At 63.5% G+C, this 43,055-nt stretch carries 40 protein-coding genes and 1 tRNA gene (1 of these 41 cut by a window edge); 27 read left to right on the top strand and 14 right to left on the bottom strand.

Annotated features, from left to right (window positions below):
- Positions 1 to 314, bottom strand: the 5' portion of a protein-coding gene (locus V9L17_RS06765) for a 5-formyltetrahydrofolate cyclo-ligase (protein ID WP_337350900.1). Its footprint begins 304 nt before the window's first position; the window shows 314 of its 618 coding nt (coding positions 1–314); its start codon is at positions 312 to 314; its stop codon lies beyond the left edge, outside the window.
- Positions 315 to 400: 86 nt separating this feature from the next.
- Here V9L17_RS06765 and galU point away from each other — a divergent pair, with 86 nt between their 5' ends.
- The 5 genes from galU to V9L17_RS06790 all read left to right on the top strand — a co-directional run bounded on the left by galU (position 401) and on the right by V9L17_RS06790 (position 4,811).
- Complete coding sequence (gene galU / locus V9L17_RS06770; protein ID WP_337350901.1) at positions 401 to 1,306, top strand: UTP--glucose-1-phosphate uridylyltransferase GalU; 906 nt, start codon at positions 401 to 403, stop codon at positions 1,304 to 1,306.
- Positions 1,307 to 1,312: 6 nt separating this feature from the next.
- Positions 1,313 to 1,933 (top strand): GNAT family N-acetyltransferase, encoded by a 621-nt coding sequence (locus tag V9L17_RS06775; protein ID WP_337350902.1) that lies wholly within the window; start codon positions 1,313 to 1,315, stop codon positions 1,931 to 1,933.
- 98 nt (positions 1,934 to 2,031) lie between these two features.
- Positions 2,032 to 2,967 carry a hypothetical protein gene (locus V9L17_RS06780; RefSeq protein WP_337350903.1) on the top strand — a complete coding sequence of 312 codons (936 nt, stop codon included), beginning with the start codon at positions 2,032 to 2,034 and terminating at the stop codon, positions 2,965 to 2,967.
- Positions 2,968 to 3,092: 125 nt separating this feature from the next.
- A tRNA-Ala gene (locus tag V9L17_RS06785) sits at positions 3,093 to 3,165 on the top strand.
- A 65-nt stretch (positions 3,166 to 3,230) separates the two neighbouring features.
- Positions 3,231 to 4,811 (top strand): ABC-F family ATP-binding cassette domain-containing protein, encoded by a 1,581-nt coding sequence (locus tag V9L17_RS06790; RefSeq protein WP_337350904.1) that lies wholly within the window; start codon positions 3,231 to 3,233, stop codon positions 4,809 to 4,811.
- On the opposite strand, the gene zapE is transcribed toward V9L17_RS06790, so the two are convergent.
- The 4 genes from zapE to V9L17_RS06810 are packed head-to-tail and all read right to left on the bottom strand — an operon-like array spanning position 4,808 to position 7,367.
- Positions 4,808 to 5,359, bottom strand: a complete 552-nt coding sequence (gene zapE / locus V9L17_RS06795) for an AFG1/ZapE family ATPase (RefSeq protein WP_337345650.1) — start codon at positions 5,357 to 5,359, stop codon at positions 4,808 to 4,810. The two genes, V9L17_RS06790 and zapE, sit on opposite strands and share 4 nt — an antisense overlap.
- Entirely contained in the window at positions 5,359 to 6,354 is a 996-nt protein-coding gene (corA, locus tag V9L17_RS06800; protein WP_337345651.1) for a magnesium/cobalt transporter CorA, read from the bottom strand. Before corA ends, zapE begins: the two co-directional genes overlap by 1 nt.
- 40 nt (positions 6,355 to 6,394) lie before the next feature.
- Entirely contained in the window at positions 6,395 to 6,820 is a 426-nt protein-coding gene (locus V9L17_RS06805) for a DUF1761 domain-containing protein (protein WP_337345652.1), read from the bottom strand.
- Positions 6,821 to 6,830: 10 nt separating this feature from the next.
- On the bottom strand, positions 6,831 to 7,367 hold the full coding sequence (locus tag V9L17_RS06810; protein WP_337345653.1) for an Lrp/AsnC family transcriptional regulator: 537 nt from the start codon (positions 7,365 to 7,367) through the stop codon (positions 6,831 to 6,833).
- Between the two features lie 169 nt (positions 7,368 to 7,536).
- Here V9L17_RS06810 and V9L17_RS06815 point away from each other — a divergent pair, with 169 nt between their 5' ends.
- Positions 7,537 to 8,781 (top strand): MFS transporter, encoded by a 1,245-nt coding sequence (locus tag V9L17_RS06815; RefSeq protein ID WP_337345654.1) that lies wholly within the window; start codon positions 7,537 to 7,539, stop codon positions 8,779 to 8,781.
- A gap of 31 nt (positions 8,782 to 8,812) precedes the next feature.
- Here V9L17_RS06815 and V9L17_RS06820 read toward each other — a convergent pair whose 3' ends face one another.
- Together V9L17_RS06820 and V9L17_RS06825 are read right to left on the bottom strand one after the other, a co-directional pair.
- Positions 8,813 to 9,316 carry an Lrp/AsnC family transcriptional regulator gene (locus V9L17_RS06820; RefSeq protein ID WP_337345655.1) on the bottom strand — a complete coding sequence of 168 codons (504 nt, stop codon included), beginning with the start codon at positions 9,314 to 9,316 and terminating at the stop codon, positions 8,813 to 8,815.
- 124 nt (positions 9,317 to 9,440) lie between these two features.
- The gene (locus tag V9L17_RS06825) at positions 9,441 to 10,727 is read right to left on the bottom strand and encodes an MFS transporter (RefSeq protein ID WP_337345656.1); all 1,287 of its coding nucleotides are present in this window, start codon (positions 10,725 to 10,727) and stop codon (positions 9,441 to 9,443) included.
- 101 nt (positions 10,728 to 10,828) lie between these two features.
- On the opposite strand from V9L17_RS06825, the gene V9L17_RS06830 reads away from it, so the two are divergent.
- On the top strand, positions 10,829 to 11,809 hold the full coding sequence (locus tag V9L17_RS06830) for a LysR substrate-binding domain-containing protein (RefSeq protein ID WP_337345657.1): 981 nt from the start codon (positions 10,829 to 10,831) through the stop codon (positions 11,807 to 11,809).
- A 51-nt stretch (positions 11,810 to 11,860) separates the two neighbouring features.
- Complete coding sequence (locus V9L17_RS06835; RefSeq protein ID WP_443197921.1) at positions 11,861 to 12,811, top strand: N-acetylglucosamine kinase; 951 nt, start codon at positions 11,861 to 11,863, stop codon at positions 12,809 to 12,811.
- Positions 12,812 to 12,865: 54 nt separating this feature from the next.
- Here the strand turns inward: V9L17_RS06835 and V9L17_RS06840 are convergent, their stop codons facing one another.
- Positions 12,866 to 13,906, bottom strand: coding sequence for a pirin family protein (locus tag V9L17_RS06840; protein ID WP_337345658.1), 1,041 nt, complete (start codon positions 13,904 to 13,906; stop codon positions 12,866 to 12,868).
- 261 nt (positions 13,907 to 14,167) lie between these two features.
- Here V9L17_RS06840 and V9L17_RS06845 point away from each other — a divergent pair, with 261 nt between their 5' ends.
- From V9L17_RS06845 to V9L17_RS06870, 6 genes are all read left to right on the top strand, one after another.
- Entirely contained in the window at positions 14,168 to 15,268 is a 1,101-nt protein-coding gene (locus V9L17_RS06845; RefSeq protein ID WP_337345659.1) for an ABC transporter ATP-binding protein, read from the top strand.
- Positions 15,268 to 15,969, top strand: coding sequence for an ABC transporter permease (locus V9L17_RS06850; RefSeq protein ID WP_337345660.1), 702 nt, complete (start codon positions 15,268 to 15,270; stop codon positions 15,967 to 15,969). Before V9L17_RS06845 ends, V9L17_RS06850 begins: the two co-directional genes overlap by 1 nt.
- Entirely contained in the window at positions 15,966 to 16,709 is a 744-nt protein-coding gene (locus V9L17_RS06855; RefSeq protein ID WP_337345661.1) for an ABC transporter permease, read from the top strand. Before V9L17_RS06850 ends, V9L17_RS06855 begins: the two co-directional genes overlap by 4 nt.
- The gene (locus V9L17_RS06860) at positions 16,706 to 17,662 is read left to right on the top strand and encodes an ABC transporter substrate-binding protein (RefSeq protein ID WP_337345662.1); all 957 of its coding nucleotides are present in this window, start codon (positions 16,706 to 16,708) and stop codon (positions 17,660 to 17,662) included. Before V9L17_RS06855 ends, V9L17_RS06860 begins: the two co-directional genes overlap by 4 nt.
- 117 nt (positions 17,663 to 17,779) lie before the next feature.
- Positions 17,780 to 19,000: a pyridoxal phosphate-dependent aminotransferase gene (locus V9L17_RS06865; protein WP_337345663.1), complete on the top strand. Its 1,221-nt coding sequence runs from the start codon at positions 17,780 to 17,782 to the stop codon at positions 18,998 to 19,000.
- Positions 19,001 to 19,050: 50 nt separating this feature from the next.
- A complete protein-coding gene (locus V9L17_RS06870; protein ID WP_337350905.1) occupies positions 19,051 to 19,905 on the top strand; it encodes a polyphosphate kinase 2 family protein in 855 nt (284 codons plus the stop codon).
- A gap of 16 nt (positions 19,906 to 19,921) precedes the next feature.
- Here V9L17_RS06870 and V9L17_RS06875 read toward each other — a convergent pair whose 3' ends face one another.
- On the bottom strand, positions 19,922 to 20,140 hold the full coding sequence (locus V9L17_RS06875) for an exodeoxyribonuclease VII small subunit (RefSeq protein WP_337345665.1): 219 nt from the start codon (positions 20,138 to 20,140) through the stop codon (positions 19,922 to 19,924).
- Positions 20,133 to 21,446 (bottom strand): exodeoxyribonuclease VII large subunit, encoded by a 1,314-nt coding sequence (gene xseA / locus V9L17_RS06880; RefSeq protein ID WP_337350906.1) that lies wholly within the window; start codon positions 21,444 to 21,446, stop codon positions 20,133 to 20,135. The genes V9L17_RS06875 and xseA overlap by 8 nt, the downstream gene beginning before the upstream one ends.
- 186 nt (positions 21,447 to 21,632) lie before the next feature.
- On the opposite strand from xseA, the gene V9L17_RS06885 reads away from it, so the two are divergent.
- Complete coding sequence (locus tag V9L17_RS06885; protein ID WP_337350907.1) at positions 21,633 to 22,484, top strand: hypothetical protein; 852 nt, start codon at positions 21,633 to 21,635, stop codon at positions 22,482 to 22,484.
- Between the two features lie 9 nt (positions 22,485 to 22,493).
- On the top strand, positions 22,494 to 23,573 hold the full coding sequence (locus V9L17_RS06890) for a 4-hydroxy-3-methylbut-2-enyl diphosphate reductase (RefSeq protein ID WP_337345668.1): 1,080 nt from the start codon (positions 22,494 to 22,496) through the stop codon (positions 23,571 to 23,573).
- Positions 23,574 to 23,589: 16 nt separating this feature from the next.
- On the opposite strand, the gene V9L17_RS06895 is transcribed toward V9L17_RS06890, so the two are convergent.
- The gene (locus V9L17_RS06895) at positions 23,590 to 24,810 is read right to left on the bottom strand and encodes a DNA recombination protein RmuC (protein WP_337350908.1); all 1,221 of its coding nucleotides are present in this window, start codon (positions 24,808 to 24,810) and stop codon (positions 23,590 to 23,592) included.
- A 135-nt stretch (positions 24,811 to 24,945) separates the two neighbouring features.
- Between V9L17_RS06895 and ychF the strand changes: the two genes are divergently transcribed.
- Complete coding sequence (ychF, locus tag V9L17_RS06900) at positions 24,946 to 26,031, top strand: redox-regulated ATPase YchF (protein ID WP_337345670.1); 1,086 nt, start codon at positions 24,946 to 24,948, stop codon at positions 26,029 to 26,031.
- Between the two features lie 45 nt (positions 26,032 to 26,076).
- On the opposite strand, the gene V9L17_RS06905 is transcribed toward ychF, so the two are convergent.
- A complete protein-coding gene (locus tag V9L17_RS06905; protein ID WP_337350909.1) occupies positions 26,077 to 26,856 on the bottom strand; it encodes an alpha/beta fold hydrolase in 780 nt (259 codons plus the stop codon).
- 84 nt (positions 26,857 to 26,940) lie between these two features.
- Here V9L17_RS06905 and V9L17_RS06910 point away from each other — a divergent pair, with 84 nt between their 5' ends.
- The 6 genes from V9L17_RS06910 to V9L17_RS06935 all read left to right on the top strand — a co-directional run bounded on the left by V9L17_RS06910 (position 26,941) and on the right by V9L17_RS06935 (position 36,317).
- Entirely contained in the window at positions 26,941 to 28,707 is a 1,767-nt protein-coding gene (locus tag V9L17_RS06910) for a GNAT family N-acetyltransferase (protein WP_337350910.1), read from the top strand.
- A 173-nt stretch (positions 28,708 to 28,880) separates the two neighbouring features.
- Positions 28,881 to 30,647 (top strand): ABC transporter family substrate-binding protein, encoded by a 1,767-nt coding sequence (locus V9L17_RS06915; RefSeq protein ID WP_337350911.1) that lies wholly within the window; start codon positions 28,881 to 28,883, stop codon positions 30,645 to 30,647.
- A gap of 278 nt (positions 30,648 to 30,925) precedes the next feature.
- Positions 30,926 to 32,611 (top strand): peptide ABC transporter substrate-binding protein, encoded by a 1,686-nt coding sequence (locus V9L17_RS06920; RefSeq protein WP_337350912.1) that lies wholly within the window; start codon positions 30,926 to 30,928, stop codon positions 32,609 to 32,611.
- Between the two features lie 127 nt (positions 32,612 to 32,738).
- The gene (locus tag V9L17_RS06925; protein WP_337345675.1) at positions 32,739 to 33,668 is read left to right on the top strand and encodes an ABC transporter permease; all 930 of its coding nucleotides are present in this window, start codon (positions 32,739 to 32,741) and stop codon (positions 33,666 to 33,668) included.
- Positions 33,658 to 34,602, top strand: a complete 945-nt coding sequence (locus V9L17_RS06930) for an ABC transporter permease (protein ID WP_337350913.1) — start codon at positions 33,658 to 33,660, stop codon at positions 34,600 to 34,602. The genes V9L17_RS06925 and V9L17_RS06930 overlap by 11 nt, the downstream gene beginning before the upstream one ends.
- An 11-nt stretch (positions 34,603 to 34,613) precedes the next feature.
- Complete coding sequence (locus tag V9L17_RS06935; RefSeq protein WP_337345927.1) at positions 34,614 to 36,317, top strand: ABC transporter ATP-binding protein; 1,704 nt, start codon at positions 34,614 to 34,616, stop codon at positions 36,315 to 36,317.
- 81 nt (positions 36,318 to 36,398) lie between these two features.
- Here V9L17_RS06935 and V9L17_RS06940 read toward each other — a convergent pair whose 3' ends face one another.
- Positions 36,399 to 37,247 (bottom strand): SGNH/GDSL hydrolase family protein, encoded by an 849-nt coding sequence (locus V9L17_RS06940; RefSeq protein ID WP_337350914.1) that lies wholly within the window; start codon positions 37,245 to 37,247, stop codon positions 36,399 to 36,401.
- 268 nt (positions 37,248 to 37,515) lie between these two features.
- Between V9L17_RS06940 and typA the strand changes: the two genes are divergently transcribed.
- Positions 37,516 to 39,444 (top strand): translational GTPase TypA, encoded by a 1,929-nt coding sequence (gene typA / locus V9L17_RS06945; RefSeq protein WP_337345678.1) that lies wholly within the window; start codon positions 37,516 to 37,518, stop codon positions 39,442 to 39,444.
- Positions 39,445 to 39,550: 106 nt separating this feature from the next.
- On the opposite strand, the gene V9L17_RS06950 is transcribed toward typA, so the two are convergent.
- Complete coding sequence (locus tag V9L17_RS06950; RefSeq protein WP_337350915.1) at positions 39,551 to 39,799, bottom strand: putative acetyltransferase; 249 nt, start codon at positions 39,797 to 39,799, stop codon at positions 39,551 to 39,553.
- A 134-nt stretch (positions 39,800 to 39,933) separates the two neighbouring features.
- On the opposite strand from V9L17_RS06950, the gene fdxA reads away from it, so the two are divergent.
- The 3 genes from fdxA (at position 39,934) to V9L17_RS06965 (ending at position 42,934) form a co-directional block, all read left to right on the top strand.
- Positions 39,934 to 40,260 (top strand): ferredoxin, encoded by a 327-nt coding sequence (fdxA, locus tag V9L17_RS06955; protein ID WP_009356972.1) that lies wholly within the window; start codon positions 39,934 to 39,936, stop codon positions 40,258 to 40,260.
- Between the two features lie 13 nt (positions 40,261 to 40,273).
- Positions 40,274 to 41,422, top strand: a complete 1,149-nt coding sequence (gene dapC / locus V9L17_RS06960; RefSeq protein WP_337350916.1) for a succinyldiaminopimelate transaminase — start codon at positions 40,274 to 40,276, stop codon at positions 41,420 to 41,422.
- 228 nt (positions 41,423 to 41,650) lie between these two features.
- Complete coding sequence (locus tag V9L17_RS06965) at positions 41,651 to 42,934, top strand: citrate synthase (protein WP_337345681.1); 1,284 nt, start codon at positions 41,651 to 41,653, stop codon at positions 42,932 to 42,934.
- The last annotated feature ends 121 nt before the right edge of the window (positions 42,935 to 43,055 follow it).

Genomic DNA, 43,055 nt, shown 5'->3' on the forward strand with positions numbered 1-43,055 from the left:
CTTCGGACCAGTTCACCGCCCGGTGCCCAGAAAACCCAACTGAGCCTGCGCCCCGGTTCGCAGATTGGCAACAGAACCTTATGCCCTCGGCCGTGAAGTGCGTCGATGAGCGGGACGGTCGGCGGCTCGAAGTGGACCCCCAGGTAGACACAAAACGTGGATGGCATTCCGTCTGAGCACTGTTCAGCCCAGTGGAGGCCGTGGTGCGCAATTCCGGCACCAGCTGCCTCGCGGGTGGCGAGGTCCATGGCGGCACGTGCGGCCCTGTGCCGCGCGCGGATCTGTTCCTTGTACGAGCTGTTGCCGGCGGTCATGAATGGCTCAACTTCCCGTTGTCCGGGGCCGGGCTTCACCGGGCCAATGATTACTGTCTGAATGTTCCCTCCGCTAGATTAGTCCAGTGACTACCACCAACCAGACAGTACGTAAGGCCGTAATTCCTGCAGCGGGACTCGGCACCAGGTTCTTGCCTGCCACGAAGGCCATGCCGAAGGAAATGCTCCCGGTAGTCGACAAACCTGCCATCCAATATGTCGTCGAGGAAGCCGTCAAAGTGGGGCTTCACGACATCCTCATGATCACCGGACGCAACAAGCGGGCCCTCGAAGACCACTTTGACCGGGTTCCGGCGCTGGAAGCTACTTTGGCGGACAAGGGCGACACCGCCAAACTCTCCTCGATCCAGGCCGCCAGCAACCTCGGCGACATCCATTACGTCCGCCAGGGCGACCCCAATGGGCTTGGCCACGCGGTGCTACGTGCAAAGCAGCACGTGGGCAACGAACCGTTCGCCGTCCTGCTGGGCGATGACCTGATCGACGCCCGGGACGAACTGCTGAGCACCATGATCGAAGTCCAGGCGAAAACCGGCGGGTCAGTCGTCGCCCTGATCGAGGTGGAACCGTCACAGATCAGCGCCTATGGCTGCGCTGACATCCAGGACATCGACGGTGAGAGCTACGTGCGGATCAACGAGCTCGTGGAGAAGCCGAGCATGGAGGAAGCGCCGTCCAACCTCGCCGTCATCGGGCGCTACGTCCTGCACCCCGCTGTTTTTGACGTTCTGGAACGCACCGGACCGGGTCGTGGCGGCGAGATTCAGCTCACGGACGCCCTGCAGGAACTGGCCGCCGGCGACAATGAAGGCCATGGGGTCTACGGCGTGATCTTCCGTGGCCGCCGTTACGACACCGGCGACAAACTTAGTTACCTCAAGGCCTGTGTCCAGCTGGCAATCGACAGCGACGACCTCGGGCCCGGTCTACGCGAATGGCTGCCCGGCTTCACCGCCGGTCTTTCCAAGTAACGCACCGTGCGCGCCGGCCCCATCTGGCCCGTCACACTGGAGTGCGGGGACCTGGTACTGCGCCCTATCCGGTACCGGGACAAAAAGGAGTGGACCGAGGTTCGGGGGCGGAACAGCGAATGGCTTGCTCCCTGGGAGGCGTCCAACCCGGCTCCTGGCGGCGGCCTGCCCGACTACCGGCAGATGGTGCGGTCCCTCAAGATCCAGGCGGCGCAGTCCACCGCGCTGCCGTTCCTCATCACAGAGCGGCGTCCCCAGCAAGCTGCTCCCGCCATCGTTGGCCAGTTGACAGTGTCATCCATTGTGTGGGGTTCGGCCATGATGGCAACGCTGGGGTATTGGGTGGACCAGGCGCGGGCCGGACACGGCATTGCTCCAACGGCCGTAGCTATGGCTACGGATCATTGCTTCCAGGTTCTGGGGCTGCACCGCATGGAGATCAACATCCGTCCGGAAAACGGCCCCAGCCTGCGCGTCGTTGAAAAGCTCGGCTTCCGCGACGAAGGCTACCGGCCGCGCTTCCTGCATATTAATGGGGAGTGGGCAGACCACCGGACTTTCGCCCTGACCTCGGAAGAAGTCCCGGATGGGCTGCTTCCCCGCTGGCTGGCGTCCCGCCCCTCCTAGGTCCCGCGCCGTCATAAATCCATTGATTTGCCACGTTGCCGGCGACACACCGTGGCTAATGCCGCAGGGCTTGGCGTAATGCTCATACGGTTTTGATTGTGGACTTCCCCCTTAGCAGCTCAGTGATCCTTGTGGTCGCCGTTGTGCTCTGGATTGTCTGGGTTGCCCCGTATGTTCTCCGGAACCGCCGGCACCAGTTTCAAGCCGCAGGCGAGATGACGGCGGACGCACCAGCTACTGAATCATCGGACCCGAGAGCCGGGACGGTCATGAACATCACCGCCCAGCAGGAGAAAGCCATGGACATCAGGAAGAGCCCCGTAGCCGCATTGGACGCCGCCGCGGAGCCCGGGGCCAGGGCAGGGACCGGTGGATTCCGCATCCGCTACGGCCGTACGGCCATTGCGCTGCTGGCACTCATTGCCCTCCTGACCGCAGTCATTGCCGGTGTGCTTCTGCCGTTCGGGCTGGGCACGCCCCTGTTGCCGGTTCTTGCCTTCCTGGCCGCCTTTGGATCGTTGGCATTGCTGCGTGGACTTGCTGTCCGTGACCGCAGGAAAAAGGTCAGTGCCGCGTTCAGGTCCGCGATGAGTGCACCGGCCCGCCGTGAAGGTCAACCGGAGCAGACCCCGGCACCTCAGCCCGGGCCCCAGCCGGAAAGCCAGCTGTTCGACGCCGAAGCCCACCGGCCAAAACCCAAGCCCCTGACGGCCGCTGAACTGCGCCAGGCTGCCCTCGCCGTTGCCCTCGAAGCCGGCGACACCAGCGCCAGCACGGCCAAGGATTCAGTACCTGCCGGAGAAACGTGGGAACCGGTTGATGTCCCCAAACCGGTTTACGTCGACGCGGCAAAAGCCGAGCGGCCCGCACCCGAGCCCCTGGACCTGCCCGAGTCGCCCAAGGCCATAGGCAAGCCCTCCCTGAAGCAGGGCGCTCCGGCCGCGCCGGCGGTCGCGCCTGCCGCGAAGCCGCTGACAAAAGCACAGAGCGCACTGAGCAACCTCGACGACGTCCTGCAGCGCCGGCGCGCCTGACATCCTGCTGCCCGCCGGACTCACAGGCCAAGGAGTCTTTTCGGCTCCCGGTTGGTAAAGTGACCGGAAAATTTGTAGCCTAGGGTCACCGGCCCCGCGGCTCCCAACGGAGAGCGGGCGGTTCCGGGGCTATAGCTCAGTTGGTAGAGCGCTTCGTTCGCATCGAAGAGGTCAGGGGTTCGAATCCCCTTAGCTCCACAAACTTGGCTGTCTGATACGGACGGTTTCCTGCGCACGAACCTTCCCTGGATTGGACAGAGTCAATGAGTTTGATCCGGCTGAACGACGTCAGCGTCGGCTTCGAAAAAACACCGGTGCTCCGTGAAGCATTCTTCCGGCTTGAACCGGGAGACCGGGTGGGCCTCATCGGCCGGAACGGGTCAGGCAAGTCCACCATCCTCAGGCTCATCCTCGGGCAGGTGGCACCGGACGCTGGCACCATCAGCCTGGATCCGGGTGTCAGCACCGCCTACTTTTCACAGTTCTCGGAACTGGACGGCGAGGCGAGCATCCTTGAGGTCCTGGATGGCCTGTTCAACCACATCAAGGACATTGAAACTGAACTGGCGGCCATCGACGCCGAGATCGCCGCAGGGCCGGGGGATGCTCAACTGGACATCCTTATCCACCGCCAATCGGAGCTCTTCGAGGACATGGACCGGCTGGACGGCTGGGACTACCAGCGGAGCATCGACAAAGTGCTCACCACCCTGGGATTCAACGACGCCCATCGTGTCTGCTCCATCGATGAACTGTCCGGTGGCTGGCGGAACCGCGCCGCGTTGGCCAAGATCCTGCTTGAGGCCCCTGATGTGCTTCTGCTGGACGAGCCCACCAACTACCTGGACGTGGCCGGCGTCGAATGGCTGGAGGGCTGGTTCCGGACCTTAAAGGGTGCGGCGATCATCGTCTCCCACGACCGGACATTCCTGGACTCCGTTGTCACCCGCATCGTGGAGGTGGAAAACTTCCACCTGCATGAGTACCCGGGCAACTTCGCTGAGTACGTCGTAGCCAAGCAGTTCCGGCTCAAGAGCCTGGAAAGCCAGTTTCTGCACGAGTCCGAGTTGCTGGCGTTCGAAGCCGAGGGCATCTCGGACCGCAGGGAGGCTGCCAAAGCGGCCAGTAAGGGGCTGGCCAACCAGCTGGCCAGGATCAAGAAGTCGCGGACGCCCCGGCCCGTGGATCAGATCATCACGGAGATCTACGGCGGCCTCTACGTCAAGGACGTGCTGTGCAGGGTGGATTCGCTCGGCAAATCCTATGACGGCCGGACACTTTTCCAAGACCTAAGCTTCGAGATTGGCCGCGGGCACCGGATCGCGGTCATCGGCGCCAACGGCAGCGGAAAGTCCACCCTCCTGCGGGCACTCACGGGCGAGGAGCCTGCCGATTCCGGTTCGGTCTCGTGGGCCAAGGGAGCGGGCATGGTCTCGTACAACCAGGTGCTTGAAGAGCTTAACGACGACGACACGGTCACCCACGCGGTCAACGCGATGCCCGACAGCCTGGCGCTGACTGCGACGAAAAAATCCGTCCACCGGTTTCTGGCGATGTTCCAGTTTTCCGATGCCGACCTCAAGCAACGGATCGGCAACCTCTCTGGTGGCCAGCGTGCCCGCGTGGCAATGGCCCAGTGCCTGCTCTCCGGGGCCTCAGTCCTGCTTCTGGATGAGCCTACCAACCACCTGGATCTCTCCAGCACCCAAGTCATGGAACGCGCCTTGCTGCATTTCCCCGGCGCCGTGGTGGTAGTCAGCCACGACCGGTTCTTCACTGAAAAGGTAGCCAATCGCCGTCTTGTATTCGGCGACGGTGCGGAAATCGGCGTTCACGCCGCCTAGCTTCCGGAGATACCTTCCGGAACCGCCTCGGCGGCCGATTCCACCCGCATTAGGACCGCCAGGTGTCGGGCAATCCTGGCCATCGCTTCCGGCACGTCTGAAGTGCCAGGAATGTGGGCGCCCCGCCAAGCGACGGTCGCGCGGTCCCAGTCGAGGGGGCTGCGCCCGATCAGGAACAGCGTCCGGCCCCGCTCCCGGAGGGCCTCCACGGCTTTGGCGAAGCGGATCCAGCCCAGGGCCATGTCTGCCGAGACCGCCTCGGGGTCCGGAACGCCGTCGATGACCCACGTGCTGTGCTGGTCCGCCAACGCCCGGTAGTCGGCCAGGGCCGCAGCGCCCCCGCAGAGCTCGGCAAATCCCACCCACAGCAGGTCCGGCTCAGCGTTTTTGGCCGTGAGCGGCGCGGTGGCTGGCGTCAGGATACGCTGCTGGGCGGCCGACGGCGGGAACAACCCGTAGGTGCCCAGCTGGTGATCTGTGCCGGGAGTGATGATCCGGCCATGGACCAGCGCCGCCGCAGCAGCGCCATCGTTCCCTGGGCCCGGCATCAGAGCCAGCCCTTCTTCTTGAAGATGCCGTACATCAGGCCTGCCGTCCCGGCCATCAAGGCAATGGCCATGGGGTAGCCCAGAGCCCAGTGGAGTTCGGGCATGTGGTCAAAGTTCATGCCATAGATGCCGGCCACGAACGAAGGCGCAAAGAAGATCGCCGCCCATGACGAGATCTTCTTGACCTGTTCGTTCTGCTCGGCGCTGGCCTCGTTCTGGCGGTTGGCGGTCAGTGTCCCGTCCAGCGTCAGCGCGTTCTGGAGGAGGTCGCGGAAAGAGTCGGCACGGGAAATGACCCGCTCTACGTGGTCCTCCACGTCACGGAGGCTGTGCTGCAGTTCCGTTTCCACCCCGTACTTCTCGAACCCGCGCTTGAGCTGCTGCATCATGCCTGGGAGTGGGTGGATCGCGCGCTGGAACTGGATGACCTCCCGGGCGAGTTCGTAAATCCGGCGTGAGACCGTGCTGTCACCGCTGAACAGCTGGTCTTCGATTTCGTCGATGTCGTTCTCGAGCCCGGCCACCACGGGGGCATAGTCATCCACTACCTTGTCCAGCAGAGCGTAAAGGACAGCCTCCGGGCCGTGCCGGAGGAGCTCGGGCCGCGACTCCAGCCGGCGCCTCACCGTGGCCACCCCTGCCATCTCGGCATGGCGAACGGTGACGACAAAGTTCCGGCCAGTAAAGATGTGGAGCTCGCCGAATTCCACAGTTTCGGTGGCATCGAGGTAGCGGGCCGGCCGGAGCACGGTGAAGAGGTTGTCCTCGTACCGCTCAAGCTTGGGGCGCTGGTGCGCGGAAATCGCATCCTCGACCGCCAGGGCATGGAGGCCGAACTCGCTGGCCACGGCGGCCATCTCCGCTTGGGTCGGCCGGTACAGCCCGATCCAGGCCATGCCCCCGTGGTGGGCGAGCGTTTCGAATGTCTGTTCCATGGACTCTGGCTCAGCGCTGCGGACACCGTCCACATAGACGGCGTTGTCGATAATCGTCAACGGTGGAAGGGTCCTTTCGGTGAGGCGGCGCGACGGCGGTTCAGGACATGGCTCCGATGATCGCACCAGCAACGGTCATCGCCAGGAGGTCGTGGCCGGAGTCGATGAGGGTGACCGCGGCTGGCCGTCCGGCGAAGCCGTTATGGATGACATGTCCACCCGCGCGGAAAACCAAGGCCAGGACCAGGGCGAAGAACCCTCCGGCCATGGCATTGTCCAGGTCAAGTTTGCTGATCAGGACAGCAAGCAGAATGGCTGTCAGGGCTGCCGCGACGATCATCGGGATCCAGATCCGGGCGCCGCCGCTGATGTTCTTGAGGTCCTCCTCCGTCTTGCCGATCGCGGCCATCCACCTGTTGCCCAGCACGGCCGGCAGGTACCAGACGAAGCCGATAACCATGCTTGCAATGAAGGCGACCAGCACGGCCAGCCAATTGATCTGCGAGATATATGAGAGCCAATCCATGCTCGAAAGCCTAGTCGCTTGGCTGCCCGTGGGCGGCCCTGGGGGGCCGGGCCGGCCGTGTTGCCTGGGTTTGCCCGCCCTGTGCCAGCCTGCTGATCAGCGGTTCGGTCCGGTACGGGATGTGCGTATGGAGCGCCAGGACGGTTTCAGTCCGGATAACGCCCTTGATTCTGAGGATTTGGCGGAGCGCGGCCTGCAGGTTGTGGGTGTCCGTGGCCACCACACGGCACCAGACATCGCCCCGCCCGGAAATTTCGTGGACTTCCAGGACTTGGGGGAGGAGCCGCAATGCCGACACAACGCCGTCGAGCTCCCGGTGCGTGACTTCAATCGTCACGAAGGCGACGACGTCGTACCCCACCGCCTCGAGGTCGATCTCGCGGCCGCCGTCGTGGAGGACGCCGGCACGAAGCAGCCGCCGTACACGCGACTGCGCAGTGTTGCGCGCGATACCCAGAGAGTCGCTGAGTTCGCCGATCTGCACGCGGGGATCGCGGATCAGCTCCAGCAGGATCTTCAGGTCGGTGGGGTCAAGGGTGTTGTTCAAAACTCTCACTTTCCGGCATGAATGTGGCTAGGAATTGATGATTTTGACCAATTCTTGCATGAACAAAGGATCAATCGGGCAGTTGTGCCGCAATCTGTAGATATCCGTTCTTACCCTGCCGCCGGATCCCACAAGGACACCCGGCGCCGGTCGAAGCAAAGGCACAAGATTGACAGTTTTCAGTGAACTCCGCATGCGTCCAGCCCCCGCTGGCCGCGCGGGCTGGGATGCTTCCACAACTGCACGGCTGGTTATCGCCGGAACCGTCATTTTTACCCTGCTGGTAGGCGCGAACCTGGCTACACCCCTGTATCCGCTGCTGCAGGCCAGATTGGGGCTTTCGTCTTTCGGGATCACCGTTGCCTTCGCCAGTTACGTGCTCGCCCTCGTATCCACCCTGATGCTGGCGGGGCACTGGTCGGATCACATCGGCCGGCGGGCGGCATTGATCCTTGCTGTTGTTGTGGGGCTTGCCGGTGGCTGGATTTTCGCGCATGCGGATGGCCTGGCAGCTCTCTCCGCCGGGCGCGCCCTGCAGGGGGTGGCGGTGGCGCTGGCCACTGGGGCAAGTGCCGCCGCGCTGCGGGAGCTGCTGCCCACCCGCCCGGAATGGGCCTCGCGTTTTACCCTCCTGGCCTCCGCGGGAGGTGTGGCGGCAGGTCCGGCCATTGGTGGACTCCTGTCCACGCTGCCCGAGCACACGACGGCACCTTACTACGTGCATTCCGCGCTGCTTGCCGTCCTGCTCGTACCCCTGTACCTGCTCCAGGCCCGGCCGGCAATCATGCCTGGGGACGGCGCCAGCCCGTTCAAGGCGCTGGCGCCGCGACGGCCGTCCGTGTCCACGGAGGCGAGGGGGGCTTTCTGGCTCGCGGCCGCCGTCGGGTTCCTCAGCTTCTCAGTCTTTGGATTCTGCCTGTCCTTGGCGCCGGGCTATTTTGCCCAGATCGTGCATGCCGAGTCCCGCCCGGTCATCGGTGCCCTGGCGGGGCTGACGCTGGGCGCCTCCGCCCTGAGCCAGCTCCTCCGTGCCCGCGGCCGGTATGTGGTCCCGGCGGGCTTGGCAGTCCTGGGCGTTTCGGTGCTGCTGCTGGCTGCCTCCGCGGCTTGGGACAGTCCGTTGCTGCTGGTTGCCGCCAGCATCTGTGCCGGGTTGGGGCAGGGGGTGGCCTTCCGCGTGGTCTTCAACGACGTCGCAGCCAAAGTGGAATCGGCGCATCATGCGCAGGTCATCAGCACGGTATATGTCATCACGTACCTGGGAAGCGCCGTCCCGGTACTGGGACTGGGATGGGCGACGGCGGTGTTCGGGCTGGCAGCGTCTGTCACCGGCTTTGTGGTGCTGTGCGGCGCCGCGTCCTTTGCGATCGCTGCACTCGCATTGCGGACGGCCGTTCGGGGCGCCCGCCGCTAGCACACGCTCAGTGCGGGAGCGTGGGCAGTGGCTACTCGGGCAGCGGCCCGTGGTTTCCCTGGATGTGGTCGAATACAAGGGTTGTCTCCGTGTGGCCAACCACAGGGTCTGTCGCCAGGTTGTCCAGCACCCAGTCCCGCAGGTCCTCGGTGCTGGCCACGGCGATGTGCAGCAGGTAATCAACGGATCCTGAGGTGTGGAAGGTGGACAGGACCGCCGGAAGATGCGGGACGCGGGCAGTAAAGCGGTCGATCTGGTCCCGGTCGTGGGCCCTGAGCCTGACGGCCACGAGTGCCTGCACGGACCGTCCGATGGCGGACAGGCTGAGCTTGGCTTCGAAGCCTTGCACGATGCCGCGTTCGGAGAGCGCCCGAGTGCGCATGAGCGCGGTCGAGGGCGCGATGCCCACGAGTTCGGCAAGCTGCTTGTTGGAGATCCGGGCATCATCAACCAAGGCCGCGAGCAGCCGCTCGTCGATGGCATCCAGGGGTTCGGAATGGGCCCCGGTCCGGACGTTCTTGGCGTTGCTGCTCATGGGATCTCCTCAAAGTGTGCTGAGTTCATCCTAGACGTCCCATTCCGCCCATTCACCCCGCGGGCAGTCCGGGTGTCCGAATAATCGCCAGTACTTTTAGGCTCGGCCAGCCGATAGTTCGCAACTAAGCAGCAGCAGCTTCCTGTGAGCCGGCGGACGGTTCCGGGGCCGTTCGGGTCTCACGCCAGGGATGGGCGACGGCGACAGTTACCGCGGTGAGGCAAGCCAGCGCCATCACGGTTGCTGCCAGGGCCGGCCAGCCCCAGGACTGGAAGACCAGCCCGCCAGCCCAGCCGACGACACTGGAGCCGAGGTAATAGGAGAGGTTGTACAGCGACGCGGCCTGCGCCCGGCCCGTCGAGGCGATGGTGCCTGTCCAGCCGGCGCCGATGCTGTGGGCTGCAAAGAAGCCGCCAGTAAATATCACCAGGCCAAGCAAAATGATTGCCAGCACTTGTGTGAGGGTCAGGGCAAGCCCAGCCACCATCAGGAATACGCCTCCCAACAGGACATTCCGGCGCCCGAAGCGCAGGGTCAATCCCGCTGCCCAGCGTGAGGAGACAGTTCCGGACAGGTATGCCAGGAAGATCAGGCTGATCAACGTGGCCGGCAAGCCAAAGGGAGCGGCGGCCAGCCGGAAGCCGAGGTAGTTGTAGACGGCTACAAAGCCGCCCATCAGCAGGAACGCCTGGACATACAGGGCCAGCAGCCTCCGGTTACGGACATGGCCGGCAAGCGTCCTGAACGCGCCCCGCAGGCCTGCCGCCTTCGCCGGCGTGAACCCCCGGGCTTTGGGGACCAGCAGCAGGAACAGTACCGCTGCCACGGTGGCCAGCAGTGACACCGCTAACGCGGCTGCCCGCCATCCCCAGAGTTCACCGACGGGCCCGGCAACGAGCCTTCCGGCGAGGCCGCCGAGGGTGGTTCCCGCGACATAGCTTCCGGCCGCCAAGGCAGCATGTGCCTTGTTGACTTCCTCGTTGAGGTAGGCGATGGCGATGGCAGGTATCCCTCCCAAAGCCATTCCCTCCAGCAACCGCAGCCCCAGGAGTATCCCGAAGTTTTCGGCGAGTGGCACGAGCAGGCCGAGGACCGTGGCGGCACTGATACCCAGGGCCATAGCTTTCACACGTCCGATCCTGTCCGCGAGGAAGGACCAGGGGATGACTGTGACCGCCAGCCCAACAGTGGCCAGTGAAATGGTGAGCCCGGCCTCGGCAGCTGTAATCCGCAGGTCGATTGCCATCATCGGCAGCACGGCCTGCGTGGAGTAGAGCTGGGCAAATGTGGCGACGCCGGCAAAGGCCAGGCCAGCCAGGACCTTCCCGTACGCAGCGGAGCCTTTCGGATGGCCTTCCCACGACGTCGGAACTGGTCTCCCGTTGCCGGCCGAACGCTGATCTGTGCCCATTTCTCCACGATAGACGCCGGGCAATATATGCTTCCAATGCATGTTTGCCTTGAATTTCATATCAAAAATGGAACGGAATAACCGGCTGGAAAGGTGGCTCCATGGACGCTGACCAGAAACAAATGGCCCAACTGCTCCCGCTGTTGCCTCTCCTTGCCGAGCTGGGACGGACGCAGCACATCACCGAAACGGCCGAGCTCCTGGGCGTGCCGCAGTCCACGGTGAGCCGCGCACTGAGCCGCGCCAGCGCCGCCGTCGGAACCGAACTCCTGATCCGCGACGGCAGGGGAGTGCGCCTGACGGCCGCCGCCCGGACACTGCTTCCATTCATCGAAGCTGCGCTGGACGAATTCCAGACCGGGCTGGACCTGGTCCGGCACGAATCGGACGTCGTACGCGGAAGGATATCCATCTCGTTCCAGCACACCTTCGGCGAGGCCACCCTGCCGCTGCTGGTCAGCGCCTTCCGCAGCCGCCACCCCGAAGCAGGTTTCACTTTCAGCCAGGGTGCAAGGGACAGCTGCCTCGCGGAGTTGGCATCCGGACAGGCGGACCTGGCCCTCACTGCTCCCGTGGCGCCGGCAGGCCGCTCCGTTTCGTCGGCAGCGCTCTACCGCGAACCGCTCCGGCTGGTAGTCCATCACTCCCACCCGCTGGCGTCCCGCCGCAGCGCCCGGATCCAGGACATCCGGACCGATCCGTTTGTGGCACTGGGGTCCGGCTATGGCCTGCGTTCCCTGACGGACGCACTCTTTCGCGAAGCAGGCTTCCGGCCGCGCATCGCCTTTGAAAGCCAGGACTCCCACACGGTGCGGGGGCTGGTATCGGCCGGGCTTGGCGTGAGCATCCTCCCGCCCGGCGGCAGCGGCCCGGGCCGTGAGGTCAGCCCGGAGACCGGCAACCTGGGCTGGGTCGAAGTGGCAATTGAGTCAGGCCTGGCCTTCCGGGAAATCGGACTGGCGTGGCGATTGCGTAAACCCGGCCCCGATGCCGAACCTGACGCTGTCCGGCTTTTCCGGGAGATGGTCCTTAAGGAGGGACCACAGCTGCTGGCAGGCCTCGTCCAATCCCGCAGCGTATGAAATGGTGACGGCGGCGCAGGCTTCCCGAACGGGCATCAGTAGGCTGGTGATGTGACTGACATCGAAAATCCCCTGACCCCGTCCTCCGCAGAACACAGCCCCGCCGGACGCAGCCCCTTATCAGGAACCGTCATCGGGTTGGACATTGGGGGAACCAAGACCCGCGGGGTCCGTTTTGTTGACGGAAGGGTGGTCGCAGACGAGTCCGCCGGCAGTTCCAACGTCCAAAACGTCAGCCGCGAGGAAGCGGCCTTCAACCTCGCTGACCTGTTCGCCCGGATCGGCGGCGGCAGCGTCTCCCAGGTGTACGCCGGCGCAGGCGGGATCGACACGGATGACGACGCCGCAGCGCTCGCGGCACTGATTGAACCCCACGTTCCCGGAGCCAGGATTACGGTGGTCCATGACTCCCGCCTGCTGCTGGCGGCCGGCCGGGCCAGCACAGGCGTTGCAGTGATCGCCGGAACGGGCTCAGCGGCCTGGGGCCGGAATGCCAAAGGCGAAGAGGCCCGGGCCGGTGGCTGGGGCTATCTCCTCGGCGATGAAGGCAGCGGCTACTGGCTGGGGCGCGAAGCTGTCCGCTACAGCTTGCGCAGGATGAACCAGGGCCTTCCGGTCGACCAGCTGACGGCGGCGCTCCTGGCCTCCTGCGGGGTAAATGATCCCAACCGGCTGATCTCGCTGTTCCATTCCCCGGACACCGGCCGCCGGTTCTGGGCGCAGCAGGCGCGCCTGGTGGTGGAGGCGGCTGCGGCAGGCCACGCCGCAAGCCAGGAGCTCCTCGACCAGGCCGGCAGCGACCTCGCAGCCCTGGCCGCGCAGGCGCTCGGGAAGCTGGGAATTGACGGGCCCGTCATTCTGGGCGGCGGCCTGGGAATGAATGTTGTCCCGCTCCAGGACGCTTTCCGCAAGCATCTGGCCGCTGCGGGCATCACCGACGTGCGCGTACTGGACCAGGAACCTGTGTTCGGTGTCCTGCAGCTGGTCTCCGAGCAGGAGTAGCCCAAGGGGGCCTGCCGGACGGCCAGTTCTGACTGACCTACCGGCAACGGCCCGTCACGGGAGGGTACTGCGCTTCCGCGGCGTCAGCCGCACGGTTGGCAGGACGGGCGCGGGGATCCGGCCTGCTTCAGCACCGGCGTCGGGCCCGTGCCCTTCCACCAGCCCGTAGCGTGCTTCCCTGGCCTCGGAACCAGGCATACCGGCCTGAGCCTCCCAAGCCTCACGAGCCTCCTCCACTTCCTCATGGGTGCGTGCCACGAAGTTCCACCACATCAGGAGTTCCTCCTGGAATGGTTCGCCGCCGAGGAGCACGAACCTGGTGTCCGGGAGCGCCTCAACGGCCAGCTGCGTCCGTCCCACGCCCAGGTAGCCCAGCGGCCCCGGCGGAATCTCCTGCCCGTCCACCACCAGCCCGCCGTCGAGCACCAGGACGGCATGTTCGAAGTGTTTGTTGAGGGGGAGCACGGCCGGGCCCGCGCACGAGATGTCGACGCCGACGATCGGGGAGTACATGGTGGCCGGTGACGCCGCACCGGCGAATTCCCCTACCATCACCGTCGCGGTGAATCCTTCACCGGTCACGGACGGAAGTTCGCGGTGCTGCTCGAAGGCAGGCTCCGTGTGCCGGTGGCTGTCCGGGAGCGCAACCCAGAGCTGGAGCCCGCGCTGCAGCGGCAGCTGCCCGCCGCCGTCGGAGGTGGGGAGCGACGACGGCAAAACAGCAAATTCCGAATGGGAGACGCCGCGCCCGGCCGTCATGATGTTCAGTTCGCCCGGTCGGACCACGACGTCGCTGCCCACGCTGTCCCGGTGGCGGATATGCCCTGCCAGCGGCCATGTCACGGTCTGCAGCCCGATATGCGGGTGGGGGAGCACGGACATTGCGGTCCTGTCCGGTCCGAAGCTATCCAGGAAGCACCACGCACCGATGGTGGGCAGGCCCCGCTGGGGTAGCGTGCGACGAACATTCATGGCCCGCACCCCACCCAGCGGAACTTCCCGTTCCGGCCAGAGCTGCAGGCAAGGGCCCGAACTGTCTTCGGGGGCCGCCGGTGGACAAACTTCCTGCTCGGGAGTCACTTCGAGATTGGTCACAGTCCAACTCTAGGCCCCCCGCGCGCCCCGGTCAGTGCCCAAAGCCCTGCGGCCGCCGGGGCCGTTGGCGTCCCTCCGCAACCTCCGCCCATCCGCACAGGCGAGGTCTCCGAATGATTACAGTAGGGATTCCTTCGCCCACTTTCCGTGCGCCACTGGTTAAGCTGAGGTCGGGATGAGGGTTACCGTGATTATCAGTGTGCTTGTTTACCGAGTCGATCCGCAGTCCGATGCCGTCCAACAGAACAGGTAAGTCCCGCAATGGACCAGGCCATGATTGAGTTCCAAAGCGTCACCAAGCAGTATCAGGGCGGGCACCCTGCCGTGGACCAGCTGACCATGTCAATCGACAGGGGTGCGATCACCGTTTTCGTGGGCCCGTCCGGCTGCGGCAAAACCACGTCGCTGCGGATGATCAACCGCATGGTCGAGCCAACGTCTGGCGTCATCACCGTGGATGGCAAGGACGTCACCTCTGTTCCCGCAGCCGAACTCCGGCGTTCCATGGGTTACGTCATGCAGTCTTCAGGGCTGATGCCGCACCGAACGGTGCTGGATAACATCGCCACCGTTCCCCGGCTCAACGGAGTCCCCAAGGCTGAAGCGCGCAAACGCGCCGAAGAGCTGCTCGACGTCGTCGGACTGGCGTCCGTCCTGGGAAAGCGGTACCCCTCCCAGCTGTCCGGAGGGCAGCAGCAGCGCGTTGGCGTAGCCCGTGCGCTCGCCGCCGACCCGCCCGTGCTCCTGATGGATGAGCCGTTCAGCGCGGTGGATCCCGTGGTGCGGGACGAACTGCAGCAGGAACTCCTGCGGCTGCAAAAAGACCTGGCCAAAACCATCGTTTTTGTGACCCACGATATTGACGAGGCCACTGTCCTGGGAGACAAGGTGGCAGTCTTTGCCGTGGGCGGCAAGCTGGCCCAGTACGCCACCCCCGAGGAAATCCTGCGGGCCCCCGCCAACGACTTTGTTGCAGCTTTCGTCGGCCGGGACCGGGGGTTCCGCCATCTGGGCTTTACGGCGTCCGACGGCGTGGGGATCCACCCGGTGCCCACGCTCGTCCGGGGAGATTCGGGCTTCGCCGGGGACGCCGGAGCTGTGTCAGGCTGGCAATTGGTAGTGGACAGCGACATGCGCCCGCTCGGCTGGGCGGGTCCGGGAACGGATAGCGAACTCATTCCCGGCGGCTCCCTGTTCCGGCCTGGCGAGACCCTTCGCCGGGCCCTGGACGCTGCGCTCTCCTCGCCCTCGGGCCTGGGTGTGGCCGTGGACCGGGAGGGCCGCGTCCTGGGCACCATCAGGGCACAGGAGGTCCTGGCTGTCATTGAGGAAGCCCGCCAGGTCCGGCAGGCTGCGCTCTGATGAACTGGTTCCTGTCGAACAGCGGCATGGTCATGGAACGGGCGGGGCAGCACTTGATCCTTGCCCTGATCCCTATGGTGCTCGGACTGGTTCTCTCGATTCCGCTGGCCCAGCTCGCACGGATGAACGCCACGCTCCGGTCTGTTGTGCTGACGGCAAGTTCACTGCTGTACACCATCCCGTCGCTGGCCCTGTTCATCATCTTGCCGCCCCTCCTGGGAACCCGGATCCTCGATCCGCTGAACGTTATTGTTGCCCTCACCTTGTACGCGGTCGCGCTCCTGGTGCGAGCCGCCCTGGATGCCTTCGACTCCGTGGACGAAGACCTGCGCCAAGCCGCGGTGGCCATGGGCTACAAGCCCTGGCTGCGGTTCCTCCAGATTGACCTGCCGCTGTCCCTCCCGGTGATGTTCGCGGGGCTCAGGGTGGTATCCGTCAGCAACATCTCCCTCGTCAGTGTTGCCGCCCTCCTGGGGGTGGGTAACCTGGGCATGCTGTTCACTGACGGCCTGCAGCGGACCTTCGTCACTGAAGTGGTGGTGGGCATCGTGGCCATCCTGGTGCTGGCCCTGCTGATGGACATGGTGCTGGTGCTGCTGGAACGGTTGCTGACGCCATGGACGCGGGCTGCGAAAGCCCCTGCCGATTCAGGCATGAAAGACGCCGCAGGCCTGCCCTTGGCTGTGGAGACGGCACGATGAGCATCTTCCTGGAGACCATCGCCTGGCTGACCGACCCCGCGCACTGGTCCGGAAGCTCGGGCATCGCCGTCCGCCTGCTGGAGCATCTGCAGTACAGCGGCCTGGTGCTGGTGATAGCAGCCGCCATTGCGGTCCCGGTGGGGTTGTACATCGGGCATACCGGCCGGGGGCGCGTGGTTGCCGTCGCCGTGGCCGGCGCGCTGCGTGCCCTCCCCACCTTGGGGCTGCTCGTCCTTTTCGCACTGCTCGCAGGCAGCAGCCTTATGCCGCCGGTTTGGGCACTGGTGATTCTCACCGTTCCGCCGCTGCTAGCCGGAACGTATGCGGGCATCTCCAGCGTTGAACGGACAGTGGTTGATGCCGCCCGGGCCATGGGAATGACCGAGTTGCAGATCCTCTTCCGCGTGGAAGTACCCAACGGCCTGCAGGTCATGTTCGGCGGCATCCGCACAGCCGTGCTCCAGGTCATTGCCACCGTATCGGTTGTTGCCTACCTGCCGCTCGGCGGCCTCGGCCGGTATCTCTTCGACGGCCTGGTCCTGCAAGACTTTCCCCGGATGCTCGGCGGTTCGCTGCTCATCGCGGGGCTGGCCATCGCCGTCGACCTTATTCTTGCCGCGGTGCAGAGAATGGTGCTCTCGCCCGGCCTGTCCACCGATCCCGACGGCGGCCACAAGGCTCCCGCCGATCTTACGGTTGCCGCGCCTGCGGCAGCTGCTGTTCAAGGAGGCACCCCATGAAGAACCCAGTACGGACAACCATCACCCGCCGGAGCCTTGCCGGCCTCGCGGCGGGCGTTGGCCTCGCCGTCGCGCTCTCCGCCTGCGGCGGCGGCGACCCCCTGTCCACCCCCACCACTGGCGGAACCGGCGGGTCAACCGGCGGACCGCTCGTGGTTGGATCGGCAGACTTCCCGGAGAGCCAGATCGTGGCCGAAATCTACGCCGGCGCCCTGACGGCTGCCGGTGTCACGGCCAGCACCAAGCCCAACATCGGATCACGCGAGATCTACTTCAAGGCTGTGCAGGACGGCTCGGTCGACCTCGTCCCGGACTACTCCGGCAACCTGCTCTCGCACGTGGACCCCGAGGCCGCCGAGGTCTCTGCTGACGATATCTACAAGGCCCTGCCGGAGAAGCTCCCCGAGGGCCTGGCAGTCCTGGAGGCATCAAAGGCTGAGTCGAAGGACGCCATGGTAGTCACCAAGGCAACGGCCGAGAAGTACCAGTTGAAGTCCATCGAGGACCTCGCCAAGGTCTGCAAGGACCTGACCATGGCCGCGCCGGCGACCTTCGAAACCCGGGCCTACGGCTTCCCGGGGCTCAAGGCGAACTACGGCTGTGAGCTCAAGGCGCTGAAGCCGTTCAGTGACGGCGGCGGCAACCTGACGCTGCAGGCACTGCTGACCGATGAGGTCCAGGTGGCTGATATCTACACCACTACGCCGTCCATCGCGGACAACGACCTCGTGGTGCTCGAAGATCCCAAGAACAACTTCAAGGCCCAGCAGGTCCTGCCCCTGTACAACGAGGCCAAAATGACCGACAAGGCCAAGGAAGCCCTCAACGCCGTTTCGCGGATTCTGACCACCGATGACCTGGTCAACCTCAACCGTGCAGTCAGCGGCAGCCAGAAGCAGAACGCCAAGGACGCTGCCGCCGCCTGGCTCAAGGACAAGGGCATCGTCAAGTAGCCCTTGCTTTCTGTTCAACCACGACGGCGGCTGCCGGACTTTCAGTGTCCGGCAGCCGCCGTCGAACGTGTCCGAGGTCTCAACGGAAGTACATCCTTCCTGTGGCATATTTGATGGATGGCAGAATTCAGGCAGTCCACCAAGCTTCACAACGTCCTTTACGACATCCGTGGACCGATTCTTCAGGCCGCCCAGCAGATGGAGGCGGAGGGTCACCGGATCCTCAAACTGAACATCGGAAACCCCGCGCCGTTTGGATTTGAAGCCCCGGACGCGATTTTGGTGGACATGATCCGCCACCTGCCGCATGCCCAGGGGTATAGCGACTCCCGCGGCATTTTTTCGGCCCGGACCGCCGTCTCGCAGTATTACCAGACCCGTGGCATCCAGAACATCCATGTGGATGACATCTACCTGGGCAACGGTGTCAGCGAACTCATCACGATGTCCCTGATGGCGTTGCTGGACGATGGCGACGAAGTCCTGATTCCCACCCCGGACTACCCGCTGTGGACCGCTTCGGTGGCCCTGGCCAGCGGCAAACCGGTGCATTACCTGTGCGACGAGGAGTCCGGCTGGCAGCCGGACCTCGAAGACATGGAAGCCAAGATCACACCGCGCACCAAGGGCATTGTGGTGATCAACCCGAACAATCCCACCGGGGCCGTCTATCCCGAAGAGACGCTGAAGAAGATTGTGGCCCTGGCCGAGAAGCACGGGCTGGTCCTTTTCGCAGATGAAATCTACGAAAAGATCCTGTATGAGGACGCGGTCCACGTAAACCTCGCCGGGCTGACCGGAGACGACGTCCTTTGCCTCACCTTCAGCGGACTCTCGAAGGCCTACCGGGTCTGTGGTTACCGGGCTGGCTGGATGGCCATATCCGGGCCCAAGAAGGATGCCTCGGATTACTTGGAGGGCATCAACCTGCTCGCCAACATGCGCCTGTGCGCCAACGTGCCCGCCCAACATGCCATCCAGACGGCGCTCGGCGGCTACCAGAGCATCAATGACCTCATCCTTCCCGGCGGGAGGCTCCTGGAGCAACGCAACAAGGCGTATGACATGCTGAACGCCATTCCAGGAGTCAGCACACAACAGGCCAGGGGTGCGCTTTATCTGTTCCCGCGACTGGACCCGGAGGTCTACCACATCCGGGACGATGAAAAATTTGTCCTGGACCTCCTGAAAGAGCAGAAGATCCTGGTTTCGCACGGCCGTGCCTTCAACTGGGTGCGTCCGGACCACTTCCGGATGGTCACGCTGCCCAACGTCAAGGACATCGAGGAGGCTGTGGGGCGCATGGGGGACTTCCTAAGCAGGTACCAGGGGAACTAGCCTGTGGTGACGTGCATCCTTGGCACGCGGAACCGTGGGAAAGGACCGTCATGGACGGCGTCGTTGAGTTCGAGGAGCACCCTTCTGAAACGCTGAGGATTGGTGAGGGCTTTTCCCTTGCCGACGCAGACGCGGACGCCACGCCCGGATACCCAGGGAACAAGGCTGACGGTCAGACCATCCTGGCCGAGCTGGACAGCGCGCTGGCCGAACTGCAGGAGAAGCTGTTCGCGGAGTCGCGCTTTGGCGGGAAGAAGCGGATGCTCCTGATCCTGCAGGCCATGGACACGGCGGGGAAGGGCGGCATCGTCAACCACGTCATGGCCGCGATGGACCCGCAAGGCGTCCAGTTCAAGGCGTTCAAGGCTCCCACCGAGGAGGAGAAGTCCTACGATTTCCTGTGGAGGATCGAGAAGGCCGTGCCGGCAGCAGGCATGGTGGGCATCTTTGACCGGTCACATTATGAGGACGTCCTGATCCACCGGGTCCACAACTGGGCAACGCCTGAGGAAATCAAGCGCAGGTACCGTGCTATCAACGAATTTGAGGCGCGGCAGACGGATGCGGGCACGAAAATCGTCAAGGTGATGCTGAACATCAGCAGGGATGAACAGAAGTCACGGCTCCTGGCCAGACTGGACAACCCCGCCAAACACTGGAAATACAGCAGCGGAGACCTCAAGGAGCGGGCCTTCTGGGACGACTACATGGACGCCTACCAGGCTGCCTTCGACGCCACCAGCACTGAGGTTGCCCCTTGGCACGTGGTGCCGGCCAACAAGAAATGGTATGCCAGGATCGCTGTGCAGCAGCTGGTGCTGGGAGCACTGTCTGACCTCAGGCTGGAGTGGCCAAAGGCCGAGCTTGACGTCCCGATTGAACGCGAACTGGTCGAAAGGTCCTGACTCTTCCCGGATCCGGTCAGAGCGGCTGGTCCCGGGAAGCAGCCAGACGCTTCCTGGCGCCTTCGAGCCATTCCTCGCAGCGTTTCGCCAAGGCTTCGCCCCGTTCCCAGAGGGCCAGTGATTCCTCAAGGCTTGCACCTCCGGCCTCCAGCTTTCCCACGACGCCGATGAGCTGCTCGCGCGCTTCCTCGTAGCTCAGCGCTTCGATTTCCGGATCGGGTTTTGTGTCAGGCATGTGCTTCTCCTTGTTGAAGTTTCCCGGTGGAGGTGGCTCCGAACAGGCCGTGGGCGACCCGCACCGATAATGCTGTTCCGGACGGTGCCTCCGACGGATCTCGGACCACGGCGTGGCCGGAAGCTTCCGTTGCCCGCGCGGGCCGGCCGTTGGCCAGTTCCACTACGGCGTAGCCGCGGTCGAGGGTTTTTTGTGGGGAAAGGGACCGCACCTGGGCCTGCAGGTGGGCCAGTTGGTCAGCCGCCCGCACCACCAGCGAGCTGACGGCCGCGGAGGACCGCCGCAGGAGGCGCTCAATCTCTTCCGAGCGGCCCGTCACCATGGTCTCCGGCGCGGCCAGCACCGGGCGGGACTGCAGAGCATGGAGGCGGTCTGTCTCCCGGTCCACCAGCCGGCTGATGCAGCGGCGGAGCTGTTCCCTGGCCTGGCCGACGCCGGCCAGTTCCTCCGCGACATCCGGGACGATCCGTTTGGCGGCATCGGTGGGCGTTGAAGCCCTCAAGTCGGCGACGTCGTCGAGCAATGGCCTGTCCGCCTCGTGGCCGATGGCGCTGACCACCGGGGTGACCGCGGCGGCGACGGCGCGGATCAGTTCTTCGCTGTTGAACGGAAGGAGGTCCTCCAAGGCTCCGCCGCCCCTGGCGATGACGATGACGTCGACGTCGGGACGGGAGTCAAGCTCGCGCAGTGCCCGGACGATCTGTGACACCGCGGTGTTGCCCTGGACAGCCACCTCACGGATTTCAAACTCAACGGCCGGCCAACGAAGCGCTGCGTTCTGCAGGACGTCCTTCTTGGCGTCGGAATCCCGACCCGTGATGAGGCCGATGCGGTGGGGCAGCAGCGGCAGGGTCTTTTTCCGGGAGTCCGCAAAAAGGCCCTCGGCCGAAAGCGCCTGGCGCAGGCGTTCGATCCGCGCCAGCAGATCGCCCAGCCCTACCGGCCGGATATCCCTGACGAGCATGTTGAGGCGGCCGGTCTTCAGCCAGAACTCAGGCTTCAGGAGGGCCACCACCCGGGATCCCCGCTCCAACGGCATGTTCTGGCGGTCCAACACCTTGGTCCAGACCGACGCCGGCAGCGAAACCTCCGCGTCGACGTCGCGCAGCGTCAAATAGGCATTGCCGCCGCGGCGGTTCATTTCGATGACCTGGCCCTCGACCCATGCCGAAGGCGTGCGGTCGATGTGCGCCTTGAGTTTCTGGGACAACAACTGCAAAGGCCAAGGATTGTCCGGGCTGGTTTCAGCGGCAGTGGCGGGCAACGTGCTGGCAGCGGTTCCCGGAAGGGCAGCCTGTTCAGACATGCGCGCTGCCCCGGGAAGCTGTGGCTGGCGGCATGGCGGTCCTTTGTTCGGCAATTGGCAGTTCATGTTTGAATGACGGCTGTCATTCAACCTTATCCATAAGCTCTACCACCGAAGGCGGACATTCTTTATCCAGGCTTCATGCATAGGATGGCCCCTCAGCCGTCAACCAGTTAGGACCAGCTTTTGCGCACCTTCGTTTCAGCCGTAGCAGTCATCCTCGGCGTCCTGCTGTCCGCCGTGGCAGTCCCTGCTATCTGGGTGGACCGCAACGTGGTGGATGAGGACGGCTTTGTGGCAATGTCGGCTCCGCTGGGGCAGGACGCAGACTTCCAGCAGCGGCTCGCTGCCGCTGCAGTGGGAACCATCGACACAAGCTCCATCCCGGACGCGTTGGCAGGCCTCGTCCAGCCGGTGGCAGAAGCGGCGGCCGGCTCCCTGACCGGGCTGCCCGGTTACCCGGCAGCCTGGGAAGAGTCCCTCCGGAAGAGCCATCGTTTGAACTTTGCCGACCCCGCCTCCCTGCCGGCCGAAGCGGACACCGCCACGTCGCTCACGCTGGATGTGGCACCCTTGGTTGCGCTGGCGGTTGAGGAGCTTTCCCGCACGACGGGACTGAAGCTGGAAGCCCCCGAACAGACCCTGATCAACGTTGGACAGCCGGATCAGCGCCAGTGGATCGAGCGCCTGTCTGCCTACGCCCCGCTGGCTTATTCGCTGGCGATCGGCGCGGGAATCGCCCTGGCACTCGCCTTGGTGTTGGCGCGCCGGCGCTGGACCGTATTTTTCAGTGCTGGCGTGGGGGCACTGGTCTTGGCGGCCTTGTGGACTTTTGGCTCACAATGGGCCCGCGGCGCCGTCGTGGGGACGGCCAGCGGAAATGAGGTGGCCGACAGGTTCAAGGATGCGTTCGTGGCGGCGGCGTCCAGCAGCTTTCAGTCCTGGATATCGGGAACCGCGGTTGCAGGCGGAGTGCTCCTGGCGGCCGGCCTTGTGATCGGCATCGCTTCGCGGGGGCGGCGGGCCCTCACCCGGTAGCATGGAGGAATGACTTCCACCGCCGTTTCCCTCTCGATGCCAACTGTCCCGCGAAGGCGGCGCTCGCCTGAGGACGTAGCCGCGGCGGCCCCGGTAGCGGGCCCGAAGAAGGTTCTGCTGGCGGCTCCCCGCGGCTATTGCGCCGGTGTTGATCGGGCCGTAATAGCGGTGGAAAAGGCCTTGGAGCACTACGGCCCTCCGGTGTATGTGCGTAAACAGATCGTGCACAACGTCCACGTGGTGAGCTCGCTGGAGGAACAGGGCGCCATCTTTGTGGACGAAACCGACGAGGTGCCCGAAGGCGCCCTGGTCATTTTCTCTGCCCACGGCGTATCGCCCGCCGTTGTCCAGTCCGCGGAGGACCGCGGACTCCGTACCATTGATGCCACCTGCCCGCTGGTGACAAAGGTCCACAAGGAGGCCGTCCGGTTCGCCAAGGACGATTTCGACATCCTCCTCATCGGCCACGACGGCCATGAGGAAGTTGAAGGAACCGCGGGCGAGGCACCGGAGCACATCCAGATCATCAACGGCCCGCATGAAGTGGACCAGGTCACGGTCCGGGATCCGGAAAAAGTCATCTGGTTGTCCCAGACCACCCTGAGTGTTGATGAGACCATGGAGACCGTCCGGCTCCTCAAAGAGCGGTTCCCCACCCTCCAGGATCCGCCGAGCGACGACATCTGCTACGCGACGACCAACCGGCAGGTGGCCATCAAGAAGATCTCTCCGCAGGCGGACCTGGTAATTGTGGTGGGTTCGGCCAACTCTTCGAACTCGGTACGGCTTGTGGAAGTTGCCCTGGAATACGGTGCCAAAGCCTCCTACCGCGTGGACTTTGCCAACGAAGTGGACGAGGCATGGTTTGAAGGCGTGGCGACTGTAGGGGTCACCTCCGGCGCTTCCGTGCCCGAAGTCCTGGTCAAGGATGTCCTGCGGCTGCTCGCAGACTACGGCTACTCTTCCGTGGAGGAAGTTGTCACGGCCGAGGAAGACCTGCTCTTCTCGCTGCCCAAAGAACTTCGCGCGACTCTCAAGGAAGCCGGGGATGTCAGCCGCGCGCTCGGCGGACGCCGGTCCCGCAGCTGACAGTTCCCCGGTAACGTCAGGCCGCGGCGTCGTCCTGCTGCAGCTCCGGGGCTGCCAGCGAACGCGGCGTTACTTCCAGCGCAGGCGGAGTGAGCAATCCGGATTCGTCCATGGCGTTGAGTTTCCGGGCAGTGGGCAGGATCCGGGCCTCAAGGGTGCCGACCATGGAGTTGTACCGGTCCACTGAGGACTTCAGCGACAAGCCCAGCTTGCCTACGTTCTCGCCCAGGGTTCCCATGCGTTCGTACAGCTGACGGGCGAGCTCGAAAAGTTCGCGTGCGCTGTCCGTCAGCACATCCTGGCGCCACGTGAAGGCCACGGACTTCAGCACGGCCAGCAGGGTACTGGGTGAAGCCAGGACCACATTCTTGGACAAGGCATGGTCCAGCAGAGTGGCATCCGCCATGAGGGCCGCTGCCAGGATCGATTCGGCAGGCAGGAAACAGATCACCAGCTCGGGAGTGTTTCCGGGAATGTCCCAATATTTCTTGTTGCTGAGGGCGTCAACGTGGGCTCGCAGGGCCTTGGCGTGGGCGGCCAGCAAGGCCTGCTGCGAGCCGCCGCCGTCCAGGGGACGATTTCCCTGCTCACCCGCTGGTACGGAACCCAGTTCCTGGGCGGCGAGGTATGAGGACAGCGGCACCTTGGCGTCCACCACGAGCTGCTTTTCCCCGGGCAGCTGGACCACGAGGTCGGGGCGGACGGTTGAGTCCGTGCCGGAGCTGTGGACCTGCTCCAGGAAGTCCACGTGCTTGAGCATCCCGGATGCTTCAACCACCCGGCGCAGCTGTACCTCGCCCCATTGGCCGCGCGCGCTATTTGAGCGAAGGGCAGATTCGAGGGCGTGGGTGGAGCGGATCAGCTGGGCGTCCGAGAGACGGGCCTCCTGGAGCTGCTGCGCAAGCTGGCCATACTGTTCGAGTCGGTCACGCTCCAGCAGCGCCACCTGCTGCTGCACGGCCGTCAGTTTTTCGGCCACCGGTGCGAGCGCCCGCAGCACGTTCCCGTCCTGGCTGCGGGACTCGCCGAGCTCCCGGTTCTGGATGCTGAGGAGGCGGCGTTCGGCGTCGGCTGCGGCGAACTGGGCGCTGACCTCGGAGAGGCGGGATGAGACGGCGTCGAAATCCTCCTCCAGCGCGTGGGCGCGGCGGCGGAACGAAAAATAGGTGGCGGCGGCACCGGCAAAGGCGCCGACCAGCAGCATCAACAGGGCAAGAATCAGGGCGAAAGCATCCATATCCTCACTGTGGCATGCCCCTGTGACAATTCAGGGCAGCGGCAGTCCTGCGCGCGGGATGTCCGCAGGGTTGCGCGGACTTCCAAAGACCGCCGCTGAAAGGTTCTGGGCCTGCTGCGGGTAGAATCAATGCTCGTGGCTCTTACTATTGGCATCGTCGGACTGCCCAACGTCGGCAAATCAACTCTCTTCAACGCACTGACCCGCAACCAGGTGCTCGCAGCGAACTATCCGTTCGCCACGATCGAGCCGAATGTCGGCGTCGTGAACCTGCCGGATCCGCGGCTGAAGCAGCTCGCGGAGATCTTTGGCTCGCAGCGCCTGCTGCCGGCCCCGGTGTCCTTCGTGGACATCGCCGGAATCGTCAAGGGCGCGTCGGAGGGCGAAGGCCTGGGCAACAAGTTCCTTGCCAACATCCGTGAGGCTGAGGCCATCGCCCAGGTGGTCCGGGTGTTCGATGATCCTGACGTCATCCACGTGGACGGCAAGGTGGACCCACGCTCGGACATGGAAACCATCAACACCGAGCTGATCCTCGCCGATCTGCAGACCATTGAGAATGCCATTCCGCGGATCGAAAAAGAAGTCAAGATCAAGAAGCGGGAAGCCGCCGAACTGGCAGCCATCAAGGCTGCGCAGGCAGTCCTTGAGCGCGGCGACACGATCTTCGCCTCCATCAAAAGCGACAAGCTGGAGATGGAGCACCTCAAGGAGCTCAGCCTGCTGACGGCCAAGCCGTTCATTTATGTCTTCAACGCCGATGAAGGCATTTTGGGGAACCCGGAGAAGCAGGAAGAGCTGCGGGCCATGGTGGCCCCCGCGGACGCCGTCTTCCTCGATGCCAAGCTCGAGTCCGACCTCGTGGAGCTGGACGAGGAAGAAGCCCGGGAAATGCTGGAAATGAACGGCCAGGACGAGTCGGGCCTCGACCAGTTGGCCCGCGTGGGCTTCCACACGCTGGGGCTGCAGACCTACCTCACAGCCGGACCCAAGGAAACGCGGGCATGGACCATCCATCAGGGTGACACCGCTCCGCAGGCGGCCGGCGTCATTCACACGGACTTCCAGCGTGGCTTCATCAAGGCCGAAGTGGTTTCCTTCAACGACCTGATCGAGGCCGGATCCATGGCCGAGGCCAAGTCGCGCGGCAAGGTCCGGATCGAAGGCAAGGAATATGTAATGGCCGACGGCGACGTGGTGGAGTTCCGCTTCAACGTTTAGTTGAGTTCCGCTTCCATGTGAGCAAGTAGTCGAGCCAATTGTCGGTTAGCCCCAATGGGGGACATCCTGGCTCAGAATATTAGGCCAGGTTTCGACTTCTCCGGGGGTGTGGGCGACCGTCAGCGTTGCTTGGGGGAGCAGCGCGGCAAGGGATTCGGCGGTTGACAGCGGGTGGCCCGGATCATCGACCCACGCCAGGATTGTCGTCGGTACATCGATTCGCGCGATGGCCTCGGGAGCAGGCAGATCGCTGAGTGCCGCGCCTCGAAACAACGACGGCAAGAGGGCGTCGGGGACGTCAGGCACCGTTTCCGGCGCACCAATTGTTGCCGGCGGAGGTGGCGCTCCGCGCGTGGTGGCGAGGAATGCCTTGACACCGTCAGATTGGATTAGCGCTGCGGCAACCCGGTAGTTTGCAGCCTGTGTAGCCCGGGTTTCCCACGCGGTGGGTGGCACCATAAGCGTGAGCCCGGTAAAGCGGTCCGGCTCGCGGGAAGCGGCGTGCAACAGCGTGCCGGTACCCATGGAGGGACCAACTCCGTGGACACGTTCGCCCGGGAACCATTTATCGAGCAGTCGCAGGAGGTCGTCGGCGAGGCTTTGCCACTGATAGTCCTCGGGGACCTTCCGCCCCGTCGACCGGCCATGGCCGCGTGCGTCGTACCGCAGCAGCCGAGTGCCACTAAGGCCTCGACCGAGGTCGAGGTTGAGCACGCGATCGCGCGCGCGGCTTGAGGTAAGGCCATGCAGTTGGACAACCGGGTGTCCACCTTCGTCGCTCAAAGCAACCGCAAGCTCCGCTCCGGGAACCTCGAAAGTGGGCATCTGGCTCCTCGTTTCGTGACTGACCGCGTGACCTCGGGCGGCCGCGTTGAGCATTCAGGTTATCCGGGGCGATAGGCTTCTGCCATGCGGCTGACCAACGTCAAGCACCTGCGCCTACCGTTTGGACGACTTTGGGGCTACGACGTCAGTGTGAATGTGCTGGACCGACGCCTTCCAGTGTCCTTTGACCAGCAACTCCATGTGGGGGCAGGCGACCGCCCCGGCTCTTGGATGGCATTGTCTTTTCGGCTGCCGACTCCAACCCGTCGTGAGTCAATTGCCGATGCGTGGCTGGCTGTCGTAGCCCGTCATGGCACACTGCGAACGGCATTCGTGCCCGGTGCGGATGGTGATCCGGAGCTTCACGAAATTGACGTTGGTCCGGGAACCTGGGTCGAGCATCAGATATCTCCTGGCCAGGCCGTCAACGACACGGTGCGGGACATTCTCGATGCCGCATGTTCGCCATATCAGCAGCCCTCGCACCGGCTCTGCGTGTTGGAGACTGCTGCTGGACTGACCGTCGTGATTGCGGCAGACCACGCCCACGTCGATATGTGGTCGATGCTGGTGATCGCGCGCGACCTGCTGTCGGCGCTCGATGCTGGGAGGGCGGACCGCGAACCGTTCCGCAGGCCGGCGCCCGCATTTGTTGAACACACGCAAGCACTGCTGGAGCGGAATGCAGCGCCGGGCTCCGTGCGTCACCGATGGGAAAACATCATCCGGGACAGCGGCGGCGTTATGCCGCAATTCCCACTGCCCCTGGGCGCGGCCGATCCGCAGCACGAGCGCGTCGAAGTGCGCGATGTGTTCGATCTCGACGACGGTGCCGCCTTTGCCGCGCAGGCCCGCAGTGACGGTGTGTCGACGCTCGCACTCGCTGTTGTTGCGATGACTGCGGTAACCCGCGAGTTGGCCGGAACGCCGCTGCGAGCTGTTTTTCCCGTTCACAGCCGCTTCGATGAGAACTGGCATGACTCAGTCGGCTGGTTCATTACCAATTCGGTACTTGAGTCGGCGGTCGCCGAGCCGCACGCTGCGGCGGCCGCAGTAAAAGAGGCCGTACAGCTTGGCTCGTGGCCGCTCGCGGACGTGCTGGCTCCATGGGGCGGCATGCCCGTAGCTCCTGGTATGTTTGCGATCTCCTGGCTGGACCTGCGCAGGCTGCCGGTGCGAATCGACTCGGTCGGACTCGAAGCCCATTATGTCAGCGCGACAATCGACACCGACAGCGTCATGCTCTGGTTCATTCTGGACGAGTCCGGGCTGCACTTGCGATGCCGTTACCCCGACACCATCGAGGCTCGAGCCAACGTCGGTGGATGGCTTGATCTGCTGGTCGCCCGTTTGCAGGCAGACGCGCGATCCTCGGTTCGAGGACTGTTGCGGGTGGCGGGCCGGACCTTCAGGCTGGAACGGGCAAGTCGCGAAGATGTTCAGGCCATCGCCGCGCTGCTGTCTGATGATCAGTTCGGACCCGATCGTGAGTGCGCCGAACTCGAACGATACGAGGCGGCCTTCAACGTGGTTGAACGTGACAGTTCAAACTATCTGGGGGTTGTCCGCAATGGTGCCGATCGCATCGTGGGCACGATGCAGTTGACCGTTATTCCTGGTCTTTCCCGGGGTGGTTCTTCCCGACTTCAGATCGAGGGACTGCGAGTTGCGGCCGCGGAGCGTTCACTTGGCTTGGGCACCGCGATGCTTGAATGGGCACACAATTTCGGGCGGGCGCGTGGGGCGCAACTGGCACAGGTGACCACGGACGAAGCACGGGAACGGGCCCGAGCCTTCTACACCCGGCTCGGATATCGGACTGCCCACGTCGGGCTGAAAAGGCGCATATAGGGCACCTTCATTTCGCGTGCCGGGTGGATCGAAAGCTGCCCGGTTCAGGGAACCGGGCAGCTTTTTGGTGCCGGCCCCGGACCATACGAAGTATTCTTGCTGAAGGACATTGGACGTGATCCTGGCGTGTCCAGGGGCCCCTCAGGCAGAGGGTACACATAAGGAGAGACGGCATGCCTCTCAGGCGTCTGGTAAAGCTCATCAGCAGTGCAGCGGCGGCGGCCCTGGTTCTTGCCGGTTGTTCCGGCGGCGGCGGGGGAGCGCTGCCCGTCGTGGTCGGCGAGGCAAAACGCGGCGGCAGTGCCACAGTGGCTGAAGTCAATGCCCTCTCCTCCTTTAATCCGTTCAGCACGGACGGCAACACCGACATCAATTCCAAAGTCTGGTACGCCACCCACTCCGGCTTTTACTACGTTGACGACTCCGCAAAAGTGGTCCGGAACGAGAAGTTCGGCCGGTACGAAAAGATCTCTGACCAGCCGCTGAAAGTGCGGTACACGGTCAACGAAGGCGTGAAATGGTCCGATGGCGAAGCCGTCGATGCGGGTGACCTGGTGCTGGCGTGGGCGGCGGGGTCCGGCTACTTTGACGACGCTGACCCCGCGGCCGGCACCGGAAGAAAGTACTTTTCCGCAGCGTCGGACACCAGCGGCCTGGCCACTACGGTTTTTCCCGAAATAGGGGGAGACGGACGCTCCATCACTTTGGAATACGGATCGCCCTACGCTGACTGGGAAGTGGCGTTCGACGTCGGTCTTCCGGCCCATGTTGTGGCCGCCAAAGGCGGACTCAATGATGAAGATGACCTGATTGAACTCTTGCGGGATTCGCCCCGCGGTGACGCGGAGCAGCCGGTGCTGAATGCGGACCTCCAGGTGGTCAGCAGCTTCTGGAACTCCGGCTTTGACGCGAAGACGCTGCCCGGTGATCCGGCAATTTACCTCTCGAATGGGCCCTACATTGTCCGGGACATCATCCCTGAGGCTTCAGTGACACTTGTTCGGAACAAGGACTACGTCTGGGGTCCGGAGCCCTACCTGGATGAGGTCACTATCCAATTCACAGGTGCAGTGACGGCGGCTGTGGACGCGCTCAAAAGCGGCCGGGCTGACATCATTTCTCCCCAGCCTTCCGCAGGATCCGAGGACCTGTTCAACGGGCTGGAGGGCCAGGGAATAGCTGTTCAACGCTACAGCCAGTCGGGGTACGACCACCTCGACCTGAACTTTTCCGGCGTGTTCGCCGAAGACAAGATCCGTGAGGCATTCCTCAAGACCGTCCCGCGGCAGGACATCGTCGAAGAAATCGTCGGAGACCAGATGCCGGACGCCAAACCGCTCGACTCCCACGTCTTCCTGCCGTCCCACCCCAAATACACCGAAACGGTGAAGGACAACGGCTCGACGGACTACGCGGAAGTAGACATCGGCGGGGCTGCGTCGCTCCTGGACGGTGCGACTCCCACGGTCCGGATCCTTTACAACCGCGACAACCCCAACCGCGTGCGGGCCTTTGCGTTGATCCGTGACTCGGCAACCCTGGCCGGCTTCCGTGTGATCGATGCCGGGCAGGGCAACGCCGATTGGGCCAAGGCACTCGGCGGCGGCTCCTACGATGCCGCCATCCTCGGCTGGATCAGTACAGGGGTAGGCGTAGGCCGCGTACCGCAGATTTTCCGGACCGGAGCGGGCAGTAATTTCAATGGCTATTCCGACGCCGACGCGGACAAGGTGATGGAACAACTGTCCACCACCACTGATCTGGCCAAGCAGGACGAACTGATGGCTGAGATAGACAAACGGGTATGGGAAAGCGACTACGGCCTGCCCCTCTACCAGACCACGGGAACCACTGCCGTTGCGGGACGGATCACGGGCGTGAAGGCCAGCGGTGGCCCCTTGGGCGTGTGGTGGAACGTGTGGGAGTGGCGCCTGAACTAAGGCGCGTTGCCGCCTGCCTAAGCTGCTGTGGAGGAGTTGTCAGGGTCAATTCGGCGTTGGTCCTACCTGCGAGTAACATGTGACTTGCACAACTTCCGTGCCCCGGCGAGCTAATGGCGATTAACCGGTTACGGTTTGGCAACGGAGTACCAGTATTTGGACTCTGTGCGGTTAGGCTACTCGTATATGTAGCCTGCGTCACAGTGGAAGACTGTGGTCCAGGCTGCGGGGAAGCAAAAGATTCCCTTGAATATCTCCCACAACTCATAGGAGGCGGAATGCGTTTCACGCGCACTTCCAAAGCACTGGGCATGGTGGCAATCGCCGCGCTTGCCCTGACCGGCTGCGGTGCCGGAGGCGGTACTGACGACGGCGGCACCCAGTCTGCCGGCGACCCCAACAAGGTCATTACCGCGTATAGCAACGAACCACAGCATCCGTTGCTGCCCGCCAACACCAATGAAGTTTATGGCGGCCGTGTTGTTGAACTGCTGTTCGAAGGCCTACGCACGTACGACGCCGACGGCAAACCCGTCAACGCCCTTGCCGAGTCCATTGAATCGCCTGACGCCCAAAACTGGACCATCAAGGTCAAGCAGGGCCAGAAGTTCACGAATGGCGAAGAAATCACGGCTAAGACGTTCGTGGATTCGTGGAACTTCGCCGCGAACTCCAAGAACCTCCAGAACAACGGATTCTTCTTCGAATCCATTGCCGGCTACGAGGAAGTCTCGGCCGTCACCACTGAGAAGTCTGCCGACGGCAAGACCACCACGACGCCCGCACCCACAGCCGAAACCATGTCAGGTCTTGAAGCCAAGGATGACTCCACCATCACGGTCAAGCTCGCTCAGCCCGAGGCTGACTGGTCGCTGCGACTTGGATATTCGGCATTCTTCCCTCTGCCCTCCGCAGCCCTGACGGATCCGAAGACCTTCGGCGAAAACCCTGTCGGGAACGGCCCGTACAAGTTCGAAAAGGACGGCGCGTGGGTACACGACCAGTCCATCTCACTGGTGAAGAACGCAGACTACAGCGGACCCCGTGAGGCGAAGAACGGTGGCGTGACCTTCAAGTTCTACACTGATCCGGGCCCCGCGTACACTGACCTGCAGTCGGACAACCTCGACATCACGGATGTCCTGCCGTCGAACGCCCTGAAGACCTATGTCACGGATTTCCCGGACCGTAACGCCACGAAGCCCGTCGCCACCAACTCCACCCTGAACATCCCGGGTTACAACCCGAACTTCCAGGGTGAGGCCGGCAAGCTGCGTCGCCAGGCTCTTTCCTACGCGATCAACCGCGAGGAAATCTGCAAGGTGATCTTCAGCGGAACCCGCACCCCGGCCAAGGCTTACGCCCCGCCGGTGATTGACGGCTACAAGGAAGGACTCAAGGGCAGCGAAACCTTGAAGTTCGACCCCGCCAAGGCGAAGGATCTGTGGGCCCAGGCCGAAAAGATCCAGCCGTACGACGCTTCCAAGCCGCTCCTGATTGCCTCCAACACTGATGGCGGCAACAAGGAATGGATCGACGCTGTGGCCAACGGCTTCAAGAACAACCTCGGCATCCAGGCTGAAATCCAGCCCTTCGCCAAGTTCGCCGAAGTGCTGGACCTGCGTAAGTCCCAGTCACTTCCGGGCCTGACCCGAGCCGGCTGGCAGGGCGACTACCCGTCGCTGTACAACTTCCTCGGGCCTGTCTGGGCAACGGGAGCGTCCTCCAACTACGAGAAGTACTCGAACCCTGAGTTCGACAAGCTCCTCAAGGAGGGCCTGGCAGCCAAGACCACCGAAGAGGCGAACGCAAAGTTCAACTCGGCACAGGAGATCCTTTTCGAGGACCTTCCCGGCCTGGCTCTCTGGGATCAGGCTAAGCCGATTGTGTGGAGCAACAACGTTGTGAAGGCCGAAACCGGCTGGAACGGCGGCATCCGCTACTTCGACATCACGGCAAAGTAGTCCCCAGGATCTAACTTGCCGACAGGCGCATGGGGGTCCGGTTTCATGGCCGGGCCCCCATTTTGCCTGCACGGCAGGAAGGCAAGCATGAACCATTTTTCTTCCCTCCCGGAAGGCCGGTGATCCTGTGGCCCGTTTTATTCTTCGTCGGCTCCTTCAAGTGATCCCCGTCTTCCTTGGCACCACTCTTTTGGTCTATTACATGGTGTTCGCCCTTCCCGGGGACCCCATTGCGGCGCTCTTTGGTGACCGCCAGCCCCCGCAGGCTGTCATCGACACCCTGCGCAGCCAGTACCACCTGGATGAACCCTTCTGGGTCCAGTACGGTCTTTTCCTGCAAAACCTCTTTACGTTCAACCTTGGGAACGACTTCACCGGTCAGCCCATTGCGGCGTCCCTGGCCCGCATCTTTCCCGTGACAGCTATGCTCGCCGTCGAGGCGCTCATCATCGAGGCGGTTTTCGGGATCGCTTTCGGCGTTTTCGCCGGCCTTCGCCGTGGCAAGTGGTTTGACTCCACTGTTCTTGTCGCCTCCCTGGTGGTCATCGCCGTCCCCACGTTCGTTCTCGGCTTCGTCTTTCAGCTCATCTTCGGAGTCAGGCTGGGATGGGCGAAACCAACGGTCGGCGCCACGGCTGACTGGGGCAACCTGCTGCTGCCTGCCACCGTCTTGGGCTTGGTGTCTTTTGCCTACGTGCTGCGCCTGACGCGTGCATCCGTGAGTGAAAGCATGAATGCCGATTATGTGCGGACTGCCACCGCCAAGGGCCTTTCCAGGCCCCGCGTCGTCATGACCCATATTCTGCGTAACTCGCTGATCCCGGTGGTGACGTTCCTGGGTGCTGACCTTGGCGGCCTCATGGGCGGCGCAATTGTCACCGAATTCATCTTCAATATTCCGGGAGTCGGCAACAAGCTGTTTCAGGCAACGTTGCGGAGCGAAGGCCCAACCATCGTTTCCATTGTCAGCATCCTGGTGCTGGTCTTTGTGGTGGCCAACCTTCTTGTTGATCTCCTGTATGCCTGGCTGGACCCGAGGATTCGTTATGACCAGTAGAAACAACCATTTTGTAGCACCCATCGAAGAGACCCCGTTGCTTGCAACAGATGCCCTGAAGTCTGATCAGGCACCGTTGAGCCTCTGGGCAGACGCCTGGCGAAAGCTTCGCCGCCGTCCACTGTTCATTATCTCCACGCTGCTGATTCTGGCGTTGATTGTCATCGCGATCTTCCCAGGCCTGCTTTCGACAGTGCCGCCTAACGACGACTGCCAACTGGCCAATTCGGAAGCCGGCCCTACCGCCGGGCATCCTTTCGGTTTCACCTTCCAGGGCTGCGACATTTATTCGAGGGTTGTCCACGGGACGCAGGCCTCGCTCTCGGTGGGCGTGTTGTCAGTGCTTTGTGTCCTCGTCATCGGAGTGACCCTCGGTGCAGTTGCAGGCTACTACGGCGGCTGGGTGGATGCTGTCCTTGCACGGCTTGGTGACATTTTCTTCGCTTTGCCCCTGGTCCTTGGCGCGCTGGTGATCACTCAGCTGCCGGTATTCCGGGAAAACAAGAGTGTGTGGACAGTGGTTGCGGTCATTGCGCTGTTGGCATGGCCGCAAATGGCCCGTATTACCCGTGGCGCCGTGCTCGAAGTCCGCAATGCCGACTTCGTTACGGCAGCCCGTGCCTTGGGTGTATCGAAAGTGGGTGCCTTGGTGCGGCACGTCCTGCCTAATGCCTTAGCCCCCATCATCGTGCTCGCAACCTTGAACCTTGGCATCTTCATCGTGGCCGAGGCAACGCTGTCGTTCATTGGCATTGGGTTGCCACCCAGCATCATGTCCTGGGGTAATGACATTGCAGGCGCACAGTCGTCCATTCGAACGAAGCCGGAAATCATGCTCTACCCCGCCGCCGCGCTTTCCATCACGGTCCTGAGTTTTATCATGCTCGGCGATGCAGTCCGTGATGCCCTTGATCCAAAGAGCCGTCAGCGATGAGAGACGACAAGATGACAATTCCCGACGTTCACATCGACGAGGCAGAGGAGCCAGGAAACAAGCCCCTCCTGGAAATCCGCGACCTCGCCATCACATTCAAGACCGGCAGCGGCGATGTACAGGCGGTCCGTAACGCCCACCTGACCATCATGCCCGGCGAAACAGTGGCCATCGTGGGGGAGTCCGGTTCGGGCAAATCCACCACGGCTTTGGCCGCGATCGGACTGCTGCCTAACAACGGCGCGGTGTCCGGTGGGCAGATCCTTCTTGACGGCGAGGATATAGCCCACGCCTCCGAGAAACGGATGATTGAACTCCGCGGCAACACGATCGGTATGGTCCCGCAGGACCCGATGTCCAACCTGAACCCGGTGTGGAAGATCGGCTACCAGGTCAAAGAAACCCTACGTGCCAATGGCCGGCCGAGTGGTCCGGACGATATCGCCAAGGTACTGGCAGAGGCCGGGCTCCCCGACGCCCATCGGAGGGCTAAACAGTACCCGCACGAGTTTTCAGGCGGCATGCGCCAACGGGCACTTATCGCTATCGGACTGTCGTGCCAGCCGCGCCTCCTGATCGCTGACGAGCCGACGTCGGCCCTGGACGTCACTGTCCAGCGGCAAATCCTGGATCATCTGGACACCATGACCAGTGAACTGGGGACGGCCGTCCTGCTCATTACCCATGATTTGGGGCTGGCTGCCGAGCGGGCGGACAAGGTAGTGGTCATGTACCAGGGCAACGTCGTGGAATCCGGACCGTCGCTGGAGCTCCTTCGGAATCCGCAGCACCCGTACACCCAACGGCTGGTCGAGTCTGCCCCTTCCTTGGCGAGCCGAAGGATTCAAGTGGCGAAGGAACTCGGCGTGGAAGCATCCGATTTGCTTGCACCTGTAGAGTCCGCCGCCGCTGACCATGTCCTGCAGATCCAGGATCTGCGGAAGGTCTACAAGCTGCGGCAAGGACTGGGTAAATCGACGGATTTTGCAGCTGTGGATGGAGTCAGCTTCGATGTCACCAGGGGCACCACAACAGCGATCGTGGGCGAGTCCGGCTCGGGCAAGTCCACTGTTGCCAAGATGGTCCTGCAACTTGAGAAGCCCACGGATGGGCGCATCCTTTTTGACGGCGTCGATACCTCTTTGCTGAAGCCGGCGGAGCTGTTCAAATTTCGGCGGCGGGTACAGCCGATCTTCCAAGATCCCTACGGTTCGCTGGATCCGATGTACAACATCTACCGGACCATCGAGGAGCCGCTGCGCGTCCACAAGATCGGCGACAAGGCGAGCAGGGAGAAGAAGGTCCGCCAGTTGCTCGATCAGGTGTCGCTGCCGCAATCAAGCATGCAACGGTTCCCGAACGAACTTTCCGGCGGCCAGCGCCAGCGTGTGGCCATCGCCCGGGCACTCGCCCTGGACCCCGAAGTGATTATTTGCGACGAGGCTGTGTCAGCGCTGGATGTGCTGGTGCAGGCGCAAGTACTCAATCTCTTGGCGGACCTGCAGTCGAACCTGGGCCTTACCTACCTCTTCATTACCCATGACCTGGCTGTGGTGCGACAGATCGCCGACCACGTCTGCGTCATGGAAAAGGGCAAGCTGGTGGAGACCGGTTCCACGGACGACGTCTTCGAATCCCCGCAAGAGGACTACACGAAGGCCCTGCTTAACGCCATCCCCGGAGCGAAGCTGATGCTCCCGCCCGAGGTGGCCTGAGCGCAGCCTCACAAAGGCAGCCCCACCCAGGCTGCAGATGGAACCGGTACCTGCCTCGGTGCCGGTTCCATCCGGTTAAGGCTATTGGGGAGCAAGCAGGTCATGTTCGGCGACTGCCAGCGAGCCGGTCCCATCGACGGGAGGGGCTGTGATGCCCAGGTCACGAAGCCTGTTCTCCAGAAGGGCACCCAGCGATCGGCGGCCCGAGGCATTCATGTGGACGGCGTCGGCCAGGTCCTTGGTGAGGTTGTACTTGGTCAGCCAGTCGCCAACGCCCACAAACGGCATGCCGTGCCTTGCCGCAACGCTACCCAGGAGGGCGTCCACTTGGCTGCGGCGGCCCCCGCCATAGTTGGCGCCGCGCCCGAGCGTGCCGATCAGGACCTTCCGGATACCCGGGTACCGCTCATTGAGGGCTGCGACCAGGCGGTCCGCGTTGGCCACGATCTGCGCGTCAGTGGCACCCTGGCCGGCGTCGTTGCCGCCGCCCTGGATGACGATGAGCGGGGGAGTCCCATAAGGAAGCAGCCAATCTCCGCGCTGCAGGGCATCGATGTAGTTCCCGGTCTTGCCGTTGGTGGCCACGAAGCCCGTGCCGCCCAGCCCGCAGAAGTGGACCTTGTAACCAATGGCGGCCAGGCCCAGTCGCGGCCAGCCGTCTGCGGGTTCAGACTGGGAGTCCCCGATCAGGAGGGCTGTACGGCTGACGTCGGGGATCACCATTTCGTCCCTGCCGCTGGCCGGGTTCCGGTAGATGGTGCCGGCGGGAAGATTTGCCGGGTCAACGCCGCGGGCCACATGCCGTCCGGACCCGGGAGCGTGCACTGTGGACGCAACGGGAGGTGCAGGTGGCTGTCCGCAGCCGCACAGGAGTACGCCTACAGCGATTCCGGATGCGACGAAGCGGGACAGAGCCGAGGCTTTTCGCATCAGTGGTTCTCCGGACGAGCTTGAAGTATCACAGCCATGATGGGCCATCAAGTCAAATAAAGCCAGTGACTTTTCTCACAGAACATCCGTGTCTCTGGCGCTACTGCTGGGGTCCCCAGCCACAGCCAATCTCAAGTTTTTAGGCCAATAAATGGCTCAGCGGCTAGAATGGGGGAAGGTGCCCTGTGCTAATGGGCCAATCCGTCGTGCGTTCCAGTTGGAAATGCGGCGATACTTACAGCTGACCCACTGAATCGAGCCATTACGCATGTCTGAAACCACCACCAACACCGCGGTAGCCACTGCATCGCGCAGTGACCTGCGCAACGTCGCGATTGTGGCCCACGTTGACCACGGCAAGACCACGCTGGTCGATGCCATGCTCAAGCAGACCAACTCCTTTGCCGAGCACAACCACCTCGAAGACCGCGTGATGGACTCCGGTGACCTGGAGCGCGAAAAAGGCATCACCATCCTGGCCAAGAACACCACAGTGGCCTACAACGGGCCGTCCTCCAAGGGCGAGACGATCACCATTAACGTGATCGACACCCCCGGCCACGCCGACTTCGGTGGCGAGGTGGAGCGCGGCCTGTCCATGGTTGACGGCGTCGTCCTGCTTGTTGACGCGTCCGAGGGCCCGCTGCCCCAGACCCGGTTCGTGCTGCGCAAGGCCCTGGCCGCGCACCTGCCCGTCATCCTGCTGGTCAACAAGACCGACCGTCCCGATGCGCGCATCGAGGAAGTCGTCCACGAGTCCATGGACCTGCTCCTGGGCCTCGCCTCTGACCTCGCCGACGAAGTTCCGGACCTTGATCTGGACAAGATCCTCAACGTTCCCGTTGTCTACGCCGCAGCCAAGGTAGGCCGTGCCTCCCTCGAGCAGCCGGCCGACGGCACCGCTCCGGAAAACGAAGACCTGGAGCCGCTGTTCCAGACCATCATCGAGCACATTCCGGCTCCCACGTACAACCCGAATGGTGTACTCCAGGCCCACGTCACCAACCTGGATGCCTCCCCGTTCCTGGGCCGCCTCGCACTGCTGCGTATTTACAACGGCACCCTGCGCAAGGGCCAGACCGTTGCCTGGGCGCGGGCCAACGGCGAACTCAAGAACGTCAAGATCACCGAACTCCTGGCCACCAAGGCCCTGGACCGCGTTCCCACGGAGTCTGCCGGACCGGGTGAGATTGTCGCTGTGGCAGGCATCGAGGAAATCACCATCGGTGAGACCCTGACCGACGCCGAAAACCCGCAGCCGCTGCCGCTGATCACCGTGGACGATCCCGCGATCTCCATGACCATCGGTATCAACACCTCGCCGCTGGCCGGCAAGGTCAAGGGCGCCAAGGTCACGGCACGCCAGGTGAAGGACCGCCTGGACAAGGAACTGATCGGTAACGTCTCCATCAAGGTTCTGCCCACTGAGCGTCCCGACGCCTGGGAAGTCCAGGGCCGTGGCGAGCTCGCGCTGGCCATCCTCGTTGAGCAGATGCGCCGTGAAGGCTTCGAGCTGACCGTGGGCAAGCCGCAGGTTGTCACCAGGACCATCGATGGCAAGATCCACGAGCCGATGGAACACATGACCATCGACGTGCCGGAAGAGTACCTCGGTGCTGTTACGCAGCTGATGGCCGCCCGCAAGGGCCGCATGACCAACATGGCCAACCACGGCACCGGCTGGTGCCGCATGGAGTTCATCGTTCCCGCCCGTGGCCTGATCGGCTTCCGCACGAAGTTCCTCACGGACACCCGTGGCGCCGGCATCGCGGCCTCCATCTCCGAGGGCTACGAGCCCTGGGCCGGCCCGATCGAGTACCGCACCAACGGTTCCATGATCGCGGACCGCGCCGGCGTTGTAACGCCGTTCGCCATGATCAACCTGCAGGAACGCGGCTCCTTCTTCGTGAAGCCCACCTCCGAGGTTTACGAGGGCATGATCGTCGGCGAGAACTCCCGCGCAGACGACATGGACGTCAACATCACCAAGGAAAAGAAGCTCACCAACATGCGTGCGGCCTCCTCGGACACCTTCGAGAACCTGACGCCGCCGCGCGACCTGACCCTCGAAGAGTCGCTCGAATTCGCCCGCGAGGACGAGTGCGTTGAGGTAACTCCGGAGTCCATCCGCATCCGCAAGGTCATCCTGGACACCAACGAGCGCGCCAAGGCTAACCGCGCCCGCGCAAAGGTCTAGTCACCTGGAGCACATAACTGAAACTGCCGGTACGGCAGGCGGAATTCCCGCCGTCGTACCGGCAGTTTGTTTTGTGCTTGGACTTCGCCAAATGTTTGGCCGTGATTCAGCCCCGGGCGCGCGCCGGGCGGCGTGGGGGAGCGGGTGGCACTTCCTTGGCGGCCACAACCAGTTCCAAGGGGATTACGACGTCGGCCTGCCGCGTGCGCACGGTGCAGCCGTCGTCGTCGGTGTCCACCAGATGGCCCAGCGCGTCAGTGAGGCCGCCGCCTGCGATCCGGTAGCGGACCACCACCCTGGTCCCGGGCGCTGCACGGGCCAGAAACTCTCGGGGCGTAGGCTGGGTGGGACTCACCAGTTCATACTAGGCGGCCGGCTAGGTTCGCAGGAACGGGCTGGGAGATAATAGGCTCTGAAGTCAACAGTCCGGACCGAGCGCCGGATGCAACTGCCGGCCGTCGCCGGAAACAACGTGGAGAGGCAAGGGACGTGACGTACGTAATCGCGCAGCCGTGTGTAGATGTCAAGGACAAGGCATGTATTGAGGAATGCCCGGTCGACTGCATCTATGAGGGTGAGCGTTCGCTGTACATCCATCCGGATGAGTGCGTCGACTGTGGTGCCTGCGAGCCGGTGTGCCCGGTGGAGGCCATCTATTACGAGGATGACACCCCCGATGAGTGGGCTGACTACTACAAGGCCAACGTGGAGTTCTTCGATGACCTTGGGTCGCCTGGCGGTGCCGCCAAGATCGGCAACACGGGCAAGGACCACCCGATGATTGCCGCGCTGCCCCCGCAGAACCAAGACCACTGAGCCGGGTACCCCGGTGACCGCAGCGGTGAACAATTTTGGCCTGAGCCTGCCCGATTACCCGTGGGAGGCCATGGCGCCCTATCTGGCCAGGGCTTCGGAGCATCATGGCGGGGCCGTAAACCTCTCCATTGGAACTCCGGTTGACCCTACTCCGGCGTTGATCCAGGAGGCACTCAAGGCCGCCGCTGACGCACCGGGCTACCCGACCGTCCATGGCACCATCCCGCTGCGGGAAGCCATTGCCGGGTGGTTCGAACGCCGCCGCGGCGTTCCGGGCCTGGACCCGCGGAATGTCATGCCCACCGTAGGTTCCAAGGAACTGGTGGCGTGGCTGCCGCTCCTGCTGGGGCTCCAGCCGGGCGACGTCGTCGTCCGTCCCAAGGTGGCCTACCCTACTTATGACATCGGGGCCACGCTCGCTGGCGTCACGTCGGTGGCCACGGACAACCTGGACGAACTTGATGAAGTGACGCGCTCACGCGTGCGGCTGATCTGGGTGAATTCCCCGGGCAACCCCACCGGAAGCGTCAGGAATGTTGATTCGCTGAAGGCTCTCGTCGCGCAGGCCAGGGACCTCGGTGCCGTTGTCGCGTCTGATGAATGCTATGCGGAACTTGGCTGGGGTGCCTGGGATGTCCAGCGCGGCGGTGAGCCGGTACCCAGCGTCCTGGATCCACGCGTCGCAGGTGGGTCCCATGAAGGCCTGCTGGCCGTGTACTCCCTAAGTAAACAGTCCAATATTGCTGGCTACCGTGCTGCTTTCGTAGCAGGCGATGCGGACATCATGGCCAACCTGGTTAACAGCCGAAAGCACGCGGGCATGATCGTGCCCTACCCCGTGCAGGAAGCCATGCGCGTGGCATTGGGTGACGACGCCCACGTCCTGGCCCAGAAGGACCTTTACCGCGGACGCCGGGAACGGCTGGTGCCTGCGCTGCTGCAGTTCGGCCTGGAGATCAAAGAATCCGAGGCGGGGCTGTACCTATGGTCCACCGCCGGCGAGAGCACGTGGGAGACCGTGGGCCGTCTTGCGGACCGCGGCATCGTGGTGGGGCCTGGCGTCTTCTATGGCGATGCGGGCAACGGGTTTGTACGCGTTGCCCTGACGGGAAGCGATGAACGCATCGACGCGGCCGTGTCGCGGCTTGCGGCAGCCCCGTAACAATGATGTGACTCGCGCCACAAGATGGGCATTTTAGGGCATTTTCGAACGACGCCGATTAGTGACACCCGCCAAGGGGCTGTACTTTTTAAGTGACTATCAATGGTGGCTTTCTACAAGAAGGCAGCCCGGGTGTTGGAATCCTGGATGTACAGGGACAGTGCGCGGCTCACCGGATGTTGGATCAAGCTTTCGACAGAGGCCCAGACGCCTCATGAAGGGGACTCCATGACTGAGACCAACAGCGCAACCCTGCTCCACGCAGGAGGCGAGCTAAAGCTCCCGCGCATCCAGGTTATTGAAGGAAACGAAGGTTACGACGTTTCCAAACTGCTGAAGCAGACGGGCGCAGTCACCTTTGACCCCGGCTTCATGAACACCGCGGCTACCACCTCGGCGATCACCTACATCGATGGCGATGCGGGCATCCTGCGTTACCGCGGATACCCCATCGAGCAGCTGGCGCAGCACTCCAGCTTCCTCGAGGTCTCCTACCTGCTGATCTACGGAAACCTGCCCAGCGCCACGGAGCTGGAAGAGTTCGACCAGAAGATCCGCCGCCACACCCTGCTGCACGAAGAGCTGAAGGGCTTCTTCAGCGGGTTCCCGCGGGATGCCCACCCGATGCCTGTACTGTCATCGGCCGTGTCAGCGCTGTCCACGTTCTACCAGGACTCCCTGGACCCGTTCAACGCCGAGCAGGTGGAAGTCTCCACCATCCGCCTCATGGCCAAGATGCCGGTCATCGCTGCCTACGCGCACAAGAAGTCCATCGGCCAGCCCATGCTGTACCCGGACAACTCCCACAACCTCGTTGAGAACTTCATGCGCCTGAGCTTCGGCCTCCCCGCCGAGCAGTATGAAGTGGACCCGGTCATCGCCAAGGCGCTGGATCTCCTCCTGATCCTGCACGCTGACCACGAACAGAACTGTTCCACCTCCACGGTGCGCTTGGTTGGTTCCTCCAACGCCAACCTCTTTGCATCGGTATCGGCAGGCATCAATGCCCTCTTCGGCCCGGCCCACGGTGGCGCGAACGAGGCAGTGCTGAAGATGCTCCGCCAGATCCAGGCCGACGGCACCAAGCCCGAGGACTACATGGAGAAGGTCAAGAACAAGGAAGACGGCGTCCGCCTGATGGGCTTCGGACACCGCGTCTACAAGAACTACGATCCGCGAGCCAAGATCGTCAAGGCAACAGCCCACGAGATCCTCAGCAAGCTTGGCGGCAACGACGAACTGCTGGACATCGCCATGCGCCTGGAAGAGAAGGCGCTCAATGATGATTACTTCATCCAGCGCAAGCTCTACCCGAACGTGGACTTCTACACCGGCCTCATCTACAAGGCCATGGGCTTCCCCGAGAAGATGTTCACGGTGCTCTTCGCGATCGGCCGCCTGCCGGGCTGGATCGCGCAGTGGCGTGAAATGATCAGCGACCCCAACACCAAGATCGGCCGCCCGCGCCAGCTGTACATCGGCGAGCCCGAGCGCGATTACCCGGTCCGCTGACGCCACCGGCTCCTACAGAATAACGACGGCGGGCCCCCCCCCAACCCACGTGGGGGGCCCCCCGCGGTGAAGAACCCAAAGCGAACCATAAAAGCCATTACCCCACCCACAGTTCGTGGGT

It is taken from the genome of Pseudarthrobacter sp. CCNWLW207 (assembly GCF_037203945.1).
Lineage (GTDB): Bacteria > Actinomycetota > Actinomycetes > Actinomycetales > Micrococcaceae > Arthrobacter.

Coding starts and splice junctions, on each gene's coding strand:
- V9L17_RS06915 (WP_337350911.1), top strand. CDS start 28,881: ATGCCTCTCAGGCGTCTGGTAAAGCTCATCAGCAGTGCAGCGGCGGCG.
- zapE (WP_337345650.1), bottom strand. CDS start 5,359: ATGCCGGGCCCAGGGAACGATGGCGCTGCTGCGGCGGCGCTGGTCCAT.
- V9L17_RS06790 (WP_337350904.1), top strand. CDS start 3,231: ATGAGTTTGATCCGGCTGAACGACGTCAGCGTCGGCTTCGAAAAAACA.
- V9L17_RS06855 (WP_337345661.1), top strand. CDS start 15,966: ATGAGCATCTTCCTGGAGACCATCGCCTGGCTGACCGACCCCGCGCAC.
- V9L17_RS06895 (WP_337350908.1), bottom strand. CDS start 24,810: ATGGATGCTTTCGCCCTGATTCTTGCCCTGTTGATGCTGCTGGTCGGC.
- V9L17_RS06830 (WP_337345657.1), top strand. CDS start 10,829: ATGGACGCTGACCAGAAACAAATGGCCCAACTGCTCCCGCTGTTGCCT.
- V9L17_RS06930 (WP_337350913.1), top strand. CDS start 33,658: ATGACCAGTAGAAACAACCATTTTGTAGCACCCATCGAAGAGACCCCG.
- V9L17_RS06905 (WP_337350909.1), bottom strand. CDS start 26,856: ATGCCCACTTTCGAGGTTCCCGGAGCGGAGCTTGCGGTTGCTTTGAGC.
- V9L17_RS06890 (WP_337345668.1), top strand. CDS start 22,494: ATGACTTCCACCGCCGTTTCCCTCTCGATGCCAACTGTCCCGCGAAGG.
- V9L17_RS06860 (WP_337345662.1), top strand. CDS start 16,706: ATGAAGAACCCAGTACGGACAACCATCACCCGCCGGAGCCTTGCCGGC.
- V9L17_RS06935 (WP_337345927.1), top strand. CDS start 34,614: ATGACAATTCCCGACGTTCACATCGACGAGGCAGAGGAGCCAGGAAAC.
- V9L17_RS06820 (WP_337345655.1), bottom strand. CDS start 9,316: ATGAGCAGCAACGCCAAGAACGTCCGGACCGGGGCCCATTCCGAACCC.
- V9L17_RS06865 (WP_337345663.1), top strand. CDS start 17,780: ATGGCAGAATTCAGGCAGTCCACCAAGCTTCACAACGTCCTTTACGAC.
- V9L17_RS06850 (WP_337345660.1), top strand. CDS start 15,268: ATGAACTGGTTCCTGTCGAACAGCGGCATGGTCATGGAACGGGCGGGG.
- V9L17_RS06870 (WP_337350905.1), top strand. CDS start 19,051: ATGGACGGCGTCGTTGAGTTCGAGGAGCACCCTTCTGAAACGCTGAGG.
- V9L17_RS06910 (WP_337350910.1), top strand. CDS start 26,941: ATGCGGCTGACCAACGTCAAGCACCTGCGCCTACCGTTTGGACGACTT.
- V9L17_RS06825 (WP_337345656.1), bottom strand. CDS start 10,727: ATGGGCACAGATCAGCGTTCGGCCGGCAACGGGAGACCAGTTCCGACG.
- V9L17_RS06875 (WP_337345665.1), bottom strand. CDS start 20,140: ATGCCTGACACAAAACCCGATCCGGAAATCGAAGCGCTGAGCTACGAG.
- xseA (WP_337350906.1), bottom strand. CDS start 21,446: ATGTCTGAACAGGCTGCCCTTCCGGGAACCGCTGCCAGCACGTTGCCC.
- V9L17_RS06805 (WP_337345652.1), bottom strand. CDS start 6,820: ATGGATTGGCTCTCATATATCTCGCAGATCAATTGGCTGGCCGTGCTG.
- typA (WP_337345678.1), top strand. CDS start 37,516: ATGTCTGAAACCACCACCAACACCGCGGTAGCCACTGCATCGCGCAGT.
- V9L17_RS06845 (WP_337345659.1), top strand. CDS start 14,168: ATGGACCAGGCCATGATTGAGTTCCAAAGCGTCACCAAGCAGTATCAG.
- V9L17_RS06920 (WP_337350912.1), top strand. CDS start 30,926: ATGCGTTTCACGCGCACTTCCAAAGCACTGGGCATGGTGGCAATCGCC.
- V9L17_RS06965 (WP_337345681.1), top strand. CDS start 41,651: ATGACTGAGACCAACAGCGCAACCCTGCTCCACGCAGGAGGCGAGCTA.
- V9L17_RS06940 (WP_337350914.1), bottom strand. CDS start 37,247: ATGCGAAAAGCCTCGGCTCTGTCCCGCTTCGTCGCATCCGGAATCGCT.